Source organism: Catonella morbi ATCC 51271, assembly GCF_000160035.2.
Taxonomy (GTDB): Bacteria; Bacillota; Clostridia; order Lachnospirales; family Lachnospiraceae; genus Catonella; species Catonella morbi.
In genome coordinates, this window is sequence record NZ_KI535367.1 from 746,422 (window position 1) to 795,859 (window position 49,438).

Genomic DNA, 49,438 nt, shown 5'->3' on the forward strand with positions numbered 1-49,438 from the left:
GATTAAACTCTCGCATTTTTTATATGTCAAGATATTGTGCAAATATACATAAAAATTAAGAAAATGCACACAATTATAAATAACTTTTGATTTAATTATAAAAAGCTTGATTGAAAATAGATAAAAAACTATTGACATTTTTGGTTATTTTAACTATTATAACTATATGAAAAGGTTTCCATACAAAAAGCAAAGGAGAGAGGGAATGAAAAATAACCAAAATGTTGTACCTGCTCAGGTTGTTAAGTCCGAGAAAAAGCAAAAACCTCCTAAAGTAAAGACGGGCGGCCTTAAAAGAGTTTTGAAAGCGTGGCAGTTATACTTCTTGCTGCTTCCTGCTCTTATCTGGGCAGCAGTATTTGCTTATTATCCTATGTATGGTCTTGTTATTGCCTTTAAGGAGTATAAAGGCAGACTGGGTATACTTGGAAGTCCTTGGGCAAAACCTGTATTTAAGTATTTTACACAGTTTTTCAGTACCAGTATAGCTGTAAATGCTATAATAAATACTGTGGTTATCAGTTTGGAAAGTCTGGTAATTGCCTTTCCTATACCAATAATATTTGCGCTTCTCTTGAACCAGATTCAGAGAGACAAGGTGAAAAAGACAATTCAGACTATAAGCTACGCACCGTATTTTATGTCTAATGTAGTAATAGTAAGTATAATTACAGTCTTCTTTTCGGCAAACGGTGTTGTAAACAATTTGGTAAAGAGTGCAGGAGGTTCTGAAACTCTTTTTACATCTTCACCGGAATGGTTCCGAACTCTTTTCATCGGTTCAAATATCTGGCAGACCATGGGCTTTAATGCGGTAATATTCATAGCAGCCCTGACATCTATAAGTCCGGATTTTTATGAAGCTGCAAAGATTGACGGAGCATCAAGGTTCCAAAGAATTCTCTATATAGATATCCCGATGATTTTACCGACGATAATACTTATGCTGATACTTCAGGTTGGAAACATTATGAATGTCGGCTATGAAAAAGCCTTCCTCATGCAAAACGGATCAAATACGATAGTGAGTGAGCTTATTTCAACCTATGTATACAAAGTAGGTTTGCAGACTGCACAATATAGTTTTGCTACTGCGGTTGGTTTATTTAACTCGGTTGTAAACTTTATTATCCTCGTTTTAGCTAACAAAATAGTTAAAAAGGTGAGTAGTATAAGTATATTCTAAGAGAGGAGAGGTAAAATGAGAGCTGTCAGTACAAGAATGAAAATGTCAACGGGCGAGAGAGTATTTGGAATAGTGAATGCAATCATTATGATAACTATCTGCCTGGTTATTATTTATCCTATTTATTATGTTGTAATAGCATCTATGACAGATCCGGTTATAGTAAACTCGGGAAAGCCATTATTGTTTGTGGAAAAGCTGTATCTTAAGGGATATGAGACCACCTTAAAGTATAAGCCTTTATGGACTGCGTACGGAAATACAATACTTTACACTGTTGTTGGTTCAATTACTTCGCTTATAACAACTGTACCTGCAGGATATGCTTTATCAAGGAAGGATTTACCGGGAAGAAGAGGACTTATCTTTGTATTTACATTTACAATGTTCTTCAGCGGCGGTATTATTCCTCTTTATCTTACTATTAAAAGCCTTGGAATTTATAACAGCATTTGGGCTATGGTACTGCCTGTTGCTGTATCAGCCTACAATCTCATTGTATGCCGTTCTTTCTTTGAAGCAGGCATACCGGGTGAGCTTTTAGAGGCTGCAAAAGTAGATGGATGTTCGGATTTAAGATTTTTCTTTTCGATAGCCATTCCTATTTCAACAACTATAATTGCTGTTATGTGTCTTTTCTATGCTACAGCAATGTGGAATCAGTTCTTTAATGCACTTATGTACTTAAAAGATGATGATAAGATGCCGCTTCAGGTGGTGCTTCGTAACCTGGTACTTATGAATCAGGCTAATCAGATGGGTTCGTCAGGAGATGCAATGATAACAAAACAGAAGCTTGCTGAACAGCTTAAGTATTGTATAGTTGTAGCTTCCGCAGTTCCATTGCTTGCAGCTTACCCATTCTTGCAGAAATATTTTGCAAAGGGTGTAACTATCGGAGCGGTAAAAGGTTAAGCTTCATATCAAATTTGTAAAGTTTTAAAAATTATATACAAAGAAAAGGAGAGAAGTATGAAAGGAAAGAAGATATTATCTATGTTAACCTGTATGACACTTGCAGTAAGTTTGTTATCAGGTTGTGGAGGAAATGCGGCAAATACTACAAGCGGCACAAAAAGTACAGGAAGCAATGCTGCAAGTTCTGCAAAATCAGGAAGCACAGCAACTGCTGATGATTTGACAGCTGAAGAAAAAGAGGCTGTTGAAGCAGGCATTATCAATCTTGACGGAACCCTTCCTATAGTGAAAGATCCTAAGGCCTTTGAAGAAAAATACGGGAAAATATCAATGCTTCTTGTTAACTCGGCAGACAGAGTTGTTGCTCCGGGTGAACTTGCAATGGTTAAAAAATGGGCTGAGGATACAGGTGTAGAATTTGACTGGCAGCCTATTCCGGGTGAAGGTGCTCAGGAAAAAATCAACCTTATGCTTGCTTCAGGTGACGACCTTCCGGATGTATTCTGGAACTTCGGAGACGGTAAGTCAGGTAACATAGTAGTACAGTATGCTGATCAGGACATTTTCCTGCCTACAGAAAATCTTATAAATAACTATATGCCAAATGTTAAGAAGATACTTGACGACCATCCAAAATATTGGACAGAGATTAAAGCTCCTGACGGACATACTTACGGTTTTCCTTATATCGAAGAAATGTACGGACTTGTGCTTACGGGAGGCCCTTTCCTTATAAATAAAACCTGGCTTGACAAAGTAGGCAAGAAGGTTCCTACTACAGTTGATGAATGGGTAGACTGCCTCAAGGCATTCAGAGACGGAGGAGACCTTAACGGAAACGGTAAGGCAGATGAGATTCCGATGGCATCATGGTTCGGTGCAGATGATACTTTTGGTTCTTATAATATGTTCTATCGTTTCACCGGAGCTTTTGGACAGGCAGATTCCTACTGCGGAGGTAATGCTTATGCAGACCATTTAAGACTTATAGACGGTAAGGTTACATTTACGGCTATGGATCCTGCTTTTAAGGACACAGCAGCCTTCTTCAATGAGCTAAATAAAGAAAAGCTCATCTGGAACGGTTCTTTTGAATCTGATTCAAGTGCTGCTTATCAGTCGTCTCTTATTAAAGAGGACGTAGCAAGAATAGGTAGCTTTGGTACCTGGACAGACCAGGAGATTACTAATCTTGATGTACATGATGAATATGTAGCAATTCCAAGACTTAAAGGTGCTAAGGGGATGACAGGTTTCGAGAATAACTTCTCAGAGCTTCAGGATTCTTCTGATACAGCTATTACAACAACCTGTAAGTTCCCACATGTAATTGCAAGATTCGTTGACTATATGGCAGGTGATCCTGCTATAGCAATCCAGTCAAACTGGGGTGCGGAAGGATATAACTACAAGAAGGATGATAAGGGTATTCTCAGAACTCCGCTTGATGATAAGGGAAGATATGTTGCGCAGACAGAATATACCAACTTTGGTGAGGCTCGTGTAAACTCTACTCCTTGCCGTGGCTCTATGATAGTGCTTAATGATTACTATGAAAAAGTAGCAGGATATGCTTACGATGCGGTTCAGCTTCTTGAGAATCAGAAGGTTAACGGAAAAGAAGACATAATGAAGGAATATGAATCCATTCCAAGAGTGCTTATGACAACCGAAGAACTTTCAAGACTTGCTCAGATTCAGCCTACAATTTCCGATATAGTAGACAGATATATCAATCAGTGGATTACAGGCGGTGTTACGGATGACAACTGGAATGCATATCTTGAGGAGCTTAAGAACGCCGGTGTTGAAGAACTTGTAAATATTTATCAGACAGCAGTAGACAGAACCAGTAAGTAATATAATTTGTCCGATTGACGAGCTGTTGGGTACTTTTACCTGACAGCTCATTTTTTAGAAAGGAATAGATTTTATGGGAAAAGATTTCAGACCGAATATACATTTTACGGCTCCGAAGAACTGGATAAACGATCCAAACGGAATGGTTTATTTTAACGGAGAATATCATCTTTTTTATCAGCATTATCCCGAAGCAACTAATTGGGGGCCTATGCATTGGGGACATGCGGTAACAAGGGATTTAATTCATTGGGAGCATAAACCTGTCGCTCTGTACCCGGATGAACTTGGATTTATTTTTTCCGGTTCAGCAGTTATAGATAAGGAAAATGTGTCAGGTTTTGGCGTAAATGGCAAACCGCCTATAGTTGCGGTTTTTACAAACCATGGCTTAGAAGACGGCAAAGAAGTACAGAGTATAGCTTATAGTACTGATTATGAGCATTTTGAGAAATATTACGGGAATCCTGTTATTGTAAATGAAAGAAAAAAATGATTTCAGAGACCCGAAAGTATTTTACAATCCTATTAAAAAAGGATTCAGTTTGGTTGTGGCAGCCGGAGAAGAGGTGGAATTTTACTTTAGCAAAAATCTTAAAGACTGGGAGAAAACGGGAACTTTTAAGGCTGGAGATAATGGTCTTTCAGGAATCTGTGAATGCCCTGACTGTTTTCCACTAGAGACGGAAGAAGGCACAAAGTGGGTACTCATAATAAGCATGATAATTCCGAATGAGAAGAGAAACAGACCTATGTCAGAGGGTGGGCATTTTATGAGCCATGTAACTCAGTATTATATAGGAGATTTTGACGGTTCTGCATTTATAGATACTGAAAGATGTGAAGAACCTATGCTTCTTGACTTTGGAACAGATAATTATGCGGCAGTTACCTTTCAGAATCTTGAGGAAAAGGTAATGATAGGCTGGGGGGATAACTGGGCTTATGCAAATGAGACTCCGAGTAAGGAATTCAGCGGTAAAATGACTTTAGCCAGAAAAATGGCTATAGTAAAGACAGACAGAGGTTTAAGAGTCAGTTTTGTGCCTGAGGGACTTGATAAGTACAGGAATAACAAGAGAGAGATATCTGACGGTTACAGGCTTCATACAGAGTGTTTCGGAATTTTAACCGAAGGAGAGGGCGGTATCAGGCTTTATAATGAAAATGGTGAAGAAGTTATTATCAAAATTGATGAGAATGAAATATTTTTTGATAGGAGCAGAGCAGGGTTAAAAGACTTCAATGATACATTTGCAAGCGAATCTTACAATAAGCTTATGGCGAGAAGACTTATTAAAGGAAGGTGCAAGACTGAAATTATTTTTGATACATCTTTCATTGAGACATTTGCAGATGACGGACTGATACCTATATCTGCTTCCGTATATCCAAAATCACCTTATGAGAGAATAGAGATCGAAGGGAATTTGAAGGTTAAGTTTTATGAGATAGATTAAATGGCGATAAGTCAGTAAGAAGATACCATGTCAATAAAATGATGTGGTATTTTTTTCATGTGTCAAAAGATAATAAATTCTCTTGCAAGCAAGTCCCAAGCGAATTTTTATGCTTTTGACACTTATATCATATAAATAAAAAAAATTATAAAAAATACTGTTGACAAAAACGTATTATTATGATATTGTATTAATAACTTAATACACCAAGACAATAAAACAAATAAAATATAAATTAAAAGGAGGAAACTATGGCGTGGTCACTGGATGAAGGACTGCCTATCTATCCACAGCTCATGGATGAGATAAGGCGGAGAATAGTTACAGAAGTGTACAAAGCAGGAGACAGGATACCATCGGTAAGAGAACTTGCGGCAGAGGCTGAAGTAAATGCAAACACTATGCAGAAAGCACTTAGTGAACTTGAAAGAGAGGAGCTGTTGGTAACTATGAGAAGCACAGGAAGAACAGTCACACAGGATGTAGAGAAAATCAAGGGAACAAAAAAGACTATGGCCGAGAGAGAGATTTCAAGATGTATGACATATATGAGAGAACTTGGCTACAGTATGGAAGAAATACAAAACTTAATAGCCAATTACAAGGCTTAACAAGAGAAAGGAAATAAAAATGGGAAATGTAATAGAATGTAAGGCACTTACAAAAAAATACGGAAGAAGGTCGGCTCTGAATGCTATTGACTTAAATCTTGAAGAAGGTAGGATAGTAGGTGTGTTAGGACCAAACGGAAGCGGTAAAACCACACTTATTAAACTCATAAACGGACTTTTAACTCCAACTTCGGGAGAGATCAGAATAGATGGAAATCTTCCGGGTGTAGAGACTAAATCCATAGTTTCTTATCTTCCGGACAAAGACTATCTCGGAGATGAAATGAGTTTCCATGAATGTACCAAGCTGTTTGCAGACTTTTATGCAGATTTTAATAAAGAAAAAGCATTTAAAATGCTTGCAAGCTTAAACATAGATCCTGATATGAAGTTTAAGTTCCTTTCAAAAGGAAACAGGGAAAAGGCGCAGCTCATCCTGGTTATGAGCAGGGCAGCTAAGGTATATGTACTGGATGAACCTATCGCAGGAGTAGATCCGGCAGCAAGAGATTATATATTACAAACCATACTCAACAATATCAATCCGGGAGCAACGGTAATTATAGCAACTCATCTTATCTCTGAAATAGAGAAGATACTTGATGACGTGGTATTTATAAAGGAAGGAAATATTGTACTTAACGATAGCGCGGAAAATATAAGAGAGAAGGAAGGAAAATCCATAGACGGATTATTTAGGGAGGTGTTCGCATGTTTGGCAAATTAATTAAAAATGAATTTAGAAATATAGGAAAGTTTCTTCTGTTAATCAATACAATAGTATTGGGTATGCATTTGCTTTCGGTTGTATTTGAACAGGTGTATAATTCGGGAGTGTTCACAGGAACTATATTTGAGAAGATTTTCGGTGTCTTTGCCGGAATATATATACTATCAATTTTGGCAGTTAATTTTATTATTGTGTTGGTATTTGCAGTCAGGTTTTACAGAAAGGTGTACTCGGTTGAGGGCTATCTCACCCATACTCTTCCTGTGAAAAAATCAGGTATTTATCTTGCTATGCTGATATCTTCAAGTGTAGGCACAATCATTACCACAGCTGTCAGCCTTGGGTATCCGCTTACCAGAGTAGCAAATGAGGTTCTGGCAGTAGGCAAGGTGTCCTTAAAGGATTTGTTTATGGTTGCAGCAAGATATAATGTTACAGGATTAACATATTTTCTTATTATACTCGGAGCTGTGTGTTCTGTATTTGCTGCTTTTGGACTTTTATTCCTCTGTATCTCTATAGGACAGAACTGGAAGTCACATCCGGTACTCGGCTCAATTCTTTCTTATTGGCTTATTACAACCGCATTACAGATATTTGGAGCAATAGCAATGGTATCTCTTGCTAGTGCAGGTATAGTGGATAATTTTATCAGAAGTATAAGGACTCCGGGTGCTGTTGTGAATGCGATAGCTTGTTGGGGAATAGGAATTGAAGTAATAGGAATAGCTATTATGTCAGTTATTAGCGTAGTAATTATGAAGAAGAAACTGAATTTGTAATAGATAATATTTTATCATAATTTGATAAGTCGGCCCTCTAAACTACAGATGTAGAATAGAAGGCTGATTTTCATTTAAAACTTATGCTTTTAAGTTTAGAAAATATATGATAAACTATAAAAACACAAGGTAGTAAATAAATTTACCTGTTACATTGAAAAAGAGGAGAGAATGTGATGTACAAAAATATTTTATTCGATATGGGCAACGTGATTATGGATTTTTCTCCTGATTACATTCTGTCTATGTATACAAAAGATGCTAAGCTAATTAATTTTTTGAAATATAAAATATTATATACCAGGGCTTGGGCAAGGTCTGATAAAGGAGTGATATGCTCCCTTCTAGGTAGACAAGAGAAAAAATAAAATCTCTTACTGCCTGGAAGGGAGCATTTTATGTCTAAAAGCAAGATATCACATTCAGAGAAATTACAGACAGTATATCTGATATTAGAAGGTAAAGAATCACTCCGACATGCTGCTGTCAGATTGGGAATCAGTCTCTCCTCCATACAACAATGGATAAGCATTTATAAGAGTGAAGGTGAAGGAGCCTTTCTTGTTACAGTAAATAAACGGTATTCAAAAGAGCTGAAAGAGCAGGCAGTATTGGATTATCTCTGCGGTCAAGGTTCCCAACAGGAAATCTGCCAGCGCTATGGAATCAGATACAAAAAGTAAGTTACAAAACTGGATAAAGAAGTATAATAGTCATGAGGAGCTGAAAGTTTCCAGGACAGGAGGAACATTTATCATGACCAAGGGAAGAAAAACAACCTTCGATGAGAGGGTGGAAATCGTTCAATACTGCATTGGACATGACCGTAATTATGCTGAAACAGCAGCTAAATTCGGCATTTCCTATCAGCAGGCACGAAACTATATCGTAAAGTATGAAGCAGGTGGAGTGAACACTCTCCAGGATAGGCGCGGCCGACCAAAGCCGGTTGAAAAAATGACTGAGTTGGAGAAACTCCGTGCCGAAAACAAGATTCTGCGTGCCGAAAAGGAACGAGCCGAAATGGAGGCATCTTTCTTAAAAAAACTCGACAAGATAGAGAGGAGGCGGGGCTAAGCCTGGTCAGACACGGACAGGTCTATCAGGCAATCAAAGAAGAACACGAAGAGCATGGTTATCCGATTAGTGCGCTCTGCAAACTGGGATCTGTAAGCCGTGCGGCATACTACAAATGGCTTCACAGAGAGAAACCTGCTTATGAAGCAGCAAATGAATACATTGCTGATGAAATCGAAAAAATCCATATGGCCAGCCCTGATAAGGGCTATCGCAGAATACGGGATGATCTGGAACGTTATCACGGAATCAAGACAAATGATAAACGAGTGCTTCGGATCTGCCGTAAGAAAGGGATTAAGTCCACGATCAAGTATTCCAATACCGGATGTACAAGACAGGCGATAAATCCCCAGTTTATTGCGGATAACATATTGAACAGAAATTTCACAGCGGAAGCTCCAAATCAGAAATGGTTGACGGACGTCACAGAATTCAAATGGTATGATGAGAACAATGACAAGCATAAAGTGTATCTTAGCGCGATACTTGATCTCTATGACCGGCGGATTGTCGCATATGTGATCAGTGACCATAACGACAATCGTCTGGTCTTCAATACGTTTGATAAGGCGATTGTTTCCAATCCGGGAGCAACACCTATGTGTCATTCTGATCGAGGATTTCAATATACCAATCGGAACTTTCATGCCAAGCTTGAGGCTGCGGGTATGACACAAAGTATGTCCAGAATAGCCAAATGCATCGATAATGGCCCGATGGAAGGATTCTGGGGCATTTTGAAACGTGAGCGGTATTATGGCAATCGGTTTACAGTCAGAGATTCTCTTGTGAAAATGATAGAGGATTACATTGAATACTACAACACCAGACGGTTACAACGAAAACTGGGAATTTTAACTCCATTCGAGAAGCACGAACAATATCTGGCGGCAGCATAAAAACTGCCACCAGATTAAAACTATCTGATGGCAGAAAATTTTTATTTTTTTAATTGTCTACTTGACGGGAAGCAGTTCAGAGAGCTTACGGAAGAAGGAATCTATGAAGAAACTGTAAAAGGTCTGGATGAAAAATACCATCCGCTTGCCAAAGAAGTGATATACAGCTGGTATAAATATAAGACTGAAAGTGCGGAAATGTATGAGCTTATAAAGGAGCTTAAGAATAAAGGTTATAAGCTTTTCCTCTGTTCCAATGCCGCAGAGTCTTTTCATAAATATGAAGATAGTGTGGAAGCGTTCAAACTGTTAGATGCAAAAATAGTCTCCGCAGACATAAAAGCGGTAAAACCTGACAGAGAATTCTTTGACTATGTGCTTAAAACTTATGACTTGAAGGCAGAGGAATGTTTTTTTATAGACGATTTGGCAGCGAACGTTAAGGGAGCCTATGAATGTGGGATAGATGGTTATCAGTATAATGGAAATGCAGGACTTTTAAGGAAATTTATGGAAAGAGTCGGGATATTATAGTTGCATATAAATGCAAATGGAACAAACACTGATTCAGCGAGTATTTTCCCGATACTGTAAAGGTGTGATACCATAGTTTTTCTTGAATACATTTTGAAAATAGGCCTGGCTGGAAAAACAAAGGTAATTGCTTATTTCGCTTAAGGATTTATTTGTAAAAGAGAGAAGGTTTTTCGCTTCTTCCAATTTACACTTCATAATGAAAGCGCTGATCCCGAATCCTAATTCTGTTTGAAATTTTCGAGTAATATAAGAACGACTTTTCCCTATATAGTCTGCTACATCATTTACTCTGAGCGGCTCATTCGTATGTTTGGAAATATACTGTATACATTGAAATATATCCTTCGACATACCGTCAATCGGAAGCTGCCTGCGGGAAACTCTCGTGGTAAAATCAATAAGCATAGGATAGTAGAGCTGATCGATTTTATTCGGAAATAAAGTTTTTTCGCATTCCTGTATGTATAAATCACTTAACTGGTAGGCCTCTTCAATATCAAGTCCCCCATGGATAGAAGCACGGGTGGCAAGTGTTACCATACTAATAAATAAATTTCTTTTATTTCGCAGTGCGTTTGAAGAAAGAATTCCTGAATTAAAATTAGTTTCCGCATATTGCATACCTAAAATATTTTGCAGTTTGGAAACATTACCATGCTCAATACAATCTGTAAGCATCTGTTCAAATTCATACGTATTATGAAAACGCTCATTTTCTCGATTTTCATACATTTCAGAAGAAAACAGTCGGGAAATATTTTCTTTTATCTCAGATTCCTTATACAAATTAAAATGTTTATCAATATCGATTTCATTTCCATTAATACATAAATTAAGAAAAGAAAGCAGGGATAACAGCTGCTGAAAAGAGACAGGAGGTGTGTTCAGTAAAAACTGTCTCATTTCATCCGCCGGTTCACCGGAAAGGTTACCTTCATGTAGAAAGTCATGAATCATTTCCTCGGAACAAGGTGTACTGAACAACGGTCCGATAATCAAAAAATCCATTTTAGAAGGAGAATCATTAATATTAATTAAACCAAAATAGGCATAGGAATCTGTAATAAAATAATCCGGATTTTTTGTGAATTTAATTTTATCTGCAAGGGCAGAACTATAATTGGACATATCACGTAAAGGTTTTGGATTTGCCCAAATAAATTGCTGTGGCCAGCGATAATATGAAATTGGAACATAGGTTGCAGAATAAAAATTTTGACAAAAATATATCCAATCCATATGAAGTCCCCCCCTAATAATTTAACTTAATTTTACAATATTAAGCTCATAATTGCAATACAAAAGAGAAAACATGAGATATGCTATAACAAAAGTGTTGTTGTTTTTCTATGATGTTTTCAAATGGACAGAAGTAAAATAGCTAATAAAAGATAATGTAAAAATTTATAGGGAGGTTTATATGAGAGTTTATAATCTAACTGTGGAGTATCAGAGCTCTCCTAAAGGACTTGCAATCAGAAAACCCAGATTATCCTGGAAAATTGAATCAGATAAGCAGACAACTCTGCAAGAGTCGTATTCCATCGAAGTGAGAGAAAAAGAAAAGCTTATGTGGAGTACAGGCGAGATTAATTCTTGGCAGTCAGTACTTATACCTTATGGGGGAGAACCATTAAAGGAAGAAACAATATATGAGGTATCTGTGGCTGTGAAAACGAACCACGGAGAAGTGGCTAAGGCACATACAAGCTTTCAAACAGGCATCTTTGACGGTAATAAATTTGTAGCAAACATGATTACACATGATTTTCCGGAAGAAGAAACTGCCTGCCCCGTTTTCTATAAAAATATTTATTTAGAAAAAAAGATTGTACATGCATATGCGTATGCAACCGCTCATGGCGTATATGAGTTATGTGTAAACGGAAAAAAAGCAGGGGAAGAATTCATGAGTCCCGGATGGACAAGCTACCACAAGAGATTGCAGTATCAGTTTTATGACATTACAGAAATGTTAAAAGAGGAAAATGAAATTGCGATTACTGTTGCAAATGGTTGGTATAAAGGAATTCTTGGATTTGATTGTAAACCGAACAGGTACGGGAACAGAGTAGAAGCATTTACGGAAATACATATTTTATTCGAAGACGGAAGTTCAAGAATTATTGCAACAGATGATACGTGGAAAGTTCGTACAGGAGAAATCAGATATAGTGAAATCTATATGGGTGAAACGATTGACACAAATCAGCCTGAAATAAGAGAAGGCAAAGTTTCAGTTGTTCCATTTGATAAAACGGTGTTATGTCCACAGGAGTGCGAGCCTGTTCGTGTGACTAAACTATTTCAGCCTAAAAAAGTATTTAATGATCCGGCAGGGAATCAGCTTGTCGATTTTGGGCAAAACATTACCGGATTAGTAGAGATTCGCATAAAAGGTGAAGAGGGGCAGAAAATTACAATCCGTCACGCAGAAACATTAGACAAAAACGGTGTTTTTTATCCGGATACGCTCCGTGGTGCAAAGTCCCATGATACATATATTTTAAATGGGGAAAAGCAAATTTTGATGCCACATTTTACATTTCATGGATTCCGCTATATTGCGGTAGACGGGGTGGAAAATTTAACTCCGGAAATGTTTACTGCCTGTGCAATGCATTCTGACCTGGAAAAAATTGGAGTATTTCACTGTTCAAATGATAAAGTAAACCGGTTGCAGAATAATATTACCTGGGGGATTCGTGACAACTTCTTTGATATACCGACAGATTGCCCTCAGCGTGACGAGCGTCTTGGCTGGATGGGTGATGCACAGGTAATCTCCTGGACAGCTGCATTTAACCTGAATACAGCAAGATTTTTTACAAAATGGATGCACGATATTATGGCAGATTCCAGTCTTGAATCAGGTGTTCCTCACGTTGTTCCGGATATTATGGGTAGTTACAGTTCTTCTGCCTGGAGCGATGCAGCAGTTATTATTCCATGGGTAGTATATCAGAATTACGGTGATAAAAAAATTCTGGAAGACGGATGGAAGTGCATGCACGAATGGGTGGATTATATACAGAATCATACAAATGAAAATGGTCTTTGGATGTCCGGATTCCAGTATGGCGACTGGCTTGCACTTGATAAAGAAGAAAGTGCCGATCGAACAGGCGCTACAGATAAATATTTGATTGCAAATGCCTATTATATTTATGTTACAGACATTGTTATACAAACAGCGCAGGTATTAGGAAAGAAAGAAGATGAGAAAAAATACAGCGAGCTACACGAACGGACATTAAAGTCTTTTAGGGATGAATATTATACTTCCAGAGGACGTATTGTCAGCGAAACACAAACAGGCTGCGTACTTTCGCTTTATTTTAATCTTGCAAAAGAAAAGGATCGTGAACAGATTATTACAACGTTAAAAAATAATATTGTAAATCATAAAAACCATCTTTCAACAGGATTTGTAGGTACTCCGTATTTATGCCATGCACTTTCTGATAGTGGGGAACATGAGATGGCGGCTATACTGTTTATGAGAGAAGATTTTCCGTCCTGGTTATATTCTGTAAATATGGGGGCAACAACAATTTGGGAACGTTGGAACTCTATCCTTCCGGAGGGTGATTTCGAATCATCGGGAATGAACTCCCTCAACCATTATGCGTACGGTTCTATCGGAGATTGGGTGTATCGAAAAGTAGGCGGGATACAGCAAATTGAGCCCGGATATCACAAGTTTATTATACGGCCAATGTTTGTAAAAGGGATAGAAGAGGCTGATACAACTTTAGAAACACCATATGGGAAAATTCTCTCACATTGGGAATGCAGGAATAAAAAGATAAATGTAAAAGTTATGATACCTGCAAATACGTCTGCAGTGCTATATCTTCCGGAAAAAGAAGGAGAAATTGAGCTTGGTTCCGGTACATATGAATATGAATATGGTACAGAAACAAATTTGAAAAAGGAGCGTTTTTCATTGGACAGTAATTTAGGAGAGGTTATTTCCGAACCACTTGGCCGTGAGATGCTGGAAATTATGGCTCCGGGATTCTTGGAAAATCCAATGATAGAATTTGCTTGTTCTATGACACTGGCAGAATTACTTACATCCGCTCCGGAAGCGGAACCAATGTACACTGCAATTATTCAGGCACTAAATACACAGGAAGCTTAATATAAATAATTACGAGGAGATAATGAGATGAAATTTGGATATTTTGATGATCAGAACAAAGAATATGTAATCAAGACACCGAAAACGCCACTTCCTTGGATTAACTATTTGGGAAACAAAGAGTTTTTTAGCCTCATATCCAATACAGGAGGGGGATATACTTTCTATAAAGATGCAAAGCTAATGCGTATCACCAGATATCGTTATAATGATGTACCGGCAGACTGTAACGGAAAATATTTTTATATCAAAGATAATGATGTTATCTGGAATCCGGGTTGGCAACCGGTAAAAGAGAGCTTGGATTCTTATGAATGCCATCATGGAATGGGATACAGCAAATTTCTCTCCAAAAAGAATGGTGTTGAGACTTCTCTGCTTACTTTTGTACCTTTGGATGATGCCTGTGAGATTAGCAGCCTGACACTTAAAAATAATACTGAAGAAAAAAAGGAACTACAGGTATTTTCATATTTGGAATGGTGTTTATGGAATGCAGATGATGATATGAAAAACTTTCAGAGAAATTTGAGTATCGGAGAAGTAGAAATTAAAGGCTCAGCAATTTACCATAAAACAGAGTACAGAGAGAGGAGAAATCATTATGCAGTATATGCGGTAAACGCACAGATTGATGGATTCGATACAGACCGTGATGCATTTTTGGGTGAGTATCGGAGTATGGAAAATCCCGAGGTAGTGCAAAAAGGAAAGAGCAGCAATTCTGTTGCAAGCGGATGGTCGCCTATAGCCTCCCATCAATTGAATGTCACCTTAAATCCGGGTGAAGAAAAAAGGTATATTTTTGTTTTAGGATATATAGAAAATCAGGAAGAAGACAAATGGGAATCAAAAGGAGTAATCAATAAAAAAAGAGCTGAACTGTTACTTGACAAGTATTATTCCGATGCAGCAGTAGATGAGGCTTTTCAGGAGCTGAAGCAATACTGGGGAAAATTACTTGCCAAATTTAACGTTCAAACAAAAAATGAAAAATTAAACCGTATGGTAAATATCTGGCATCAATATCAGTGTATGGTAACATTTAACATGTCGCGCTCTGCTTCTTACTATGAATCCGGAATCGGCCGTGGTATGGGATTTAGAGATTCCTGTCAGGATTTAATGGGATTTGTACACTTAATTCCGGAAAGAGCCAGAGAACTTATCATTGATATTGCATCTACACAGTTTAAGGACGGCAGTGCATATCATCAATATCAACCGTTAACAAAAAAAGGAAATGCAGATATCGGTAGTGGATTTAATGATGATCCATTATGGTTGATTGCGGCTGTAAGCGCGTATGTAAGGGAAACAGGAGATGTGTCAATCCTTGATGAAATGGTTCCTTTTGATAATGAAATCGGAACCGAAGTGACATTAATGGAACATTTGAAAAGATCCTTTGATTTTACGGTAAATCATAAAGGACCACATGGACTTCCTTTGATTGGAAGAGCAGACTGGAATGACTGTCTGAATCTCAATTGTTTTTCTGCGCACCCGGGTGAATCTTTCCAGACATTTGGGCCGAGTGAAGGACCTGTGGCAGAATCCGTATTTATTGCGGGTATGTTTGTAAAATATGGTAAAGAATATGGCGATTTATGTAAATTAATCGGGCAGGACGATGAAGTAAAACGTACAGATTATGAAGTTGAAAAGGTGTACAAGGCCGTTTTAGAATCCGGATGGGACGGAGAATGGTTTCTTCGTGCGTACGATGCCAATGGAGATAAAGTGGGCTCTCATGTTTGCGAAGAAGGAAAAATTTATATTGAGCCACAGGGATTCTGTACCATGGCTAACATCGGTGTAAAAGAGGGGTTGGCAGAAAAAGCATTATCTTCTGTGGAACATTGCTTAGATACAAAGTATGGTATTCGTATTTTAGCACCGGCCTATACTACTTATCATCTGGAACTTGGAGAAGTAAGCTCTTACCCACCGGGATATAAAGAAAACAGCGGTATTTTTTGCCACAACAACCCATGGATTTCAATTGCTGAAACTGTACTTGGCCATGGAAAACGTGCATTTGATGTCTATCAAAAAACCTGCCCTGCATATGTAGAGGAATTTAGTGAAGTGCATCGAACGGAACCATATGTCTACTCACAGATGATTGCGGGTTCGGATGCAATTAGATTTGGCGAGGCAAAAAACAGCTGGTTAACGGGAACGGCAGCTTGGACATTTATTAATGCGTCACAGTATATTCTTGGGGTTTATCCTACATTGAACGGACTGTCAGTAAATCCTTGTATTCCACTGGAATTTGGTGATTTTACAGTGACAAGAAATTATAGAGGACAGGTTTACAATATTCAGGTACACAATCCCGGTGGAGTGGAAAAAGGGGTGAAGAAGTTAATTGTGGATGGCATAGAAGTCGAAGGAACTATTATTCCTTTTGAAGAAAATAAGGAAGAATATCATATAGATGTTTGGCTGGGGAAGGAATAATAAAATGAAAACAGAGCAGTATAGCATTAATCAGTATGCTCAGCTGACAGCGTATCTTCATACACCAAATGAAGAAATGAAAAATCTGAATTCGTATCCGGCAATTTTGATTCTGCCGGGAGGAGGATTTTATATTTGCAGTGAAAGAGAAGCAGAACCGGTTGCAATGACATTCTTTGCACAGGGGTTTCAGGCATTCGTACTTAAATATACGACGGTTACAGCAAAAAAAAGATGCTGTGATAGAAAATCCCATGGAAGATGTGCAGCAAGGGTTAAAACTAATCGAAGACAACAGAATAAAATTCGGCATTGCAAAAAACCAGCTTGCAATGTTAGGGTTTTCCGGGGGAGGGCATCTGGCTGCAGCCGGTGCCGTCTATGGGCCAAGAAGACCCGATTGCCTGCTGTTAGGATATCCGGGAATTGTACATAGCAAACTACGTGCGCTGGAATGCTCAGATATTATTGAACGTGTAGATGCAAATACACCGCCTTGTTTTTTGTTTTCTACGGCAGAGGATGAAGTAACTCCTCCGGAACATGTATTAACATTTGCTTCTGCTTTGGCAAAAAATGGAGTAAAAATGGAAGTGCATATTTTTACACAGGGGGCGCACGGATTATCACTGGGAACAAAGTTGACAGCGGATATGAATCCGGAATTTATTAATGAAAGATTTGCACAATGGGTTCCGCTTAGCCTGCAGTGGCTAAAAGAATTATGGAAATGCAGTTTAATTTCATGAAAAGCATAAAATTATAATATAAAAATCAAAATTACAATACAAAAGATCTATAACCTGATATTATGAAACCGGAACTGAAGAGGCAGGAAATTGTGAGAACCAAGTTATAAGGGAGGAGAAGATTATGAGTAAGAGAGAAAGTAACTCTGTACGCCTGGATAAGCAGGGCGTTCCAAAAGTAATGCATATATTTGATTACTTTGCGGATTCACTGGGAATGTTTTCTTTAAATGCTATCAGTGGACTGGTAGGACAGTTAACGTATTTTTACACAGATAAAGTAGGGGCGGCAGCAGGGGCAATTGCCACAATGTTTCTTATTTGCAAAATAGTTGATGCTTTTACAGATCTAATTATGGGGCATATTTGTGACAGTACAAAACCGGGTAAAGAAAAATACAGACCTTGGTTGTTAAGAGCCGGAGTTCCCGCAGGAATTATGCTTGTTTTACTGTTTATGGTTCCAAAGGGGGCAAATCAGACTATACAGTTGATTTATATGTGTATCACCAATCTTTTGATGACAGCAATTCTTTATACAGCAATCAGTATTCCATATGGTGCAATAATGATGATTCGTACACCAAGCCAGGAAGAACGAGGAGTTATGGGCACTTGGAGAGCTGCGGCAGGTTATGTATCTGGAATGGTGATTGCAGTAGCGGTTATTCCGATTACCAATGCGCTTGGTGGAGATCAGAGTGCCTGGATAAAAATGGGAGCAGTTTTTGGGACTCTGATTTTGATTAATATGATAATATGTTGGAAATGCTCAAAAGAATCTGCGGTAGATAGACGTATAATCTCACAGATAAAAGAAAAGAAACCGGAAGAAATGACAGATGATGAGTATGCAGAGCATATATTTAGCATAGAACAGGATGCAGCAGACAGTAAACTTACGATGTTAGAAGCAATAAAATGTTTGTTTAAGAGCAAATATTGGATTATTTGGTTAGTAGTTAACTTATTCAACCAAATTACATACGGCTTGACGAACAGTTCAGGAACCTATTATTGCAAATGGATTTATGGGAATGACAATTTAGTTGCCATTCTTGGAGGAATAGGTATGATACCGACAATCATTGGATTTATTCTTGCTATGCCAATGATCAAAAAGCTCGGGGCCGTAAAAACATTACGAGTTTCCTTCTTCCTGGGAGCAGTTGCAAATGCACTCCGTTTGCTCAATCCATACGATTTCTGGTACAACGCAATTTTAGGCTGTATTTGTACATTTGCTACAATTCCTCCTATGTGTGTCGGCGGCGTAATCGGAGGAATGAACATTCAGTATAACGAACATAAATTTGGAGCGAGAATTATAGCACGTTCCGGTTCAGCAAGCAGTTTCGGTATGAAGATTGCATCAGGTTTCGGGGCGTCAATTGTTGGATGGTGTCTTGCAGTTGCAAACTATGACCCTAAAATGACAGTTGTAACAGAGGCTACAAAACAAGCAATTTTTGCATTTTCAATTTATATTCCATTGATTGCATTCATTATGATGTTTGTTTTCATGCTTCGTTATGATTTGGATAAAGTTCTTCCGGAAATCAATAAGGATCTTGCTGAAAGAAAAGAAAATCGTAAAGCAAAAATCATTGCAGCCAGAAAATAGCGGATAGGAGCACTTATGAAAGTATATGCTGAAGGTAACAGATTTTTAAATCAAGACGGGAAAGAAATCCTTTTTCAGGGCATCAATTTCGTATGCAAAGAAAAAGAAAAGGGTTATATATTTCCTGAATATGAAAGAGTGTTCAAAGAATTTGCAGAAAAGGGATTTAACGTCATCCGTCTTGGAATCTTTTGGGATGGGGTAGAGCCTTGTCCCGGAAAATATAATGATGAATATTTGAAAAAAGTGAGCGAAGTAGTCAGTGAAGCAAAGAAAGCCGGACTTTACGTCTTACTGGATATGCATCAGGATTTGTGGTCGGTAAAATACGGAGACGGTGCGCCTGAATGGGCAACAATTACAGATGGTGCATTCCATCCAACTGATTGCGCAATGTGGTTTGATGCGTATCTTCGCAGCGATGCGATTATCAATGCGGCAGAGCATTTTTGGAATAATGACAAGGCTCAAGATGGGATTGGCCTGATGTGCCATTACATTTCAATGTGGGAATATATAGTCCGTTTTATGGACTGCCATGATAATATTATCGGTTATGAACCAATGAATGAACCTTTTATGGGAAGTCTTGCAAGAAATACCTTTGGATTTGCTGCAATGAAAACAAAAGAAAAATATCCGGAGTTTGATTTTGCCACAATGCAGGGAATAACCCCTGAAAGCCAGGGGTATATGAGTGAAATTGTGAATGAAGCATTTATGAAATGGGATAAAGAAACCCTTATGTCGTTTTATCAAAATGTGGAAGATGCAATCAGACCATTGACAGATAAAGCTTTGATTGTGGGCGGAAATATTTATTCCAGCGCTACTTTTTCAACCGGTATTACAAGAGTTTCCGGTCAGGAGGGAAAGACCTGGCAAATCTATTCACCGCATGGATATGATTCTGTTGTAGATAGTGATAATTATGAGAATTTCAATCAGGAAAATGTTATTCGGTTATTTGCAGAAAAAAGAGAGAGTCAGTTAAGACTTAAGATGCCGGTTATTGTAGGTGAGTGGGGAGCTTTTCCGAGCAAATCATTTACTAATGATCTGATTGAACAAATGAATCTTATACTTGAAAAATATCTGTGGAGTTCTACATATTGGCAGTATCTTCCCGGTATGGAAAAAGATCAAAATTATGATGCTTTGAGGCGAGGATATCCGGTAGAGACTAAGGGAAGATTAATTAAATATCATTACAACCGTCAGAAAAAAATGCTGGAAGTAAGTTGGGACGGAACAGACCTTCTATGTTATTTGCCTTATAAAAATGTACATGTTGTTTTAAATGATGAAATGTATTATAAAATCATTAAAGAGTTTGCAAATGCATCTTATGTACTTATCCGGGCAAAGGAAGATGGAAAGCATCATATTTGCCTTTCAGAACATGATGGTGAGTAATTTAAAAAGGAGCTTGCAATAGCTCCTTTTAATTTGGAGGAAGGATATGAACAGAATAAAGCAGATATGGGAAAAAGGTCCTGATAACTATATTTTACCGTTTCTATGGATGCATGGTGCATCTGATGAAAAAAAGAAAAGGATGGTTGAAGTCATTTATGAAAGCGGTGCAAGGGCAGTTTGTCTTGAAGCAAGACCACATCCGGATTTTGCAGGCTCTCTCTGGTGGCATGATGTGGAAGTGATACTGGAGGAAGCAAAGGAAAAAGACATGAAAGTCTGGATTCTGGATGACGCTCATTTTCCGACAGGATCGGCAAACGGAGCGGCAGAGCATGCACCGGAGAAATTAAAGCGTATTTGTCTGACAGAGCAACATATGGATATTTTAGGACCTGTTTCGGATTTATATGTGAATATAGAAGAAAGACTAAATTGCGATCCTGAAACCGGAGAATTTATCCCGAAATACTATAAAGAAAAAGTGGTAGAAGTCCTTTTAGGAAAAACGGAAACAAGAGGAAATAAAGAAATAATAAAAGATGTTATATGTCTGACAGACCGGATACGAGACGGAGTTCTAAATATAACAGTACCTGAGGGAAGCTATAGATTAGTAATTATTACAAGAAAGATTCATGCATCAAAGTTTCTGTCAGATGCAATTTCTTTTTTAGAACCTGAATCGGTAGACTTGTTAATCAATGCAGTATATGAACCGCACTATAAACATTTTTCAGACTGGTTTGGGAACACAATTGCAGGATTTTTTTCTGATGAACCGGGATTCTTTAATTTGAAAAATATCGGATACGGGGATGTACTGCGAACGGGAGATGTCTCAGAACCTTTGCCTTGGAGTGATAAAATATACCGACAATTGAAAGAAAGTTATCCATATGATCTCCGGATCAGCTTGCCGTATTTGTTTGGAATGAAAAGTGATCAGCCGGGGGAAGACCGTAAATTGTGCAGGTTATATATGGATCTTGTAACAAAAGAATATGAGAAGAATTTTCCGGAAAAACTGTCAAAATGGTGCAGTGAACATAAAGTAGAGTACATAGGTCATGTGGTGGAAGATATTCCTTCTTATGAGCGCTTGGGACAGGGGACAGGACATTATTTCAGGGCAATCCGCAAACAGGATATGGCGGGAATTGATGTGGTTTTAAACAGCCTTTTACCTGAAAAAGAAGATTTTTATTTATACGGATTACCGCAGTTAGCAGCATCTTGTGCGGCACATTCGGAAAAACAAAAAGGACGCGCAATGTGCGAACTTTTCGGCGCATACGGATGGTCGGAGGGAGTTACATTTATGAAATGGATGGCAGACTATATGCTGCTCCATGGCATTAATGTGTTTGTTCCACATGCATTTACAGACAACAGCTTTCCTGATGCAGACTGCCCGCCGCATTTTTGGGCGGAGGGTAATAACCCTCAGTTTGCAGCTATCAGACAATTATTTTGCTATATGAATAAAATGGCAGATTTATTATCAAACTCAGAAGCTGTTGTTAAAAATGCAGTTCTATTTGAAGCAGAATTCGATTGGGTGGGAGATACACAACCATACTGTGAAATAGGAAAAGAATTGATTACACACCAGACAGAGTACCATCTGGTTTGTATGGATGACTTAAAAGCTGCAATCTGTGAAGCAGGAGAAATATGTATCAGAAATCGGAAGTACAGCAGATTGTTTATTCCGAAAATTCAATACATGGACAGAGAGGATGCAAAGCTTCTTGAAGAGGTACAAAATAAAGGAATTCAAATTTATTTTATTGACGGGAAACCGCTGTCTTTGGAAGGGGAAATATTAAAAGAAGTTAATTCAATTCCTGTTATTTCATTAGCTCAGGTTTCAGAAAATGCAGAGCAGCAGTTTGTAAAGCTTAAAGGAGAACATACTAAGTGGGTGCATTGCAGCACGTATGAGAAAAATGGTGAAATCCTCCATGTATTACTAAATACATCTTTAAAACAATCTGTTGAAGCGGAGATGATAGTGCAGCAGGTTAAAAGGGAAAAATCAAAACTTCTTCGCGTGGATATGATGGAACAGCTTTATATGAACGTGCAGGAATTTCAGAGTAAAATTATATTAGAGCCCGGTGAAATGGCTGTTTTTTCTGAGGTATTGGAACATGAAGTATCTACTGAAGTGTTATCTCATAAAGAAAAACAGTGGGATGTGCTACAGATAGATGAATGGAATTTATCAGTATCATCCTATAAAACTCCGGGATTATGGGAAAATCTGGGTAAAATCAGGCAATTAGGAGATTTATATGTGAATTATCCTGACTTTGCCGGAACTATTAGGTATGAGGCTGAGGTTTCTTTGAAAAATATAAAAGAGTTATGGTTAAAAGGTGCTTCGGAAGCTGTTACAGTATGGATTGATGGTGAAAATGCGGGCAGATGCATCGGAACTCCGTATCGCTATCATCTGCCGTATGAAGATATGGAAAAGGTAACCTTGTGTATTGATATAGCCTCCACTTTGTATGGAGCTGTAAAGGATAAATTGTCACAAGCCAGGGAAATTCCGCGGCTCGGATTTGAAGGTGAAGTTTGGATTTGCTAAAAAGGAGAAATGCCCGGATGAAGAATTACTTTGAATATCAAACAATTACGGAACATGTAAAAAGAATCCTATTACCGGGAGATGTGTTTGCATACTTGGCAGAGGGAGAAGAAAAGGCGGTACTTATTGATACCGGATGCGGACTTGGTGATTTAAGATCATATGTAAAAAGCCTTACTGATAAGCCGATTACCGTACTATTGACTCATGGGCATCTGGATCATGCACCCGGAGCGGTACAATTTGAAAAGGTATACATGAGCCCATTAGACCTGGATATCTATAATGCACACCATGTAATCAATCGACGTGTGGAATATTTGAATGGAACCTCATCTGCAGGTAAATACAATATGGACGATTTACTTCCGGAAAAAGATTTGAAAAACTTTATTCCCTTATACGATGGAATCATTATAGATTTGGGAAACTATCATATTAAGGGCTTTTCGTGTGGCGGCCATACGCCCGGCTCTTTCGTATTTTTATTGCAGGAAGACAGGTTGCTGCTTCTGGGAGATGCCTGTAATTCTTTTACTTTTTTATTTGATAAGACATCTCTCGGACTTAGCAGCTATGAGAATAATCTGAAAGAACTGTTACAAAAAGTACAGGGTACATATAAACGGGTACTTTTGTCGCATGGAGAAGCAGAAGCCTCTGTAAATATGATTTCTGAGGTGATATGTGTATGCGAGGAAATCAAAAAAGGAACAACAGATGATATACCGTTTCGTTTTATCGGTAGAACCGGATGGAAGGCGTATGCCGAAGAACATTTCAATGAAAACGGACAAATTATGGGAAATATTGTCTATGATAAAGACAGAGTGAACGAATAAAAAGGAGTACCGTAACAAAATGGAGACATTATTAAATTTACAGGGAATGATATTTTTGCTTATTGCGGTAGGAATCCTGGTTAAAAAAGCAGGAATTATCACAGATGAAGGGCAAAGGTGTTTAACTAATCTTGTAATTAATGTAATTCTTCCATGTAACATTATTCAATCGTTCCATATGGATTTTAAAAAGCAGATGGGAAGCGATATTACGGCTGCATTGTTTATATCTATTATAATACAGATGCTAGCGGTAATTTGGGGAAAGATATCTTTCATAAGAGAAAATGAAGGAAGAAAGAAATGTCTTTGCTATGGCATGATATGCTCAAATGCCGGATTTCTTGGAAACGCGATAGCAGAAGGGATGTTTGGGGCATATGGGCTTATGCTCGCATCGGTTTTTCTGATTCCTTTACGCGTTATGATGTGGACAGAAGGGATTTCAATTTTTTCAAAGGAAGTTGATTATAAAAAAACATGTAAGAAAACATTAACCCATCCCTGTATTATAGCCTGCTTCATAGGGATGGTTATTCTGATTACGGGATTTAGACTGCCGGTCTTGGTAAGTAAAACAATTACTGCAATAGGTACATGCAATACGGTGGCTTCAATGCTTGTGATTGGAATGATTATAAGTGATATACGGTTAAACTCATTTAAGGATAGAACAGTTTGGCTATATTGTTTTCACAGGTTGTTGGTGTTTCCGACAACTGTATTCCTGCTTGTAAAAATGCTGCCAATATCAGATAATGTATTAAATATAGCTGTTCTTCTAACTGCAATGCCTGCAGGAGCTACAACAAGCATTTTGTCTGCAAAATACGATGTAGAGCCTCAATTTGGAGCAAGACTTGTTATTTGCTCAACCTTATTATCCGTTTTAACATTGATGATATGGAGCAGGATTTTGATGTAAACATATAAAAAGTGAAAGATATGAGATTTGTGAAAAGAGAGAAAATTAAAGAATTTAGAATATTAAACATGACTATGAGAAAGATTATGAATTTGCAGTTATGCTGAAATGAAAAATATTGTTTTGTTGAGAAATGAGGATGAAATGATGAAACAGGTTTACAACCCATATTTGCCGCTTAATGAATACATTCCGGATGGAGAACCGCATGTTATAGGTAATCGCCTTTATATTTTCGGCTCCCATGACAGAGAGGGAGGGACAACTTATTGCGAGTTAGATTATGTGGTATATTCAGCGGCTGTTGACAATTTAAAAGACTGGAAGTGTGAAGGGACAATTTACCGTGCGGATCAGGACCCACATTCCAATAAAGAACGCAGACAAATGTATGCTCCGGATGTTGTTCAGGGTAATGACGGAAGATATTATTTGTATTATACAATGGGCGGAGAGGAAGGAAACGTGAACTGCTTCCCGTCAAGTAGACAATTAAAAAAATAAAAATTTTCTGCCATCAGATAGTTTTAATCTGGTGGCAGTTTTTATGCTGCCGCCAGATATTGTTCGTGCTTCTCGAATGGAGTTAAAATTCCCAGTTTTCGTTGTAACCGTCTGGTGTTGTAGTATTCAATGTAATCCTCTATCATTTTCACAAGAGAATCTCTGACTGTAAACCGATTGCCATAATACCGCTCACGTTTCAAAATGCCCCAGAATCCTTCCATCGGGCCATTATCGATGCATTTGGCTATTCTGGACATACTTTGTGTCATACCCGCAGCCTCAAGCTTGGCATGAAAGTTCCGATTGGTATATTGAAATGCTCGATCAGAATGACACATAGGTGTTGCTCCCGGATTGGAAACAATCGCCTTATCAAACGTATTGAAGACCAGACGATTGTCGTTATGGTCACTGATCACATATGCGACAATCCGCCGGTCATAGAGATCAAGTATCGCGCTAAGATACACTTTATGCTTGTCATTGTTCTCATCATACCATTTGAATTCTGTGACGTCCGTCAACCATTTCTGATTTGGAGCTTCCGCTGTGAAATTTCTGTTCAATATGTTATCCGCAATAAACTGGGGATTTATCGCCTGTCTTGTACATCCGTTATTGGAATACTTGATCGTGGACTTAATCCCTTTCTTACGGCAGATCCGAAGCACTCGTTTATCATTTGTCTTGATTCCGTGATAACGTTCCAGATCATCCCGTATTCTGCGATAGCCCTTATCAGGGCTGGCCATATGGATTTTTTCGATTTCATCAGCAACGTATTCATTTGCTGCTTCATAAGCAGGTTTCTCTCTGTGAAGCCATTTGTAGTATGCCGCACGGCTTACAGATCCCAGTTTGCAGAGCGCACTAAATCGGATAACCATGCTCTTCGTGTTCTTCTTTGATTGCCTGATAGACCTGTCCGTGTCTGACCAGGCTTAGCCCGCCTCCTCTCTATCTTGTCGAGTTTTTTTAAGAAAGATGCCTCCATTTCGGCTCGTTCCTTTTCGGCACGCAGAATCTTGTTTTCGGCACGGAGTTTCTCCAACTCAGTCATTTTTTCAACCGGCTTTGGTCGGCCGCGCCTATCCTGGAGAGCGTTCACTCCACCTGCTTCATACTTTACGATATAGTTTCGTGCCTGCTGATAGGAAATGCCGAATTTAGCTGCTGTTTCAGCATAATTACGGTCATGTCCAATGCAGTATTGAACGATTTCCACCCTCTCATCGAAGGTTGTTTTTCTTCCCTTGGTCATGATAAATGTTCCTCCTGTCCTGGAAACTTTCAGCTCCTCATGACTATTATACTTCTTTATCCAGTTTTGTAACTTACTTTTTGATCTGATTCCATAGCGCTGGCAGATTTCCTGTTGGGAACCTTGACCGCAGAGATAATCCAATACTGCCTGCTCTTTCAGCTCTTTTGAATACCGTTTATTTACTGTAACAAGAAAGGCTCCTTCACCTTCACTCTTATAAATGCTTATCCATTGTTGTATGGAGGAGAGACTGATTCCCAATCTGACAGCAGCATGTCGGAGTGATTCTTTACCTTCTAATATCAGATATACTGTCTGTAATTTCTCTGAATGTGATATCTTGCTTTTAGACATAAAATGCTCCCTTCCAGGCAGTAAGAGATTTTATTTTTTCTCTTGTCTACCTAGAAGGGAGCATATCAACGGAGGCTTTGACGGTCCTATTTCCGTTGCGGTATGTGATACACCTGCAGGGAAATACGAATACTTGGGTGATGTCAGATATGCAGATGGAAGACAAATGAACCGCTTCATCCCTTTTGATCCTGCGGTTATTAATGACGGTGGAAGAATCCTGCTGTATTACGGTTGGGCACTTACTCAAAAAGAGCCAAAAAGTCCAATGTCTAAAAAGAAGTATCAAGAGATGATGCAAAATATGTTTCATAAGTCGCAGGAAGAACTGTTTAATGAGCCTCAAAGCGTTATGGGAGCTAATGTAGTTGAATTGGAAGATGATATGCTGACTGTCAAAGGTGAACCTGTAAGAATGCTTCCCGGTGAAAATATGGCAGAAGGAACGGAATTTGAAGGTCATGCATTTTTTGAAGCAAGTTCAATTCGAAAAATCGGAGAATTGTATTACTTTATATATTCATCTTCTCTAAATCATGAATTATGTTATGCAACCAGCAGATATCCGGATCGTGATTTCCATTATGGAGGTGTCATTGTTTCAAATGGTGATATTGGGATAAACGGAAGAAAAGAAAGTGAGCGGTTAGCAGCTACCGGGAATAATCATGGAAGTATTGAAAAGGTAAATGGAGAATGGTATATTTTTTATCATCGTCAGACGCACCTGAACTCATTTAACCGGCAGGGTTGTGCAGAAAAAATAACTATATCAAAGGATGGGGAAATAGCTCAGGTAGAAATGACTTCTTGCGGACTAAATAGCGGTCCGCTCGCAGGAGAGGGTGAATATCCTGCAGCCATTGCCTGTATTTTGACAGATGGACATATGCCGCATTTGGGAAATACTATTCGTCAGTATCGACATCCAATGATCACGCATAGTGATAACGAAAGATATATTGCGAATATAAGGAAAAATACCTTAATCGGATATAAATATTTTAATATGTATGGAAAAACAGAAGTGACGGTTTTTACCAGAGGAAGAGGAAGAGGGATACTCTATATATTAACAGATGATAAGCAGATTGTCGGTGAAATACAGATAAATCCGGCTAAAGAGTGGGAAGGATACAGTACATTGATAGATTTAAAAGGAACACACGCATTGTACTTTGAATATGAGGGTAGAGACACGATTGAAATGCTAAAAATCAAGTTTAACCCCCAAAAGTTGTCCTCACAAACATGAAGCAGATGAATATGTAAACCGTGGATTAGATAGTCAAGATAAGGGGGAACAAATATGTCAAAAACAGGAGAATTGTTTAAAGCATTGTGTGCAGTTGAGGATAAAAAAAGAGATAAAAATTTGCAAGAGCCAAAAGAAGTTAAAAAAATAACAAATATCCCATATGCATTTAAGGATAAATATAACTTGTTGGATGTTTATTATCCTGAAAAAACAGAAGGAGTTTTACCTGTGATTGTGAATATCCATGGTGGAGGATATGTTTATGGTACAAAAGAGGTTTATATTCATTATGGAATGTTTTTGGCTATGCAAGGATTTGCGGTTGTGAATTTTAATTATCACCTTGCTCCCAAATATAAGTTTCCTGTTCAACTTGGAGAAATCAATCAAGTGTTAAAGTGGATAGAAAATGAGCATGAAAAGTTCAAACTGGACATTGAAAACATATTTCTTGTCGGTGATTCAGCAGGTGCTCAACTAACAAGTCATTATTGTACAATTTACTCAAATCCGGAATTTTCTAAAATGTATGACTTTGTGCTACCAAGGAAATTGAATATTCGAGGAATTGCGTTAAATTGCGGAATGTATGATATTACTGAGCAGGCAATAATGAAAAATGAAGAAGAAAAACAGCCGATTGATATGAATGATCTTTTGCAAGACTATCTTGGGAAAGATAGAGAATGTCTGCAGGATAAGTTAAACGTAAACAAGTATATTACAGATCAGTTTCCGCCGGCATTTGTTATGACTTCATGGTATGATTTTTTGAAAGAAAAAGCAAAACCGATGTATGAACTGTTAAAAAAAAGAGGAGTAGTAACAGAATATAAACTGTATGGACATGAAGGTGAAAAGCATATGGGGCATGTTTTCCATGTTAATATGAACTTGGAAGAAGCAAAAAAATGTAACCTTGATGAAATTGAGTTTTTCAAAAAACTAATATATAAACTTTAGTAATGCCTGTAATACACTGTTACAACTTTTGATAAGTGTATGCGGTAGAAAGTGAAAAAATAATGGGAATAGAAATTTTTTTAATTATAGCTATATTGACTATTATAACCGTTTTATGTTTGTATCGTTTTATAGGCATTTCAAAATGTGTCGGTGAAGAAAAGTATTCTTATAAAAGAAAGACAATACGTGTAAAGTATGATGAAATCAACCTATACGGTCAGGCGCTGATTCCAAAAAAAGATAATATGCAAAGCAAATTTCCAACAGTAATTTATGCCCATGGAGCCGACAGCAATTATAAATCTGATATAATTACTTTGAAATCTTTGGCAAAAAGCGGAATTGCATGCTATACATTTGATTTCTACGGCTGGACAAAGAGAAGCACCGGCCCTAAAGGACGATACTGGTTTCGAAAAGTGCCAAGAGAAGGAGATAATTCCTATGAACAAAAGGTCTTGCAGCAGGTCGAGGATTTGAATGCAGTAATTGAAGCTGTGAAAGAGTTTTCGTTTGTTGATGAAAAACAGATGTATCTTTTGGGAAGCAGTATGGGTGGAGCCACAGTTGCAGCTGCATCTGTAACACATACACAGGATATCAAAGGAATTATACTTCAATATCCTGCAATGAATTTAGTTCCTGAGGCTATGTGTGCAGAAAGTGCATATGACGTACATAAGTACGGAAATCCGGTGCTCTTATTACAGGGAACCTGCGATGAAATTGTACCGGAAGCAATGTCGGCTCAGTTGTCTGCATATTATAGCCAACAATGTAAATATATAATATATCCGGGACAGCCCCATGTATTTTCAGGAAAATATAAGGTAATTGCTGCAGAAGAAATATATAATTTTATATTGTCATCAAAACATGAAATGTGATTATGTAACTGCAAAATCCTGGGATATTATAGTTGCATATAAATACAAAGCTCTGTTATAATGAAATGGGTAAAATCAACCTGTAATAAAAAGGAGGGTAAGACCATGAAACATCATAAATTTTGGGCAGTAGCAGCCTCAATCTGTTTTATTTTGGCTATGTATACCGGATATAAGCATAAGTAAAATTGCAATAAGGGCGGTATTCTGTTAAGATATTGGCAGATTATAGATTAAAAATCAAAACCAAATTTTTGCGGATAAGGAAGATATATTATTCTGTGAAATTTGGTTTTATTTCAATTGAGGAGAAATTTGGAGTTGAAATTATTCCTTATAAAAACCTTTAAAATTTATAAATGAAAATAGGTTAATAATTGACTTTAGCTATAAATGAGGATATCATATATATAAATGATATGGACAGATGCAGTGTTGAAAGAATTTGACACTCACATTATAGCTTATATGTCATTGGGGTGAAATCTTATATTTAGAAGGAGAAAAAAATGGAAAAGTTAAAAGTTTATGATACTGTAAATAAAACTACGGTAGAGCTTGATGAACAGGAACTTATTGACACATTGATTTCAGGAAGACAGGTTGATGTTTTCTTGAAATCGGAGAAGACAGATCCGGACGGTTATATGACCTGGAATGTAGAGCATTGGAACTCTGTTTCGGATAAGAAATTTGTGCGTTATTATTCTTTGAACGAACGTCTTTTAGGTGAATATACCGGTCACAATATTTACGATCTCAGAAATGAATTTAAGCCTTATGAGGCAGTTAAGGTAGAACTTAGTTAAGAACATAAACTTGATACAATAAAAATAACTCCCGTTTCTTTTATGACCGGGAGTTATTTTTTAACAAGAAATCTTTCCGATGGATGCACAGCTTATGGCGGGGAAGTTTGCCTTGCGGCACCTCTCCTTTATATATAAAACTTTATCTGTCTTTCATGAATGTATAAGGTTCATTATCCTGAACACTTACATAAGCAGGTCTTATTATCTTGTCGGTATTTATAAGTTCTTCCAGCCTGTGAGCGCTCCAGCCGGTTATCCTTGCACAGGCAAAAATAGGTGTGTAGAGTTCAGGAGGAAGCCCTAACATATGGTAAACAAGGCCGCTGTAGAAGTCGATGTTTGCGCTTACACCCTTATATATATGTCTTTCCTCGCTGATAATCTTTGGTGCAAGCCTTTCAACCATACTGTAAAGTTCGTAGTCTGCATCGTTACCCTTAGATTTTGCAAGCCTTTCCACATAGCCCTTGAAAATATTTGCTCTCGGATCTGATATAGAATATACGGCATGTCCCATACCATAGATAAGTCCCTTTTTGTCGAAATATTCTTTATGTAGAAGCCCTCTGAGGTATGCGCTTACTTCATCTTCATCTGTCAGATCTTTTACGGTATTTTTTAAGTCTTTAAACATTTGCATAACCTTGATATTTGCACCGCCATGCTTAGGACCTTTAAGAGAGCCCAGGGCAGCAGCTATAGCTGAGTAGGTATCAGTGCCCGAAGATGTTACTACATGTGTAGTAAAAGTAGAGTTGTTACCACCGCCATGCTCCATATGGAGTACAAGGGCAAGGTCAAGCACTGTAGCTTCTATTTCGGTATATTTCTTATCAGGACGAAGCAGACGCAGTATATTTTCAGCTGTAGAAAGTGACTTATTAGGCTGGTGTATATACAGGCTCTTTCCGTTATTATAATGATTATGTGCGTGATAACCATAGACTGAAAGCATAGGAAAGACAGCTATCAGATTAAGACACTGCCGCATAACATTTGGCAGGGAAATATCATCTGCAAGAGAGTCATATGAATAAAGAGTAAGCACACTTCTTGCAAGAGTATTCATCATGTCCTTGCTTGGTGCCTTCATAATTACATCCCTTACGAAATTGCGCGGGAGAGCTCTCTGGTTGGCAAGCTCTTTGATGAAATCAGCCAGTTCATCATCTGTAGGAAGTTTGCCAAAGAGGAGAAGGTAGGTCATTTCCTCAAAACCAAAGCGTTTTTCATTTATAAATCCATCGGTAAGTTCGTGAATATCTATACCGCGGTAGTAGAGCTCGCCGTCGCAGGGAGTTTTTACTCCATCAACCATTTTAAAAGAATTTATGGTTGAAATCTTAGTAAGTCCGGCTCTTACTCCGGCACCGTTAATATCACGAAGCCCGCGCTTTATGTCAAGTTCTTTATAAAGGTCGGAATTTATTCGGGAATTTTCTAAACAGACCTCGGTAAGTCTCTCAATTTCAGGTGTAATATTCAGTTTATAAGCCATAGACTACCTCCTTGAAAATGTTGTATACAATTATACAGCTAATTATATATTATTATACACGATATAGATAAATATGTATATGAAATAAAAATGATATAAGAATATTTTATAACAAAGTATTGGTTTAATGTATTTGTAATACCAAGCAACATGGTATACAATATGGCACGGGAGTTCAACAGTTAATGCCTTGTAATATATAGCTCAAAATCATCAAGTCCATTGAAAAATGGGCTTTTTTTAATATATTTCTTTGTCAAATTAAAATAATATATTTGTTGTAACTGTTGTATTTTATTAAAAAGTGTGATATAATATTTCTATGAAATTAGGATATAACACAAAAGCCATTGATCCAACTTACTATGTTCAGATGGGAATCAGAAATGGCAATAAAACCACAACTAAAAATATTGAGAAAATTGGTAAACATTCGGAACTTCTAAACATCACGGATAACCCTTTGGCATATGCAAAAGACTATGTCGCCCGGTATAACGAGAAAGTGAATAATACTAAGCAGGCGAAGCTGGAGATTCGTCTTGATTTCACTGAAAGGGTAAAGCATCGTAATGTACAGACATCCGAAAGCACACTCAAAAACATAGGCTATCTTTACCTTCAACATTTATACAGCCTTCTTGAGGTTGATAAGTTTTTTGACCAAATAACTGAAAATAGAAAAATCTCATTTAATCCCGATTTGGTCAACAGATTTCTGACTTACTCAAGGATACTTGACCCGGACTCAAAACTTGGAAGCTTTGAAAAGCTTGGCAAATTTTATGAGGAACCCGATTTTGGTTATCAGCACATCCTGAGGACTATGGATTTGCTCTATGATAACTTCGATGAGTACATTTCTCATCTTTTTAGGGAAAGTGGCAAAATACATAAACGAAATACCACCGTTTGTTATTACGACTGCACCAATTACTACTGTGAAGCTGAAACTCAGGATTTGGAATATGTTGACGAAGTCACCGGTGAGGTTATGAAAGGTTTGAGACAATTCGGTTTTGCTAAAGACCATAAACCGAACCCTCTTGTAGAGATGGGGCTTTTTATGGATACTGACGGAATTCCTGTTTCAATGTGCTTAGCTCCGGGAAATACAAATGAGCAGACAACTGCCATTCCCCTTGAAAAAGAGCTTATCAAAATGTTTAATGGTAAGAATAAAAAATTCATTTACTGCGCTGATGCCGGACTCGGTTCATACCACATAAGGAACTTTAACAGCATGGGCGGCAGAGCTTTCGTTGTGACACAGTCAGTTAAGAAACTTTCCGATACCCTTAAACAAGCAGTATTTAATGACTATGGCTATAGACGCCTTTCTGATGATAAGCCCCTTACAATTTCGGCAATGAAGCGGTTTGACAAGAAGGACGCCAATAACATAAGCCTCTACAACGATAAGATTTATAAGGTTATCGAAGCAAGCACCCTCTTAGATGTAGGGCTTTATGAGGAAAAAATATTACAAAACGGTAAAATAAAAAAGATAAAATCCAAGGCATGCCTGAAGCAGCATGTAATTATAACGTTTTCAAGAAAAAGTATGGAATATCAGAGATTTATCAGAAACCGTCAGATCGAAAGAGCAAAGTCAATCCTTGATAAAATGGATCCTGATGAATACAAGAAAGGGCCAAATGACGTAATGCGCTTTATAAAGAAAGTTGGTAAAGATAAAATCACATACGAAATTGACAATGACAGAATCCGTGAAGAGGAAAAGTATGACGGTTTCTACGCCATAGCAACAAATTTAGATGACGATGTCAAAGATATCATCGCAATAAACGAACAGAGATATCAGATTGAAGACTGCTTTAGGATACTTAAAACAGACTTTTCATCAAGACCGTACTTCCACAGGAACAGAGGAAGAATAATTGCTCACTTCATGATTTGTTACACAGCCCTACTGATTTACAGGTTACTGGAAGTCAAACTGAATTCATTCAGTAAAGAAATCCACCTCACAACACGGAACATAGTTGAAACAATGCAGAATATGCAGATTGCAAATATATCCGACATGGCATATGTGTCACAATATACCGGTTCCAAAGCACTGACAGCACTGGAAGGAGTTTTCGCCCTTGGTCTTGACCGTAAAAATTTTCTACCGAAAGACCTTAATAAAAAATGTCGTAAAAAATTTTAAGATAAGCTTTGGATACAACATTTTTACAGCACTTAAAAAGGCGTAATATCCTTTAATTTTCAAGGGTTTACGCCTTTTAATATTTTTTAACTGTCGAAAACGGGATTATATCATTACAAATCGTAAAAATCTAGTCTTTTTTTACAAATTTTGTATTTTGTTACAATTTTGTTACAACTTTCTATTGTTAATTTTAAGAATATGTAAATCTCTCGGATAAAAAATCCACCCCTATACAAGCGGATGGATTTGATTGGCAGGTAATCAGAATTTAATTTTAGTTTTATAATGTAAACTTAGATACCTCATTTTGAAGTTCCATTGCTATATCTGCAAGGTTTTCACTGGCTTTTGATATATCTTCAATAGCCTGTGTCTGGCTTTCCACACTTGATGCCGCCTCTTCGGTTGTAGCTGCGTTTTCCTGGGCTATAGCCGAAAGGTTCTCAATTATCTTAATTACGTTCTGATTTTCTCTTTCCATGGTCTTAGACGCTTCGTTAATATTGCTTACGATAGTCTTTGAATTCTCAACAGCCTTTGAGATTTCATCAAACTTCTCGCTGGTTTCACCAACCTTTTCACTCTGCTCCACAACCATCTTGTTGGAATCTTCCATCATATTAACCGCAGATTCTGCCTTAGCCTTAAGCTCATCTATTACAGCTCTGATTTCAGCAGTAAAGCCCGCACTCTGCTCTGCAAGTTTTCTGATTTCATCTGCTACTACCGCAAATCCCTTACCTGCCTCGCCTGCTCTTGCTGCCTCAATAGCAGCATTCAGTGCAAGAAGATTGGTCTGATCGGAAATAGACTGTATCATCTCAGATGCACTTGAAATCTTGTCGGTAGCCTGGCTGGTCTCATCTATAACCCTGCTTACCTTATCTGATATCTCTTTGTTCTCTTCAGTAATCCTAATAAGTTCCTTAAGTGTTGCATTACCGTCATTCTTGCAGTTATCAATTGTATCTGTAGCTTCTTTAAGTGCTTCAAGAGTATCAATCATTTCTTTAATATATCTGTTAGAAATTTCTGTTGACTCTGCTGCATTCTGAGTATCCTGTGCCTGGCTTGTAGCTCCGTCAGCTATATTGGTAACCGCTATTGCTACTTCCTTAGCCATATCGGATGTAGACTGTGATGTCGCCGTAAGCTCTTCGGCAGTAGCTGCCGTATTCTGTGCATGAGAATTAATCTCGGAAATGATGCTTACAAGGTTATTATTAAGTTCCCTCAAAGCTCTCATAGCCATGCCAACTTCATCATTAGACTTACGATATCCCTTTTTATCTGAAACAGCTGCTTCTTCACTAAGATCAAGGTTATAATTGGCCACTTTCTGAAGGGCACTTGAAATCAGTTTCAGAGGAGCTGATATCATATTGTTCATAATAATGAAAATTACTGCAGCAATAATAATAATTGTAATTATACTTATAATTGAACTTGCTATAACACTTCTTACTGCATCCCTTGTAAAATAAGATACTGTTGAAATAGATTCAAATGTCCAATAAGTTTTAGTTCCATCTACAGTTACCGGTTCAAATAACAGCTTTGATTTTTTACCTGTTGTCTTTAGCGTTACTATAGCCGATGATTCTTCATTTCTCTGTGATGCATCAAGATACTGCTTTGCATCTGCATCAGTATTAAGCACATTTTGCATAACCTGAGATTTGTCGGTAGAATGTGCAACTATACTTCCGTCGTTCGCAAGCAATACAACATAATCATCTTCATTATTACCCGGTATTGTTGCAAGCTCATCTGATATATTATCTATATCTATGTCAGCATTTACAGCACCAATAACCTTACCGTCAAATTTAATCGGTAATGCATAGGTAACAACCAACTTACCTGATGATGATTTTAACGGTGCAAGTAAAAGGTTCTCTCCTGCATTAACAGGATCTGTATACCAGTATTTTCCAATATGATAATCAGTGGTATTAGTACTTAAGCTGCCCTTCTCTCCTGAAACATAAGTAACCATAGCACCTGTTTTATTATCGGATGTTACAAAAGATGAGTCTTTGCCATCAAAGCCGTTTGGCTCAAAATATGCACCTAAACCTGCAAGATCCGGGTTGGTTAAATATATCTGAGTGACTAACTTGGTTATACTTTCCCTGTTTCTGGTAGCAGGATTGTTACTTAACATTTCTGCCTCGATACCTGCTATAAGTGCTGCTCCTGCCTCATAAGCCTTTTTGAATTTTCCTTCAATATCACCGGCAAGATTACTTATTTTTTCCTTTTGATATTTCTCGTTATTCTTTAATGCAAGGTTATAAGATGTTACAGAATCATATACTGTCTTGCCGCCAAGAATAACAAGGAGCAGAATTGATATGATTAATCCTACCTTTAGACCGACACTTTTAACTTTTGCTGCCGACTTTTCCATTTTCATTAAGCCTCCTTTATAAATTATAAAAAAAAAATAATTCTTATATATCTTTATCAGGCCGTAAATTTCAGTTATTTCATACCTACTTTCCTCATAATATACAAAATGCAGTCCGGTTAAGACCACATAAAATATTAATTGGCTAATAAATCATATATCAGAATTTCCACTGGTCATTATAGCATTATAATCTTAAAAAATCCAGTTAATTATTACAGCTTTTATAATTTTTTATTAATTTTTCCCATTTTAACAAAATGTAACCCCCATGTAACCCGCTTTTTACACCATATTGTTTACCAAAATATCACAGAAAAGTATAAGTGCCCAAAGAATATACATCTTTCGACACTTATTTTATATAAAATATGAATAAACAACTAGTAGGTCAGCTTATCAAGCTCCTTCACATGTTCGGTTATATTACTGTTTGCATGGCTTGCCTTAGAAGCATAAGTCTTGACTGCTGCTGCCGACTTCTTTATAGCCTGCATAGTTCCCGGACCTGCCACACAGCCTCCCGGACAGCCCATTCCCTCTAAGAGATATCCATTGTATTTGCCTGCCTTGGCTGCCATAAGGAGTTTACGACAGTCTCTCAAGCCCTCCGCATTGTCAGTTTTTACCTCAAGTTCAGGACGGAGATTCTTTATTACATTTACTACAGAGGTTGCAACACCGCCTGAAACCGCAAAGTTTCGTCCATCCACAGAAGCATCATTCACTCCGTTAGGATCTTCTTCAATGTTTTCAATATCTATATGTTTAGATGCAAATATACCCGCCATTTCCTCAAAGGTAAGCACAAAGTCCACCTCAGAGCGCACCTCATCCCACATAGCCTCAAGCTTCTTAGCTGAACATGGTCCTATAAATACTACCTTTCCTTTAGGATTATAGTGTTTGATAAGCCTTGCTGTCAGTGTCATAGGGGTAAGTGCCATAGAAATACAATCTTTTATCTCAGGGAAGAGCTTCTTTGCCATAGATGCCCAGGCAGGACAGCAGGAAGTAGCCATAAACGGAAGCTTATCCGGTACTTCGCTTAAGAAGTCATTTGCCTCCTGGGTAGCACAAAGGTCAGCACCTACCGCCACCTCAAATACGTCGGTGAATCCGAGCTTCTTCATAGCCATACGAATCTTGCCCGGAGTAACCTTTGCTCCGAACTGCCCTACAAATGCAGGTGCAAAGGCTGCATATATCTGTTCACCCGACTGAATTGCACGAATTACCTGGAATATTTGTGATTTATCCGCAATTGCACCAAAAGGACAGTTTACAAGACATTGGCCGCAGGATACACATTTTTCATAATCTATATCCGCCTTGCCGTGTACATCCGAATGAATGGCATCCATACCGCAGGCTGCAGCACAAGGTCTTTCCTGTATAATTACAGCGTGATACGGACAGACTTCCGCACATTTACCGCATTTAATACAGACATCCTGATCTATTTTCGACCTGCCGTTTGTCCTGTCAAGGGAAACGCAGGTCTTTGGACAGACTTCAACGCAAGGATGCGCAAGGCAGCCCTGACAGCCGTCTGTTACAAATACTCTCTTTTCGGTACAGCCGTTACAGGCAAACTTGATTACATTGATGAGCGGAGGTGTATAGTAAGTTTCAGGTTTGTCCGCATCTCCAACATTATCTGAAATTTTGGCATGCTCGCTGGCATCCCTGCAGGGAAGCCCCATAGCAAGTCTAAGCCTCTCACCAACTATTGCTCTCTCTAAGAATACATCACTGCGAAAACTTCCTACTTCTCCCGGAATTATCTTGTAAGGCAGTTCTTCTATTCTCTGGTCTGTAGGCCATTCTGTGTGGTAAGCCATTCTTGCGACTTCCGTAAATATACGGTGTCTGATTTCTTTAATTCTGGTTTCGATACCTCTCATCAATTTACCTCCCCGTTAATATTAATTTCCCTCTTGTATACGGACTGATTTTATTCATAACTGCTCCTTTTATTATAGTATCAGCTCCGGTTCCAAGTGCCTTTTTCACTATGAAGTTTGAATTCATAATCTGATTCATGGATACTTCCATTCCCTTACTTATAAATCCCTTACCGGGTGTCTCATCCATTTCAAACAGAATCTCATCATCTGTAAAATGTATCTTTATTATCCGCTTTGCAGTCTCTTCTGTAAAGCTAAGTTCTAATTTTAGTACATTTTCATGCTCTTCATTTTCTGTATATTCACCCTTCACCGCCACATTATAAGGCTCACCCTTAAGATTAATGGTAGAATAAGCCGGTTTATGAAAGCCCACCTTAAGTCTGTGAATCTCATCTCCCTCTTTCAACTTTACATAAAGGGTATGATTTACATATACAAAGCCCACCTCACTCATTCCTTCTGTAAAATTGTTGTGAAGGAGCTGTAAAAGAAGAGGAAATACACCCTGACTTTTATCCTCCAGCTCATACTCTCGTCCGTCAAGCCATACGAAAAAATCATGCTTTAACGGATGTGGCTTATTCCGGCTTGATACAGGCGTACGAAGGTTATCTCTCTTACCCCAGCCGCCTGCCATCAAAGGCTTCCTGTTAAAAGCACCGCTCTCAAGTTCCTCGGAAAGTTTTATAAGATTAGCGTAGCCTACAGGGTTTTCAGGAAGTGGATTATCCGATAAGGTAAGAGATGTCATATATTTATCTATAATCCCATCTGCCTGTCCGGTCTGAAAGACTTCGGCATCTCCCGCAAAATTAACAACTATCATATCAAGGTCAGGATAAACATGGACATCCTGTCCCATCATTCCGTTAAACACATAGCTTCCTTTTCTGCTTCCCATCCAAAGCTGGTAGCCATAACCAAAGTGATCATTATCCACCTGTTTAGAAGTAGCCTTAGTTACAAATTTCTCAGAAATAAGCTGCTCGTCCTTCCATTTTCCTTTATTTAAATAAAGAAGTCCAAGCTTGGCTGCATCCTCCGGTCTTATAAACATTCCCCAGCCGCCTTTTGTCACTCCCTCAGGGCTTGTCTCCCAAAAGCACTGGTTTATTCCCAGTTTATCAAAGATTCTCTCCTGTAAGAATTCATACATGGTCTTTCCTGCCAGTCTGGTAACTATGGCCGAAAGCAAATATGAATTCATACTGTTATAGGCAAAGGTCTTACCCGGCTGTTCACTAGGCGAAGAATTAAGAAAGTTTTTTACCCAGTCATCACCTGCAAGCGCACCTCCTTCGTTGAAATTCACCGCACTTGTCATGGTAAGAAGATGCTCAACATTGAGGTCTCTTAATTTCATCATTTGCCAGATATTTGTGAAATTTCCGAAAATATCCGCAATTCTGTCTGTGAGTTTCAGCTTCCCCTCATCTACTAAAAGCCCTATTGCCATACCTGTAAATGTCTTGCTCATAGAGTAGGTTGTATGCCATTCTCCCTTTCTGTAAGGTGAAAATGAGGTCTCGCTTATTATTTTTCCATGTCTTACCACTAAAAAATGATGTAGATTTATCTTCTTTGAAGCTCCAAGTTCGGACAGAAAATTATATAAAAATGCAGAAGGTACCCCCTCTGCTTCCGGCGTACTTCGCAGCAGAGGTTCACCGTCTTTTTTATTCCAATTAAAAGCAGGCTTTTCGGGTACAAAGGTAGTCTTGCCAAGGTTTCCGGTCTTGCCTGTAAGTATCTCAAATAAAAGTGATGCTAAAGCTCTTTCAAAGTTTGCCATATTTTTCTCCTAAAATCCTCTTATGCCTTCTTTTCCTTCATCCTTTGTTTTTTCAATCTTCTTTATAATAACATCATAGCCTGACCTTTCATTCACCTTCACATAGACCTTGTCACCGACCTTTTTTTTCAGTAAAGCCTTGCCAAGGGGTGAGTCTATGGTTATAAGGTTATTTAGTGAATCACCTCTTACAGCAGTTACTAACTTAAAGGTTTCCTCTTCATCGTCATCAATAAAATAGACTGTCACGGTGTTGTCCGGTCCCACCTCATCCTCAGATGAATCATCCTCTATTATTTTCGCTGTTTTTATCATCTTCTCAAGATAACGGATACGGCTTTCATTCTGATTTTTATGTCTTTTTGCAGCATAATACTCAAAATTCTCGGAAAGGTCTCCCTGGGCTCTTGCCTCCTTAACTGCCTCTATGGCTTCCTTTCTTACCACCAGCTTTCTATGCTCTATCTCCTCTTCCAGCCTTCTTATATCGTTTTTAGTAAGCTCGTCGTACATCTGTAAACCTCCTTGATTTCGTGGTAAAGCCTTCCTGCCGGTAGTCCAACCACATTAGAGTAGTCTCCGTTTATTTTTTCTATATAGGCTGAAAATCTGCCCTGAATAGCATAACCGCCTGCTTTGTCATAAGGCTCTAGGGTGGAAATATATCCCTCTACCTCCGCCTCATTCATAGGGTATACACTTACTTCCGTCTTCTCTGAAAAAGTACGGACTATAAGCTTGTTTTCGTTTAACAGGCTCTTTATTATACTGCCAAGCTCAGAGGTTTCCTCCTCTTTTTCACCTTCATTCATCTGATTTTCAAGGATTTTAAACAACTCTAAATATTTATTTCCCTCTTTCACTCCCCTGTTTTCAAGGATATTCTTTGGAATATAAATAAGGGTAACACCTGTATACACATCATGGCTTCTGCCCTGAATCAGCTCTATCATACGCCCTGCATCTGCCCTGTCTCTAGGCTTTTCAAGTATCTCGCCATCTACCGCAACTACTGTATCCGCACCTATAACTATGTAAGCATCCCCTTCTTCTGTTTCCTTGGTTAATATAAGGCTTTCAGCCACATCTGCTGCCTTTATAAAAGAAAGTTCCTCCACCTTCTCCTTTGGCGGAAGTTTATTAAAATCCTTTTTTAACTTATCCTCTGCATCGCTTGGCTCTACCGTAAACTCAAAGCCCAAATGTCCCAGTATCTCTACTCTTCGCGGGGAAGCAGAAGCCAGTATATATTTTGTCATGATTAGTCATCCTCCTTTTTTTATCTTGCCTTCACCAAATTTTTCATTTATCTTTTTAAGCATGGTACTTAGCTTATCTTCTTTTTCTTTTATCTTGGTTTCTTTCAGCTTTATTTCATCCTGTACGCTTTTTTCCTTCATATAAGAAAAGATATCCATCTGCTTACATTCATGTTCAGCCAGATGTGAAACCCCGACTCCGACCAGCCTTATGCCCTCATCTCCTTCAAACAAGCCTTTTTCTCCGAAGCAAAGCTCCTTCATAAGCGAAATTGAAACCTTTTCTATTTCTTTGGCATTATTTATTGATTCTACTAATGTAGTCTGCTTTGACCTTCTCTTAAAACTGCTTGTTTTCGCACTTACGCTTATGGTATAGCCTTCTGCCCCATCCTTTTTAAGCCGTTTACTTACACTTTCCGACAGCCATTTTATCACTTCAGGCATTTCTTTATCATAGGTTGATACCCTTATATCATAAGGCAGTGTGGTTTCGTTTGAATAGCTCTTTGCCGCCTCTCTTTCACCTGATACAATATCACTTCCCCTGCCATTGCTGCTTTCATGAATGTACTCACCGGATTTTTCACCAAGCAGGGAGCAAAGCAGCTTCTTATCCAAGGCAGCCGCATCCCCTATAGTCTTAACTCCTATATTTCTAAGCTTTTCAGAAGTTCTGTATCCGCAGCCATGAAGCTTTTCTATAGGAAGCTTCCACATCTTTTCTTTTATCTCCTTAGGAAATAGAGTATGTACCTTGTAAGGCTTTTCAAAATCGCTTGCCATCTTAGCCAGGAGTTTAACCGTAGATATGCCGATATTTACTGTAAATCCGAGGCTTTCATAGATTTCAGCCTTAATTTTTTCTGCCATAGATACAGGCTCATCTGTCCCTGTCATATCAAGATATGCCTCATCAATAGACACCTGTTCTACTACTAAGGCATATTTTTTAAGTATCTCTATGAATTTAGCCGAGTATTCTCTATATGTCTTAAAGTCAGATGGAAAAAGTTGAAGTTCTGGGCATTTTTCAAGAGCACGCATTACAGGCTCTCCTGTCCTTACACCCTGTTTTTTTGCCGGTATTGAGCAGGCTGTAATTACTCCATGTCTTTTTGATACATCCCCGCCTATAGCAGAGGGTATGGTTCTAAGGTCTACACTTTCAGGCTCTTCTTTAAGCTTCTTAACTGCAGTCCAGGAAAGAAAGGCTGAATTTACATCCACATGAAAAATCAGCTTACCCATCTATTCTTCACCTCCAAAGGCAGCTTTCAAGAAATTCTCTGTATTTTCTTCCTTGGTTTTTACCTATTTTATCAGAATTAACAAAATCAATAAATTCCTGTTCACTTATCCATTTATAGGCTATTGTCTCATTTTCCTGTAAGGTTATACAGTCCTTGGCACAATCTGTCTTGGTGTAAAAATATTCAAATATACATTTTCCATCTAGTATTCTGCCCATATAGTCAAATTCTTCTGCCACAATGCCTGTCTCTTCGTAAAGTTCACGCTTTATACAGGTTAAACCATCCTCTCCTTTAAGTGCGGAACCGCCTGCCGTAGCCTCATACTTTCCGGGATTTATAGGTTTATTTAAGTCTCTTTTCATTAACAGAAAATCACCGTCTGTATGCTGAACCAGAACTTCACATACCAGATGATAAAGCCCGTCAGGTATCTTTTCTCCCCTTACCAGATCTACACCTGCTAAACTTCCATCTATATTATAACCGTCCCAAATCTCCATGTTTCCTCCAAAACTGCAAAGTAAAATCAATAATCAAATGTTACTTCCCAAACATTAAATAACCTTACATATGTAGCACTTAATAATCAAATTACGAATCTAAACATTGTAAATTCAAAATTCCCAGTCATATGTGACGCTCAGAATGATAGCATTTCAGACTCGCTCCGGCATCCGCTTCGCTTCGCCTAATGTGCTCGCTTAGAATTCTATCATTCTGAGCTGTGAACTTAAAGTTTAGCTTTCTTCCCTGTCTCCTCACAATGTGATTGTTTTTTCTACATTCATTAAACAGCCTGAACTAATAATGCCGCATAGTTCGCCGTATCCACTCTGACTTCATGCTACGCACTCGTCAATCGTGGACGGCTATTATATAGGCAGGACTAACACACTTAGCTTCATTGCTACGCAATTTGCTAAGCGTGAGTCACTGCCAAAAAGCGAGCGCATTAGGTTTTTCGTGAACCTTCAGATACTTTCAATAGCATCTTACAGAAAAACCGGAGCGAGTCTGGACATTTATTAGTGAAGGCGTCACTTAATCAAATCAAAAACGAGCGCATTGCCCTCCCCTTATTGTAATGGATTTTTACTTGGTTTTCCACCTGAACGCGGATATTTCTTTGGAGTATTTTTTACTTTTTCTATAGAAATCAGCACTCTGGTATAATCAGTATCCTTTATGGTAAAATGGGCTGTTTCCTTTATTTCACCGCCAAGCACCCTGATTGCGGTCTTTGATGTCTCTATTTCTTCATCAGCTCCGGTAGCTTTGTAGGCTACAAATTTTCCACCAAGTTTTACATAAGGCAGACAGTATTCACTTAGGGTTGGCAAGGCTGAAACCGCTCTTGATACGCATAAATCAAAGTTTTCTCTATATTCACCTTTTGCCTGTAATTCCTCAGCACGAGAGTGAATAGTGGTTATATCCTTTAAGCCAAGTTCTTCTATTACTTCATTTAAGAAGTTCAGCCTTTTATTAAGGGAATCCAGCAACAAAACTTTGGTTGCCGGATATACTATTTTAATAGGAACTCCCGGAAAACCTGCACCTGTACCGATATCAAGTACAGTCATAGGCGCTTTCATATCCATTACTTTTGCTATCATCAGACTGTCTACAAAATGCTTTATTACAAATTCTTCGTAATCAGTGATTGCCGTAAGGTTCATTACCTTATTTTTCTCTGTTACCATTTCGTAAAATCTATAGAGTTTATCACATTGTTCTGAAGTTATTGTTATTCCTTCATTTTCAAGCTTTTTTATAATAAGTGATTTATCTTCCATTAGTCATCCTCTTTCATTAAGGCATATCCATCCACCTACAGCCCTTGTATTATACTCAAATAATCCTGTCTGTAGTCCACTACCGCATATATGGTTACTATCTTCTTTTCCTCATTTATTTTATAAAAAACAATGTCTTTTTCAAGAATCAGTACCAGATATCCCTGTCTTTTTAAGATATTATATTTGGGTGTAGTTCCGATATAAGGATTGTCTCCCAATGATAAAATTGCCTTTTCCAGTTCTTCCAGTTTTTTCAAAGCCACGCTGTTACCAAAGTTTTCAGCAATATAGAGAACAATCTCCCGTATCAGAGCATCTGCCGTATCAGTCCTTATAACTTGATATTTCAAATTCTCTCCTCCTTAAGAATAGCTCTCAAATCATCAAAAGTATCCTTAATAGGAGCAACTCTCTCATACTTAACATCTTCATCAGCTTCTGCAAGGATTTCCAAAAGCTCAATTCTGGCTTTCATTCTTTTATATTCCTCATATCCGATTGAGACTGTATCTCCCCGTCCATTTACGGTAATTATTACTGCTTCCTTATCTTCCCTGCATTGTCTGGATATTTCATTATAATGATTACGCAGGTCTGCTGACGGTCTGATTGTTTCCTGTTTAATAAACATAGGCTTATCCCTCCCTAAAAGTTTATAGACATATTATATCATAATATGTCTATAAGCTCAATCAGAATTATTATAACGCTAAATGATGTGTGTGTCAAAAGTATTTGACATACCTTGATACAGGATTGCTACAGCTTCGCTTCTCGCAATCCTTTTATTCTCAAATATTAATCCCCTTCATTATCTCTCCAATAGGAGCATTTATAACTAATTCAGCATTCAGGTTTCTGCCGGTATCCGACTTATTAATCACTACAAGGTGTTTTCCATGAAAATAATCCACAAAGCCAGCTGCCGGATATACCACAAGCGAAGTTCCTCCTATGATAAGAGTATCTGCTGACGAAATAGCCATTAAAGCCCTTTCAATCACATTCTGGTCAAGTCCTTCTTCATAAAGTACCACATCAGGCTTAACTATGCCACCGCACTCACAACGTGGAATTCCTTCTGCATTTTTTACAAATTCTGCATCATAAAACTTTCTACATTTCATACAATAATTTCTGTGTATACTTCCATGCAACTCAAACACCTTTTTGCTGCCTGCTTCCTGATGAAGCCCATCAATATTCTGAGTAACCACAGCTAATAGCTTTCCTGCCTTCTCAAGCTCAGCCAGCTTAATATGTGCAGAATTCGGCTTTGCAGTAAGGCACATCATTTTTTCCTTGTAAAATTCATAGAAAGCTTCAGGGTATCTTAAGAAAAAACTGTGGCTTATAATCTGTTCCGGAGAATACTTATATTCCTGATGATAAAGCCCATCAGCACTCCTAAAGTCAGGAATACCACTTTCCGTAGATACTCCCGCTCCACCAAAAAATACTATACTTTTGCTATCATCTACAATCTGCTGAAGTTTTTCTATTTCTTTTTCATACATAACCAGTCCTCCTTCCTTATATGATTATCTGCTTTTCTAATGATTTAACTTATAAACTTCTGACATATATTTATTTTTATCATCTTTCCCTACATAAACCTTCATTTTGAACAGCCTGTTCAATTCATTACTTCTCAAAGTTTTTGCATATGAAAAATAATTTCTGTTCATATATACAATTCTGCTTGTACCATTTACAGCTTCACCTGCATCATTAAAATAACTGTAATTAAATCTACAACATTTAGCTCCACCAATTTTAAAACCTATATATACTTCATTTATACTCAGTATTCTGGCTTCGAAATAATTTCCATCTGCCTTTAACTTCCTAAGCTTAATATCACTTTCTATCGTATAAGCCAAAACTCCTGCACAGATTCCAAGAAAAATATAAGCTAAAAGTCTGAATATCATACTTTTAAATGATATGATGCCTGTCTCCCCTGCAACAATAATGAGAAATGCAGACAAAGTTCCAACTTTACCGATAAGGTTAAAAGGAGTTTTTAATACTATCATATGGTCTCCTTAGAATTTTACAATGCCACTGAAAAGCCAAGCTGTAGCAATCCAGTATCAATGTAATAATTATAGACCATATTCAGCTTTTATTCAATCAACGCGCAAGCAGTAATTAGATATACCCTCTCAAATCTTGACAATATATTTAAAAACAAATACACTGTACTTAAATATTTACTAGGAGATTATATATGTCAGAGTTTCATTTACCACACGACCACCACCATGAAAAACATCACGAAGATGCACTTGCTCGTCTTGCAATAATAGATGATTTTAGTTTAACTGCAGAAGTATTTAAAATGCTGGGTGACGGAAGCAGGCTTCGTATCTTCTGGCTGTTATGCCACTGTGAGGATTGTGTTATCAATATAAGTGCTATGGTAAATATGTCCAGTCCTGCCGTGTCACACCATTTAAAACAATTAAAGGCAGGTGGACTTATCACCAGCCGCAGAGATGGCAAAGAGATGTTTTATAAAGCATCAGATACCGAAAGAAGCAGACTTCTTCATTGTATGATTGAAAGACTGATGGGAATAGTGTGTCCTGAAGATTAAATCCAGATTTTCAAGTTAAGTACGACACTTTTGTTAGATAACCCCAATTACTCAGGCTATATGTCACAGACATCTTTTCCACACAGTACTGTAGGATTGACTGTTTCCGTTCTTTGGCTATAAGGTGGTATTAAGAGACTTCTTGTGAAATATCATAATCAAACCACAAATTATAATATTTTACAGATGTTTATAAATGATTTTGGATAAATAATAAATTATTTTAATACAATCAAATTGAATTATATTCTGTTTGATTGTATTTTTTTGAGCCGGTTCATCCCTATTCTATAATCTATAGCTGTCACAACTATTTTTACAACTTTTAAACCGTTCATTATTCAGCCTAATATTTCCGCTTATATGACACTATTTTGAAATATATCCTGCTACTCACCAAAATTTATGTACGTTATAATTATTGTCGAATGTTTCTCATACCTCTGTAATAAACATGATTAATAGATTAGTGCCTTTTAATTTGGTCGGAAGTTAACCTTTTTCATCAATAATCAGCACCTAATGTTTAGCATACTGCTTTAAGCATTTATCAAGCATGCTTTTATGGTTTGCCTTCAATAATATTTCTATTTCTAAAATTTTGTGACTTTTGGAAATTCTTCTAAGACGGTAATTGAGGTTTTTAATCATATAATAGAGGTGAAGGAACATATACAAGATATAGTGGTTGAGACTTTACACTTTTAATTTGATTGTGATGCACAAATGATATATTGATACGAAAATGATATATCTATTTTCGCCAAAATCGTCAAAATCGGGGCATAAAGCAAAAATACAAAAAAGGCTCAAACCCTTGAAACTACTGAGTTTAAGCCTTTTCTCTCTTCTGAGACATGGGGGAATCGAACCCCCGACACCTTGATTAAAAGTCAAGTGCTCTACCAGCTGAGCTAATGTCCCATATTAATTTTTTCTGTCTTACAAGACAAAATGCCCAGAGCCGGAATCGAACCAGCGACACAGGGATTTTCAGTCCCTTGCTCTACCGACTGAGCTATCTGGGCAAAATTGCGGGGACAGGATTTGAACCTATGACCTTCGGGTTATGAGCCCGACGAGCTTCCAGACTGCTCCACCCCGCGATATTAAGTTTAGAAAATATCTTGGAATATAGCACTGTCCTATTATTTTCTAAAATGGGTGGAGAAGGATTCGAACCTTCGAAAGCTATGCTAACAGAGTTACAGTCTGCTCCCTTTGGCCACTCGGGAATCCACCCAAAAAAGCCGATGATCGGACTCGAACCGATAACCTGCTGATTACAAATCAGCTGCTCTGCCAATTGAGCCACATCGGCATAACTGATATAGTTATTAAATTAAATGGGGCCTACAGGGCTCGAACCTGTGACCCTCTGCTTGTAAGGCAGATGCTCTCCCAGCTGAGCTAAGACCCCATAAATAATATCCTAAGATATTAACGACCCAAGCGGGACTCGAACCCGCGACCTCTGCCGTGACAGGGCAGCGCTCTAACCAACTGAGCCATTGGGCCAAACTAATATACCTTGAAAACTGCAACCGAATACAACATCTTTTTTCCTTTTCTTTGGTCAAGCCTTCGACCTATTAGTATCAGAAGGCACACAGATTACTCCGCTTACACCACTGACCTATCAACCTCATACTCTCTAAGGGGTCTTATTAGCCTACGCTATGGGATATCTTATCTTGGAGGGGGCTTCACGCTTAGATGCCTTCAGCGTTTATCCCTGCCAAACTTGGCTCTCCGGCCGTGCAGCTGGCACTGCAACCGGTCCACCAGCGGTTCGTCCATCCCGGTCCTCTCGTACTAAGGACGGCTCTCCTCAAATATCCTGCG

The 49,438-nt window shown here is 38.0% G+C and carries 43 protein-coding genes, 7 tRNA genes and 1 rRNA gene; 27 read left to right on the top strand and 24 right to left on the bottom strand.

What is annotated here, in order from left to right:
- The first annotated feature begins 205 nt into the window (after nt 1-205).
- The 12 genes from GCWU000282_RS06870 to GCWU000282_RS15875 all read left to right on the top strand — a co-directional run bounded on the left by GCWU000282_RS06870 (nt 206) and on the right by GCWU000282_RS15875 (nt 10,060).
- A complete protein-coding gene (locus tag GCWU000282_RS06870) occupies nt 206-1,186 on the top strand; it encodes an ABC transporter permease (protein ID WP_035039699.1) in 981 nt (326 codons plus the stop codon).
- A gap of 15 nt (nt 1,187-1,201) precedes the next feature.
- Nucleotides 1,202-2,101, top strand: coding sequence for a carbohydrate ABC transporter permease (locus tag GCWU000282_RS06875; RefSeq protein ID WP_023354332.1), 900 nt, complete (start codon nt 1,202-1,204; stop codon nt 2,099-2,101).
- 57 nt (nt 2,102-2,158) lie between these two features.
- Nucleotides 2,159-3,964: an extracellular solute-binding protein gene (locus GCWU000282_RS06880; RefSeq protein ID WP_023354333.1), complete on the top strand. Its 1,806-nt coding sequence runs from the start codon at nt 2,159-2,161 to the stop codon at nt 3,962-3,964.
- 73 nt (nt 3,965-4,037) lie between these two features.
- Nucleotides 4,038-4,460, top strand: coding sequence for a glycoside hydrolase family protein (locus GCWU000282_RS15870; protein WP_023354334.1), 423 nt, complete (start codon nt 4,038-4,040; stop codon nt 4,458-4,460).
- The gene (locus tag GCWU000282_RS06885; RefSeq protein ID WP_023354335.1) at nt 4,444-5,424 is read left to right on the top strand and encodes a glycoside hydrolase family 32 protein; all 981 of its coding nucleotides are present in this window, start codon (nt 4,444-4,446) and stop codon (nt 5,422-5,424) included. Before GCWU000282_RS15870 ends, GCWU000282_RS06885 begins: the two co-directional genes overlap by 17 nt.
- Before the next feature lie 251 nt (nt 5,425-5,675).
- Nucleotides 5,676-6,035 (top strand): GntR family transcriptional regulator, encoded by a 360-nt coding sequence (locus GCWU000282_RS06890; protein ID WP_023354336.1) that lies wholly within the window; start codon nt 5,676-5,678, stop codon nt 6,033-6,035.
- 19 nt (nt 6,036-6,054) lie between these two features.
- Nucleotides 6,055-6,762, top strand: coding sequence for an ABC transporter ATP-binding protein (locus GCWU000282_RS06895; protein ID WP_023354337.1), 708 nt, complete (start codon nt 6,055-6,057; stop codon nt 6,760-6,762).
- Nucleotides 6,747-7,547 (top strand): hypothetical protein, encoded by an 801-nt coding sequence (locus GCWU000282_RS06900; protein ID WP_023354338.1) that lies wholly within the window; start codon nt 6,747-6,749, stop codon nt 7,545-7,547. Before GCWU000282_RS06895 ends, GCWU000282_RS06900 begins: the two co-directional genes overlap by 16 nt.
- Nucleotides 7,548-7,945: 398 nt before the next feature.
- Nucleotides 7,946-8,230, top strand: a complete 285-nt coding sequence (locus GCWU000282_RS16615; protein ID WP_023354340.1) for a helix-turn-helix domain-containing protein — start codon at nt 7,946-7,948, stop codon at nt 8,228-8,230.
- Entirely contained in the window at nt 8,208-8,624 is a 417-nt protein-coding gene (locus GCWU000282_RS16620; RefSeq protein WP_023354341.1) for a helix-turn-helix domain-containing protein, read from the top strand. The genes GCWU000282_RS16615 and GCWU000282_RS16620 overlap by 23 nt, the downstream gene beginning before the upstream one ends.
- Nucleotides 8,625-8,626: 2 nt before the next feature.
- The gene (locus tag GCWU000282_RS06915; protein ID WP_207637278.1) at nt 8,627-9,526 is read left to right on the top strand and encodes an IS3 family transposase; all 900 of its coding nucleotides are present in this window, start codon (nt 8,627-8,629) and stop codon (nt 9,524-9,526) included.
- Nucleotides 9,527-9,553: 27 nt separating this feature from the next.
- A complete protein-coding gene (locus GCWU000282_RS15875; RefSeq protein ID WP_023354343.1) occupies nt 9,554-10,060 on the top strand; it encodes an HAD-IA family hydrolase in 507 nt (168 codons plus the stop codon).
- 33 nt (nt 10,061-10,093) lie between these two features.
- Here the strand turns inward: GCWU000282_RS15875 and GCWU000282_RS06925 are convergent, their stop codons facing one another.
- Nucleotides 10,094-11,302, bottom strand: coding sequence for a helix-turn-helix domain-containing protein (locus GCWU000282_RS06925; RefSeq protein WP_023354344.1), 1,209 nt, complete (start codon nt 11,300-11,302; stop codon nt 10,094-10,096).
- Between the two features lie 181 nt (nt 11,303-11,483).
- Here GCWU000282_RS06925 and GCWU000282_RS06930 point away from each other — a divergent pair, with 181 nt between their 5' ends.
- The 9 genes from GCWU000282_RS06930 to GCWU000282_RS06970 all read left to right on the top strand — a co-directional run bounded on the left by GCWU000282_RS06930 (nt 11,484) and on the right by GCWU000282_RS06970 (nt 25,338).
- Entirely contained in the window at nt 11,484-14,210 is a 2,727-nt protein-coding gene (locus GCWU000282_RS06930; protein WP_023354345.1) for a family 78 glycoside hydrolase catalytic domain, read from the top strand.
- Between the two features lie 27 nt (nt 14,211-14,237).
- Complete coding sequence (locus GCWU000282_RS06935) at nt 14,238-16,679, top strand: GH36-type glycosyl hydrolase domain-containing protein (protein WP_023354346.1); 2,442 nt, start codon at nt 14,238-14,240, stop codon at nt 16,677-16,679.
- A 239-nt stretch (nt 16,680-16,918) separates the two neighbouring features.
- Nucleotides 16,919-17,428 carry an alpha/beta hydrolase gene (locus tag GCWU000282_RS06940; RefSeq protein WP_330365817.1) on the top strand — a complete coding sequence of 170 codons (510 nt, stop codon included), beginning with the start codon at nt 16,919-16,921 and terminating at the stop codon, nt 17,426-17,428.
- 124 nt (nt 17,429-17,552) lie between these two features.
- Nucleotides 17,553-19,052, top strand: a complete 1,500-nt coding sequence (locus tag GCWU000282_RS06945) for an MFS transporter (protein ID WP_023354348.1) — start codon at nt 17,553-17,555, stop codon at nt 19,050-19,052.
- Nucleotides 19,053-19,067: 15 nt separating this feature from the next.
- Complete coding sequence (locus tag GCWU000282_RS06950; RefSeq protein ID WP_023354349.1) at nt 19,068-20,468, top strand: glycoside hydrolase family 5 protein; 1,401 nt, start codon at nt 19,068-19,070, stop codon at nt 20,466-20,468.
- A gap of 46 nt (nt 20,469-20,514) precedes the next feature.
- Nucleotides 20,515-23,067 carry a hypothetical protein gene (locus tag GCWU000282_RS06955; protein WP_023354350.1) on the top strand — a complete coding sequence of 851 codons (2,553 nt, stop codon included), beginning with the start codon at nt 20,515-20,517 and terminating at the stop codon, nt 23,065-23,067.
- Nucleotides 23,068-23,084: 17 nt separating this feature from the next.
- Entirely contained in the window at nt 23,085-23,909 is an 825-nt protein-coding gene (locus tag GCWU000282_RS06960; protein WP_023354351.1) for an MBL fold metallo-hydrolase, read from the top strand.
- A 19-nt stretch (nt 23,910-23,928) separates the two neighbouring features.
- Nucleotides 23,929-24,834, top strand: coding sequence for an AEC family transporter (locus GCWU000282_RS06965; protein ID WP_023354352.1), 906 nt, complete (start codon nt 23,929-23,931; stop codon nt 24,832-24,834).
- Between the two features lie 144 nt (nt 24,835-24,978).
- Nucleotides 24,979-25,338, top strand: coding sequence for a glycoside hydrolase family protein (locus GCWU000282_RS06970; RefSeq protein WP_156913124.1), 360 nt, complete (start codon nt 24,979-24,981; stop codon nt 25,336-25,338).
- Between the two features lie 41 nt (nt 25,339-25,379).
- Here the strand turns inward: GCWU000282_RS06970 and GCWU000282_RS06975 are convergent, their stop codons facing one another.
- Entirely contained in the window at nt 25,380-26,228 is an 849-nt protein-coding gene (locus tag GCWU000282_RS06975) for an IS3 family transposase (RefSeq protein ID WP_023354354.1), read from the bottom strand.
- Nucleotides 26,186-26,959: a helix-turn-helix domain-containing protein gene (locus tag GCWU000282_RS06980; RefSeq protein ID WP_023354355.1), complete on the bottom strand. Its 774-nt coding sequence runs from the start codon at nt 26,957-26,959 to the stop codon at nt 26,186-26,188. The genes GCWU000282_RS06975 and GCWU000282_RS06980 overlap by 43 nt, the downstream gene beginning before the upstream one ends.
- A 133-nt stretch (nt 26,960-27,092) precedes the next feature.
- Here GCWU000282_RS06980 and GCWU000282_RS06985 point away from each other — a divergent pair, with 133 nt between their 5' ends.
- The 4 genes from GCWU000282_RS06985 (at nt 27,093) to GCWU000282_RS07000 (ending at nt 30,879) form a co-directional block, all read left to right on the top strand.
- Complete coding sequence (locus GCWU000282_RS06985; RefSeq protein WP_023354356.1) at nt 27,093-28,214, top strand: family 43 glycosylhydrolase; 1,122 nt, start codon at nt 27,093-27,095, stop codon at nt 28,212-28,214.
- Nucleotides 28,215-28,268: 54 nt separating this feature from the next.
- On the top strand, nt 28,269-29,180 hold the full coding sequence (locus tag GCWU000282_RS06990) for an alpha/beta hydrolase (protein ID WP_023354357.1): 912 nt from the start codon (nt 28,269-28,271) through the stop codon (nt 29,178-29,180).
- 62 nt (nt 29,181-29,242) lie between these two features.
- A complete protein-coding gene (locus GCWU000282_RS06995; RefSeq protein WP_035039700.1) occupies nt 29,243-30,070 on the top strand; it encodes an alpha/beta hydrolase family protein in 828 nt (275 codons plus the stop codon).
- A gap of 509 nt (nt 30,071-30,579) precedes the next feature.
- A complete protein-coding gene (locus GCWU000282_RS07000) occupies nt 30,580-30,879 on the top strand; it encodes a hypothetical protein (RefSeq protein WP_023354361.1) in 300 nt (99 codons plus the stop codon).
- A gap of 142 nt (nt 30,880-31,021) precedes the next feature.
- Here the strand turns inward: GCWU000282_RS07000 and GCWU000282_RS07005 are convergent, their stop codons facing one another.
- Nucleotides 31,022-32,380 (bottom strand): citrate/2-methylcitrate synthase, encoded by a 1,359-nt coding sequence (locus tag GCWU000282_RS07005; RefSeq protein WP_023354362.1) that lies wholly within the window; start codon nt 32,378-32,380, stop codon nt 31,022-31,024.
- Nucleotides 32,381-32,702: 322 nt separating this feature from the next.
- Here GCWU000282_RS07005 and GCWU000282_RS07010 point away from each other — a divergent pair, with 322 nt between their 5' ends.
- Entirely contained in the window at nt 32,703-34,556 is a 1,854-nt protein-coding gene (locus GCWU000282_RS07010; protein WP_023354363.1) for an IS1634 family transposase, read from the top strand.
- Between the two features lie 283 nt (nt 34,557-34,839).
- Here the strand turns inward: GCWU000282_RS07010 and GCWU000282_RS07015 are convergent, their stop codons facing one another.
- The 12 genes from GCWU000282_RS07015 to GCWU000282_RS07070 all read right to left on the bottom strand — a co-directional run bounded on the left by GCWU000282_RS07015 (nt 34,840) and on the right by GCWU000282_RS07070 (nt 47,030).
- Complete coding sequence (locus GCWU000282_RS07015) at nt 34,840-36,978, bottom strand: methyl-accepting chemotaxis protein (RefSeq protein ID WP_035039702.1); 2,139 nt, start codon at nt 36,976-36,978, stop codon at nt 34,840-34,842.
- 377 nt (nt 36,979-37,355) lie between these two features.
- Nucleotides 37,356-38,879 (bottom strand): 4Fe-4S dicluster domain-containing protein, encoded by a 1,524-nt coding sequence (locus GCWU000282_RS07020; protein ID WP_023354365.1) that lies wholly within the window; start codon nt 38,877-38,879, stop codon nt 37,356-37,358.
- Between the two features lie 4 nt (nt 38,880-38,883).
- A complete protein-coding gene (locus GCWU000282_RS07025) occupies nt 38,884-40,677 on the bottom strand; it encodes a serine hydrolase domain-containing protein (RefSeq protein WP_023354366.1) in 1,794 nt (597 codons plus the stop codon).
- 9 nt (nt 40,678-40,686) lie between these two features.
- Nucleotides 40,687-41,190 carry a transcription elongation factor GreA gene (greA, locus tag GCWU000282_RS07030; RefSeq protein WP_023354367.1) on the bottom strand — a complete coding sequence of 168 codons (504 nt, stop codon included), beginning with the start codon at nt 41,188-41,190 and terminating at the stop codon, nt 40,687-40,689.
- A complete protein-coding gene (locus GCWU000282_RS07035) occupies nt 41,160-41,936 on the bottom strand; it encodes a Maf family protein (protein ID WP_023354368.1) in 777 nt (258 codons plus the stop codon). Before GCWU000282_RS07035 ends, greA begins: the two co-directional genes overlap by 31 nt.
- A 6-nt stretch (nt 41,937-41,942) precedes the next feature.
- Nucleotides 41,943-43,187 carry a Y-family DNA polymerase gene (locus GCWU000282_RS07040; RefSeq protein WP_023354369.1) on the bottom strand — a complete coding sequence of 415 codons (1,245 nt, stop codon included), beginning with the start codon at nt 43,185-43,187 and terminating at the stop codon, nt 41,943-41,945.
- A gap of 7 nt (nt 43,188-43,194) precedes the next feature.
- A complete protein-coding gene (locus GCWU000282_RS07045) occupies nt 43,195-43,692 on the bottom strand; it encodes an NUDIX hydrolase (RefSeq protein ID WP_023354370.1) in 498 nt (165 codons plus the stop codon).
- 576 nt (nt 43,693-44,268) lie between these two features.
- Nucleotides 44,269-44,988: a 16S rRNA (guanine(527)-N(7))-methyltransferase RsmG gene (gene rsmG / locus GCWU000282_RS07050; protein ID WP_023354371.1), complete on the bottom strand. Its 720-nt coding sequence runs from the start codon at nt 44,986-44,988 to the stop codon at nt 44,269-44,271.
- A 35-nt stretch (nt 44,989-45,023) separates the two neighbouring features.
- Nucleotides 45,024-45,341, bottom strand: coding sequence for a type II toxin-antitoxin system RelE/ParE family toxin (locus GCWU000282_RS07055; protein ID WP_023354372.1), 318 nt, complete (start codon nt 45,339-45,341; stop codon nt 45,024-45,026).
- Nucleotides 45,338-45,622 (bottom strand): type II toxin-antitoxin system Phd/YefM family antitoxin, encoded by a 285-nt coding sequence (locus tag GCWU000282_RS07060; protein ID WP_023354373.1) that lies wholly within the window; start codon nt 45,620-45,622, stop codon nt 45,338-45,340. Before GCWU000282_RS07060 ends, GCWU000282_RS07055 begins: the two co-directional genes overlap by 4 nt.
- Nucleotides 45,623-45,782: 160 nt before the next feature.
- A complete protein-coding gene (locus GCWU000282_RS07065) occupies nt 45,783-46,508 on the bottom strand; it encodes an NAD-dependent protein deacylase (protein ID WP_023354374.1) in 726 nt (241 codons plus the stop codon).
- Nucleotides 46,509-46,544: 36 nt separating this feature from the next.
- The gene (locus GCWU000282_RS07070; protein ID WP_023354375.1) at nt 46,545-47,030 is read right to left on the bottom strand and encodes a hypothetical protein; all 486 of its coding nucleotides are present in this window, start codon (nt 47,028-47,030) and stop codon (nt 46,545-46,547) included.
- A gap of 194 nt (nt 47,031-47,224) precedes the next feature.
- On the opposite strand from GCWU000282_RS07070, the gene GCWU000282_RS07075 reads away from it, so the two are divergent.
- Nucleotides 47,225-47,593, top strand: coding sequence for an ArsR/SmtB family transcription factor (locus GCWU000282_RS07075; protein ID WP_023354376.1), 369 nt, complete (start codon nt 47,225-47,227; stop codon nt 47,591-47,593).
- An 851-nt stretch (nt 47,594-48,444) separates the two neighbouring features.
- Here GCWU000282_RS07075 and GCWU000282_RS07080 read toward each other — a convergent pair.
- The 8 genes from GCWU000282_RS07080 to GCWU000282_RS07115 all read right to left on the bottom strand — a co-directional run.
- Nucleotides 48,445-48,517: transfer RNA gene (locus GCWU000282_RS07080), tRNA-Lys, on the bottom strand.
- A gap of 31 nt (nt 48,518-48,548) precedes the next feature.
- Nucleotides 48,549-48,621 (bottom strand) — tRNA-Phe (locus GCWU000282_RS07085).
- A 4-nt stretch (nt 48,622-48,625) separates the two neighbouring features.
- A tRNA-Met gene (locus GCWU000282_RS07090) sits at nt 48,626-48,699 on the bottom strand.
- Between the two features lie 55 nt (nt 48,700-48,754).
- Nucleotides 48,755-48,836, bottom strand: a tRNA-Tyr gene (locus tag GCWU000282_RS07095).
- Nucleotides 48,837-48,841: 5 nt separating this feature from the next.
- Nucleotides 48,842-48,914: transfer RNA gene (locus tag GCWU000282_RS07100), tRNA-Thr, on the bottom strand.
- A gap of 26 nt (nt 48,915-48,940) precedes the next feature.
- Nucleotides 48,941-49,013 (bottom strand) — tRNA-Val (locus tag GCWU000282_RS07105).
- A gap of 24 nt (nt 49,014-49,037) precedes the next feature.
- A tRNA-Asp gene (locus GCWU000282_RS07110) sits at nt 49,038-49,111 on the bottom strand.
- Nucleotides 49,112-49,165: 54 nt separating this feature from the next.
- Nucleotides 49,166-49,438: ribosomal RNA gene (locus tag GCWU000282_RS07115) — 23S ribosomal RNA — on the bottom strand; the annotation flags it as partial.

What these genes read in the sequence shown, in the direction of transcription:
- GCWU000282_RS06870 (WP_035039699.1), top strand. Translation starts at nt 206, where the DNA reads ATGAAAAATAACCAAAATGTTGTACCTGCTCAGGTTGTTAAGTCCGAG.
- GCWU000282_RS06875 (WP_023354332.1), top strand. Translation starts at nt 1,202, where the DNA reads ATGAGAGCTGTCAGTACAAGAATGAAAATGTCAACGGGCGAGAGAGTA.
- GCWU000282_RS06880 (WP_023354333.1), top strand. Translation starts at nt 2,159, where the DNA reads ATGAAAGGAAAGAAGATATTATCTATGTTAACCTGTATGACACTTGCA.
- GCWU000282_RS15870 (WP_023354334.1), top strand. Translation starts at nt 4,038, where the DNA reads ATGGGAAAAGATTTCAGACCGAATATACATTTTACGGCTCCGAAGAAC.
- GCWU000282_RS06885 (WP_023354335.1), top strand. Translation starts at nt 4,444, where the DNA reads ATGAAAGAAAAAAATGATTTCAGAGACCCGAAAGTATTTTACAATCCT.
- GCWU000282_RS06890 (WP_023354336.1), top strand. Translation starts at nt 5,676, where the DNA reads ATGGCGTGGTCACTGGATGAAGGACTGCCTATCTATCCACAGCTCATG.
- GCWU000282_RS06895 (WP_023354337.1), top strand. Translation starts at nt 6,055, where the DNA reads ATGGGAAATGTAATAGAATGTAAGGCACTTACAAAAAAATACGGAAGA.
- GCWU000282_RS06900 (WP_023354338.1), top strand. Translation starts at nt 6,747, where the DNA reads ATGTTTGGCAAATTAATTAAAAATGAATTTAGAAATATAGGAAAGTTT.
- GCWU000282_RS16615 (WP_023354340.1), top strand. Translation starts at nt 7,946, where the DNA reads ATGTCTAAAAGCAAGATATCACATTCAGAGAAATTACAGACAGTATAT.
- GCWU000282_RS16620 (WP_023354341.1), top strand. Translation starts at nt 8,208, where the DNA reads ATGGAATCAGATACAAAAAGTAAGTTACAAAACTGGATAAAGAAGTAT.
- GCWU000282_RS15875 (WP_023354343.1), top strand. Translation starts at nt 9,554, where the DNA reads ATGGCAGAAAATTTTTATTTTTTTAATTGTCTACTTGACGGGAAGCAG.
- GCWU000282_RS06925 (WP_023354344.1), bottom strand. Translation starts at nt 11,302, where the DNA reads ATGGATTGGATATATTTTTGTCAAAATTTTTATTCTGCAACCTATGTT.
- GCWU000282_RS06930 (WP_023354345.1), top strand. Translation starts at nt 11,484, where the DNA reads ATGAGAGTTTATAATCTAACTGTGGAGTATCAGAGCTCTCCTAAAGGA.
- GCWU000282_RS06935 (WP_023354346.1), top strand. Translation starts at nt 14,238, where the DNA reads ATGAAATTTGGATATTTTGATGATCAGAACAAAGAATATGTAATCAAG.
- GCWU000282_RS06945 (WP_023354348.1), top strand. Translation starts at nt 17,553, where the DNA reads ATGAGTAAGAGAGAAAGTAACTCTGTACGCCTGGATAAGCAGGGCGTT.
- GCWU000282_RS06950 (WP_023354349.1), top strand. Translation starts at nt 19,068, where the DNA reads ATGAAAGTATATGCTGAAGGTAACAGATTTTTAAATCAAGACGGGAAA.
- GCWU000282_RS06955 (WP_023354350.1), top strand. Translation starts at nt 20,515, where the DNA reads ATGAACAGAATAAAGCAGATATGGGAAAAAGGTCCTGATAACTATATT.
- GCWU000282_RS06960 (WP_023354351.1), top strand. Translation starts at nt 23,085, where the DNA reads ATGAAGAATTACTTTGAATATCAAACAATTACGGAACATGTAAAAAGA.
- GCWU000282_RS06965 (WP_023354352.1), top strand. Translation starts at nt 23,929, where the DNA reads ATGGAGACATTATTAAATTTACAGGGAATGATATTTTTGCTTATTGCG.
- GCWU000282_RS06970 (WP_156913124.1), top strand. Translation starts at nt 24,979, where the DNA reads ATGATGAAACAGGTTTACAACCCATATTTGCCGCTTAATGAATACATT.
- GCWU000282_RS06975 (WP_023354354.1), bottom strand. Translation starts at nt 26,228, where the DNA reads ATGGTTATCCGATTTAGTGCGCTCTGCAAACTGGGATCTGTAAGCCGT.
- GCWU000282_RS06980 (WP_023354355.1), bottom strand. Translation starts at nt 26,959, where the DNA reads ATGTCTAAAAGCAAGATATCACATTCAGAGAAATTACAGACAGTATAT.
- GCWU000282_RS06990 (WP_023354357.1), top strand. Translation starts at nt 28,269, where the DNA reads ATGTCAAAAACAGGAGAATTGTTTAAAGCATTGTGTGCAGTTGAGGAT.
- GCWU000282_RS06995 (WP_035039700.1), top strand. Translation starts at nt 29,243, where the DNA reads ATGGGAATAGAAATTTTTTTAATTATAGCTATATTGACTATTATAACC.
- GCWU000282_RS07000 (WP_023354361.1), top strand. Translation starts at nt 30,580, where the DNA reads ATGGAAAAGTTAAAAGTTTATGATACTGTAAATAAAACTACGGTAGAG.
- GCWU000282_RS07005 (WP_023354362.1), bottom strand. Translation starts at nt 32,380, where the DNA reads ATGGCTTATAAACTGAATATTACACCTGAAATTGAGAGACTTACCGAG.
- GCWU000282_RS07010 (WP_023354363.1), top strand. Translation starts at nt 32,703, where the DNA reads ATGAAATTAGGATATAACACAAAAGCCATTGATCCAACTTACTATGTT.
- GCWU000282_RS07015 (WP_035039702.1), bottom strand. Translation starts at nt 36,978, where the DNA reads ATGAAAATGGAAAAGTCGGCAGCAAAAGTTAAAAGTGTCGGTCTAAAG.
- GCWU000282_RS07020 (WP_023354365.1), bottom strand. Translation starts at nt 38,879, where the DNA reads ATGAGAGGTATCGAAACCAGAATTAAAGAAATCAGACACCGTATATTT.
- GCWU000282_RS07025 (WP_023354366.1), bottom strand. Translation starts at nt 40,677, where the DNA reads ATGGCAAACTTTGAAAGAGCTTTAGCATCACTTTTATTTGAGATACTT.
- greA (WP_023354367.1), bottom strand. Translation starts at nt 41,190, where the DNA reads ATGTACGACGAGCTTACTAAAAACGATATAAGAAGGCTGGAAGAGGAG.
- GCWU000282_RS07035 (WP_023354368.1), bottom strand. Translation starts at nt 41,936, where the DNA reads ATGACAAAATATATACTGGCTTCTGCTTCCCCGCGAAGAGTAGAGATA.
- GCWU000282_RS07040 (WP_023354369.1), bottom strand. Translation starts at nt 43,187, where the DNA reads ATGGGTAAGCTGATTTTTCATGTGGATGTAAATTCAGCCTTTCTTTCC.
- GCWU000282_RS07045 (WP_023354370.1), bottom strand. Translation starts at nt 43,692, where the DNA reads ATGGAGATTTGGGACGGTTATAATATAGATGGAAGTTTAGCAGGTGTA.
- rsmG (WP_023354371.1), bottom strand. Translation starts at nt 44,988, where the DNA reads ATGGAAGATAAATCACTTATTATAAAAAAGCTTGAAAATGAAGGAATA.
- GCWU000282_RS07060 (WP_023354373.1), bottom strand. Translation starts at nt 45,622, where the DNA reads ATGTTTATTAAACAGGAAACAATCAGACCGTCAGCAGACCTGCGTAAT.
- GCWU000282_RS07065 (WP_023354374.1), bottom strand. Translation starts at nt 46,508, where the DNA reads ATGTATGAAAAAGAAATAGAAAAACTTCAGCAGATTGTAGATGATAGC.
- GCWU000282_RS07070 (WP_023354375.1), bottom strand. Translation starts at nt 47,030, where the DNA reads ATGATAGTATTAAAAACTCCTTTTAACCTTATCGGTAAAGTTGGAACT.
- GCWU000282_RS07075 (WP_023354376.1), top strand. Translation starts at nt 47,225, where the DNA reads ATGTCAGAGTTTCATTTACCACACGACCACCACCATGAAAAACATCAC.